Source organism: Verrucosispora sioxanthis (assembly GCF_010560025.1).
In the GTDB taxonomy this organism is placed as follows: domain Bacteria; phylum Actinomycetota; class Actinomycetes; order Mycobacteriales; family Micromonosporaceae; genus Micromonospora; species Micromonospora palythoicola.
This window is the reverse complement of sequence record NZ_SAIY01000012.1, coordinates 115,344-173,014: the sequence shown is the minus strand read 5'-3', so window position 1 is coordinate 173,014 and position 57,671 is coordinate 115,344. Positions and strand designations below refer to the sequence as shown.

General features: G+C 72.5%; 49 protein-coding genes and 6 pseudogenes (2 of these 55 cut by a window edge). 24 read left to right on the top strand and 31 right to left on the bottom strand.

Translation table 11 applies throughout. The features are described from left to right. The 3 genes in view from ENC19_RS27045 to ENC19_RS27035 are tightly spaced (at most 52 nt apart) and all read right to left on the bottom strand, a layout consistent with a single transcriptional unit that may run on beyond the window. Window positions 1–1,107 carry the 5' portion of a GNAT family N-acetyltransferase gene (locus ENC19_RS27045; protein WP_164449880.1) on the bottom strand. 60 nt of this gene lie to the left of the window's left edge, so the window shows 1,107 of its 1,167 coding nt (coding positions 1–1,107); the start codon lies at window positions 1,105–1,107; its stop codon lies beyond the left edge, outside the window. A 52-nt stretch (window positions 1,108–1,159) separates the two neighbouring features. After that, window positions 1,160–1,627, bottom strand: coding sequence for an OsmC family protein (locus ENC19_RS27040; protein WP_164449879.1), 468 nt, complete (start codon window positions 1,625–1,627; stop codon window positions 1,160–1,162). 2 nt (window positions 1,628–1,629) lie between these two features. Continuing rightward, window positions 1,630–2,088 (bottom strand): MarR family winged helix-turn-helix transcriptional regulator, encoded by a 459-nt coding sequence (locus tag ENC19_RS27035; RefSeq protein WP_164449878.1) that lies wholly within the window; start codon window positions 2,086–2,088, stop codon window positions 1,630–1,632. A gap of 93 nt (window positions 2,089–2,181) precedes the next feature. Between ENC19_RS27035 and ENC19_RS27030 the strand changes: the two genes are divergently transcribed. Then, the gene (locus ENC19_RS27030; protein WP_164449877.1) at window positions 2,182–2,619 is read left to right on the top strand and encodes a hypothetical protein; all 438 of its coding nucleotides are present in this window, start codon (window positions 2,182–2,184) and stop codon (window positions 2,617–2,619) included. Between the two features lie 45 nt (window positions 2,620–2,664). Here ENC19_RS27030 and cydB read toward each other — a convergent pair whose 3' ends face one another. Then, a complete protein-coding gene (gene cydB, locus ENC19_RS27025; protein ID WP_164449876.1) occupies window positions 2,665–3,663 on the bottom strand; it encodes a cytochrome d ubiquinol oxidase subunit II in 999 nt (332 codons plus the stop codon). A gap of 15 nt (window positions 3,664–3,678) precedes the next feature. After that, window positions 3,679–5,094, bottom strand: coding sequence for a cytochrome ubiquinol oxidase subunit I (locus ENC19_RS27020; protein ID WP_216592347.1), 1,416 nt, complete (start codon window positions 5,092–5,094; stop codon window positions 3,679–3,681). Window positions 5,095–5,270: 176 nt separating this feature from the next. On the opposite strand from ENC19_RS27020, the pseudogene ENC19_RS27015 reads away from it, so the two are divergent. Beyond that, window positions 5,271–6,049: pseudogene (locus tag ENC19_RS27015) on the top strand (lysophospholipid acyltransferase family protein). A 51-nt stretch (window positions 6,050–6,100) separates the two neighbouring features. On the opposite strand, the gene ENC19_RS27010 reads toward ENC19_RS27015, so the two are convergent. The 3 genes from ENC19_RS27010 to ENC19_RS27000 are packed head-to-tail and all read right to left on the bottom strand — an operon-like array spanning window position 6,101 to window position 8,863. Next, window positions 6,101–6,466, bottom strand: coding sequence for a hypothetical protein (locus tag ENC19_RS27010; protein ID WP_164449874.1), 366 nt, complete (start codon window positions 6,464–6,466; stop codon window positions 6,101–6,103). Continuing rightward, the gene (locus ENC19_RS27005; RefSeq protein WP_164449873.1) at window positions 6,463–8,172 is read right to left on the bottom strand and encodes a hypothetical protein; all 1,710 of its coding nucleotides are present in this window, start codon (window positions 8,170–8,172) and stop codon (window positions 6,463–6,465) included. The genes ENC19_RS27010 and ENC19_RS27005 overlap by 4 nt, the downstream gene beginning before the upstream one ends. A 1-nt stretch (window position 8,173) precedes the next feature. Then, the gene (locus ENC19_RS27000; RefSeq protein ID WP_164449872.1) at window positions 8,174–8,863 is read right to left on the bottom strand and encodes a hypothetical protein; all 690 of its coding nucleotides are present in this window, start codon (window positions 8,861–8,863) and stop codon (window positions 8,174–8,176) included. 130 nt (window positions 8,864–8,993) lie between these two features. Between ENC19_RS27000 and ENC19_RS26995 the strand changes: the two genes are divergently transcribed. From ENC19_RS26995 to ENC19_RS26960, 8 genes are all read left to right on the top strand, one after another. Beyond that, the gene (locus ENC19_RS26995) at window positions 8,994–9,764 is read left to right on the top strand and encodes a glycerophosphodiester phosphodiesterase (RefSeq protein ID WP_164449871.1); all 771 of its coding nucleotides are present in this window, start codon (window positions 8,994–8,996) and stop codon (window positions 9,762–9,764) included. 21 nt (window positions 9,765–9,785) lie between these two features. Then, window positions 9,786–11,180 carry an MFS transporter gene (locus tag ENC19_RS26990; protein WP_164449870.1) on the top strand — a complete coding sequence of 465 codons (1,395 nt, stop codon included), beginning with the start codon at window positions 9,786–9,788 and terminating at the stop codon, window positions 11,178–11,180. Window positions 11,181–11,291: 111 nt separating this feature from the next. Next, a complete protein-coding gene (locus ENC19_RS26985) occupies window positions 11,292–11,993 on the top strand; it encodes a thymidine kinase (protein ID WP_408058117.1) in 702 nt (233 codons plus the stop codon). A gap of 128 nt (window positions 11,994–12,121) precedes the next feature. Continuing rightward, window positions 12,122–15,328 (top strand): ABC transporter permease, encoded by a 3,207-nt coding sequence (locus tag ENC19_RS26980; RefSeq protein WP_164449868.1) that lies wholly within the window; start codon window positions 12,122–12,124, stop codon window positions 15,326–15,328. Window positions 15,329–15,701: 373 nt separating this feature from the next. Next, entirely contained in the window at window positions 15,702–16,406 is a 705-nt protein-coding gene (locus ENC19_RS26975) for an MDR/zinc-dependent alcohol dehydrogenase-like family protein (protein ID WP_164449867.1), read from the top strand. A gap of 297 nt (window positions 16,407–16,703) precedes the next feature. Continuing rightward, entirely contained in the window at window positions 16,704–18,113 is a 1,410-nt protein-coding gene (locus ENC19_RS31140; protein WP_164449866.1) for an FtsX-like permease family protein, read from the top strand. Between the two features lie 2 nt (window positions 18,114–18,115). Beyond that, a complete protein-coding gene (locus ENC19_RS26965; protein ID WP_166459196.1) occupies window positions 18,116–19,078 on the top strand; it encodes an ABC transporter ATP-binding protein in 963 nt (320 codons plus the stop codon). After that, on the top strand, window positions 19,075–19,776 hold the full coding sequence (locus tag ENC19_RS26960) for an ABC transporter ATP-binding protein (protein WP_164449865.1): 702 nt from the start codon (window positions 19,075–19,077) through the stop codon (window positions 19,774–19,776). Before ENC19_RS26965 ends, ENC19_RS26960 begins: the two co-directional genes overlap by 4 nt. Before the next feature lie 14 nt (window positions 19,777–19,790). Here the strand turns inward: ENC19_RS26960 and ENC19_RS26955 are convergent, their stop codons facing one another. The 4 genes from ENC19_RS26955 to ENC19_RS26940 form a co-directional block, all read right to left on the bottom strand. Beyond that, window positions 19,791–20,249: an Rv0361 family membrane protein gene (locus ENC19_RS26955; RefSeq protein WP_164449864.1), complete on the bottom strand. Its 459-nt coding sequence runs from the start codon at window positions 20,247–20,249 to the stop codon at window positions 19,791–19,793. 107 nt (window positions 20,250–20,356) lie between these two features. Beyond that, window positions 20,357–20,782 (bottom strand): Hsp20/alpha crystallin family protein, encoded by a 426-nt coding sequence (locus ENC19_RS26950; RefSeq protein ID WP_164449863.1) that lies wholly within the window; start codon window positions 20,780–20,782, stop codon window positions 20,357–20,359. Window positions 20,783–20,896: 114 nt separating this feature from the next. Next, a complete protein-coding gene (locus ENC19_RS26945) occupies window positions 20,897–21,313 on the bottom strand; it encodes a DUF6069 family protein (protein ID WP_164449862.1) in 417 nt (138 codons plus the stop codon). 109 nt (window positions 21,314–21,422) lie between these two features. Further along, window positions 21,423–21,893: a MarR family winged helix-turn-helix transcriptional regulator gene (locus ENC19_RS26940; RefSeq protein WP_164449861.1), complete on the bottom strand. Its 471-nt coding sequence runs from the start codon at window positions 21,891–21,893 to the stop codon at window positions 21,423–21,425. A gap of 213 nt (window positions 21,894–22,106) precedes the next feature. On the opposite strand from ENC19_RS26940, the gene ENC19_RS26935 reads away from it, so the two are divergent. Further along, entirely contained in the window at window positions 22,107–22,889 is a 783-nt protein-coding gene (locus ENC19_RS26935) for an FkbM family methyltransferase (RefSeq protein WP_164449860.1), read from the top strand. Between the two features lie 9 nt (window positions 22,890–22,898). On the opposite strand, the pseudogene ENC19_RS26930 reads toward ENC19_RS26935, so the two are convergent. Further along, window positions 22,899–23,896 (bottom strand): annotated as a pseudogene (locus ENC19_RS26930) (tyrosine-type recombinase/integrase). A gap of 106 nt (window positions 23,897–24,002) precedes the next feature. Here ENC19_RS26930 and ENC19_RS26925 point away from each other — a divergent pair. Beyond that, window positions 24,003–24,470, top strand: coding sequence for an HNH endonuclease (locus ENC19_RS26925; protein ID WP_164449859.1), 468 nt, complete (start codon window positions 24,003–24,005; stop codon window positions 24,468–24,470). Window positions 24,471–24,562: 92 nt separating this feature from the next. On the opposite strand, the gene ENC19_RS26920 is transcribed toward ENC19_RS26925, so the two are convergent. Both ENC19_RS26920 and ENC19_RS26915 read right to left on the bottom strand, forming a co-directional pair. After that, window positions 24,563–25,102, bottom strand: a complete 540-nt coding sequence (locus ENC19_RS26920; protein WP_281603924.1) for a DUF1062 domain-containing protein — start codon at window positions 25,100–25,102, stop codon at window positions 24,563–24,565. Window positions 25,103–25,415: 313 nt separating this feature from the next. Then, complete coding sequence (locus ENC19_RS26915; protein WP_164449857.1) at window positions 25,416–26,357, bottom strand: AraC family transcriptional regulator; 942 nt, start codon at window positions 26,355–26,357, stop codon at window positions 25,416–25,418. On the opposite strand from ENC19_RS26915, the gene ENC19_RS26910 reads away from it, so the two are divergent. Further along, entirely contained in the window at window positions 26,282–27,385 is a 1,104-nt protein-coding gene (locus ENC19_RS26910) for an NAD(P)-dependent oxidoreductase (RefSeq protein WP_328824394.1), read from the top strand. The genes ENC19_RS26915 and ENC19_RS26910 overlap by 76 nt on opposite strands. A 250-nt stretch (window positions 27,386–27,635) precedes the next feature. Here ENC19_RS26910 and ENC19_RS26905 read toward each other — a convergent pair whose 3' ends face one another. After that, window positions 27,636–27,893 carry a glutaredoxin domain-containing protein gene (locus ENC19_RS26905; RefSeq protein ID WP_164449855.1) on the bottom strand — a complete coding sequence of 86 codons (258 nt, stop codon included), beginning with the start codon at window positions 27,891–27,893 and terminating at the stop codon, window positions 27,636–27,638. A gap of 91 nt (window positions 27,894–27,984) precedes the next feature. Further along, window positions 27,985–28,440 (bottom strand): DnaJ family domain-containing protein, encoded by a 456-nt coding sequence (locus ENC19_RS26900; RefSeq protein ID WP_166459192.1) that lies wholly within the window; start codon window positions 28,438–28,440, stop codon window positions 27,985–27,987. 129 nt (window positions 28,441–28,569) lie between these two features. Between ENC19_RS26900 and ENC19_RS26895 the strand changes: the two genes are divergently transcribed. Then, the gene (locus tag ENC19_RS26895; protein WP_164449853.1) at window positions 28,570–29,220 is read left to right on the top strand and encodes a LysE family translocator; all 651 of its coding nucleotides are present in this window, start codon (window positions 28,570–28,572) and stop codon (window positions 29,218–29,220) included. Between the two features lie 61 nt (window positions 29,221–29,281). On the opposite strand, the gene ENC19_RS29685 is transcribed toward ENC19_RS26895, so the two are convergent. From ENC19_RS29685 to ENC19_RS26885, 3 genes are all read right to left on the bottom strand, one after another. Further along, complete coding sequence (locus ENC19_RS29685) at window positions 29,282–29,758, bottom strand: hypothetical protein (RefSeq protein WP_208021034.1); 477 nt, start codon at window positions 29,756–29,758, stop codon at window positions 29,282–29,284. Beyond that, window positions 29,746–30,462, bottom strand: coding sequence for a phosphotransferase (locus ENC19_RS29680; RefSeq protein ID WP_208021033.1), 717 nt, complete (start codon window positions 30,460–30,462; stop codon window positions 29,746–29,748). The genes ENC19_RS29685 and ENC19_RS29680 overlap by 13 nt, the downstream gene beginning before the upstream one ends. Before the next feature lie 157 nt (window positions 30,463–30,619). Next, window positions 30,620–32,641 (bottom strand): beta-galactosidase, encoded by a 2,022-nt coding sequence (locus ENC19_RS26885; RefSeq protein WP_208021032.1) that lies wholly within the window; start codon window positions 32,639–32,641, stop codon window positions 30,620–30,622. Window positions 32,642–32,807: 166 nt separating this feature from the next. On the opposite strand from ENC19_RS26885, the gene ENC19_RS26880 reads away from it, so the two are divergent. Beyond that, the gene (locus ENC19_RS26880; RefSeq protein WP_164449852.1) at window positions 32,808–35,156 is read left to right on the top strand and encodes a TIM-barrel domain-containing protein; all 2,349 of its coding nucleotides are present in this window, start codon (window positions 32,808–32,810) and stop codon (window positions 35,154–35,156) included. A gap of 71 nt (window positions 35,157–35,227) precedes the next feature. On the opposite strand, the gene ENC19_RS26875 is transcribed toward ENC19_RS26880, so the two are convergent. Genes ENC19_RS26875 through ENC19_RS26865 form a run of 3 tightly spaced genes read right to left on the bottom strand, consistent with a single transcriptional unit; the run spans window position 35,228 to window position 38,914 of the window. After that, entirely contained in the window at window positions 35,228–36,211 is a 984-nt protein-coding gene (locus ENC19_RS26875; protein ID WP_164449851.1) for a carbohydrate ABC transporter permease, read from the bottom strand. Beyond that, the gene (locus tag ENC19_RS26870; RefSeq protein WP_281603917.1) at window positions 36,208–37,206 is read right to left on the bottom strand and encodes an ABC transporter permease; all 999 of its coding nucleotides are present in this window, start codon (window positions 37,204–37,206) and stop codon (window positions 36,208–36,210) included. Before ENC19_RS26870 ends, ENC19_RS26875 begins: the two co-directional genes overlap by 4 nt. Window positions 37,207–37,249: 43 nt before the next feature. Then, complete coding sequence (locus ENC19_RS26865) at window positions 37,250–38,914, bottom strand: extracellular solute-binding protein (protein ID WP_309246019.1); 1,665 nt, start codon at window positions 38,912–38,914, stop codon at window positions 37,250–37,252. A gap of 195 nt (window positions 38,915–39,109) precedes the next feature. Here ENC19_RS26865 and ENC19_RS30710 point away from each other — a divergent pair, with 195 nt between their 5' ends. The 8 genes and pseudogenes from ENC19_RS30710 (at window position 39,110) to ENC19_RS26830 (ending at window position 48,862) form a co-directional block, all read left to right on the top strand. Continuing rightward, window positions 39,110–39,736, top strand: coding sequence for a MarR family transcriptional regulator (locus ENC19_RS30710; protein WP_328824393.1), 627 nt, complete (start codon window positions 39,110–39,112; stop codon window positions 39,734–39,736). A gap of 21 nt (window positions 39,737–39,757) precedes the next feature. After that, window positions 39,758–40,330: pseudogene (locus ENC19_RS30705) on the top strand (ROK family protein); the annotation flags it as partial. Between the two features lie 253 nt (window positions 40,331–40,583). Next, window positions 40,584–43,028 carry a beta-glucosidase family protein gene (locus ENC19_RS26855; RefSeq protein ID WP_164449850.1) on the top strand — a complete coding sequence of 815 codons (2,445 nt, stop codon included), beginning with the start codon at window positions 40,584–40,586 and terminating at the stop codon, window positions 43,026–43,028. Continuing rightward, window positions 43,025–44,098 carry a LacI family DNA-binding transcriptional regulator gene (locus tag ENC19_RS26850; RefSeq protein ID WP_164449849.1) on the top strand — a complete coding sequence of 358 codons (1,074 nt, stop codon included), beginning with the start codon at window positions 43,025–43,027 and terminating at the stop codon, window positions 44,096–44,098. The genes ENC19_RS26855 and ENC19_RS26850 overlap by 4 nt, the downstream gene beginning before the upstream one ends. After that, window positions 44,095–46,290 carry a glycosyl hydrolase family 95 catalytic domain-containing protein gene (locus ENC19_RS26845; RefSeq protein ID WP_164449848.1) on the top strand — a complete coding sequence of 732 codons (2,196 nt, stop codon included), beginning with the start codon at window positions 44,095–44,097 and terminating at the stop codon, window positions 46,288–46,290. Before ENC19_RS26850 ends, ENC19_RS26845 begins: the two co-directional genes overlap by 4 nt. A gap of 56 nt (window positions 46,291–46,346) precedes the next feature. Continuing rightward, a pseudogene (locus ENC19_RS26840) lies at window positions 46,347–47,524 on the top strand (hypothetical protein). 124 nt (window positions 47,525–47,648) lie between these two features. Further along, window positions 47,649–48,242 (top strand): pyridoxamine 5'-phosphate oxidase family protein, encoded by a 594-nt coding sequence (locus ENC19_RS26835; RefSeq protein WP_164449847.1) that lies wholly within the window; start codon window positions 47,649–47,651, stop codon window positions 48,240–48,242. A 278-nt stretch (window positions 48,243–48,520) separates the two neighbouring features. Further along, complete coding sequence (locus tag ENC19_RS26830) at window positions 48,521–48,862, top strand: RNA polymerase-binding protein RbpA (RefSeq protein ID WP_046564157.1); 342 nt, start codon at window positions 48,521–48,523, stop codon at window positions 48,860–48,862. A 53-nt stretch (window positions 48,863–48,915) separates the two neighbouring features. Here the strand turns inward: ENC19_RS26830 and ENC19_RS26825 are convergent. From ENC19_RS26825 to lnt, 3 genes and pseudogenes are all read right to left on the bottom strand, one after another. Beyond that, window positions 48,916–49,454 (bottom strand): annotated as a pseudogene (locus ENC19_RS26825) (FxsA family protein). Between the two features lie 150 nt (window positions 49,455–49,604). Then, entirely contained in the window at window positions 49,605–50,414 is an 810-nt protein-coding gene (locus ENC19_RS26820; protein ID WP_328824392.1) for a polyprenol monophosphomannose synthase, read from the bottom strand. A gap of 10 nt (window positions 50,415–50,424) precedes the next feature. Continuing rightward, a pseudogene (gene lnt, locus ENC19_RS26815) lies at window positions 50,425–51,970 on the bottom strand (apolipoprotein N-acyltransferase). 254 nt (window positions 51,971–52,224) lie between these two features. On the opposite strand from lnt, the gene ENC19_RS26810 reads away from it, so the two are divergent. Then, on the top strand, window positions 52,225–52,812 hold the full coding sequence (locus ENC19_RS26810) for a helix-turn-helix domain-containing protein (protein WP_164449846.1): 588 nt from the start codon (window positions 52,225–52,227) through the stop codon (window positions 52,810–52,812). Between the two features lie 447 nt (window positions 52,813–53,259). Here the strand turns inward: ENC19_RS26810 and ENC19_RS26805 are convergent, their stop codons facing one another. The 5 genes in view from ENC19_RS26805 to ENC19_RS26785 are tightly spaced (each overlapping or abutting the next) and all read right to left on the bottom strand, a layout consistent with a single transcriptional unit that may run on beyond the window. Continuing rightward, the gene (locus tag ENC19_RS26805; RefSeq protein WP_164449845.1) at window positions 53,260–54,591 is read right to left on the bottom strand and encodes a glutamate mutase L; all 1,332 of its coding nucleotides are present in this window, start codon (window positions 54,589–54,591) and stop codon (window positions 53,260–53,262) included. Next, a complete protein-coding gene (gene kal / locus ENC19_RS26800) occupies window positions 54,588–54,980 on the bottom strand; it encodes a 3-aminobutyryl-CoA ammonia lyase (protein WP_164449844.1) in 393 nt (130 codons plus the stop codon). Before kal ends, ENC19_RS26805 begins: the two co-directional genes overlap by 4 nt. After that, the gene (gene kamE / locus ENC19_RS26795; RefSeq protein ID WP_164449843.1) at window positions 54,977–55,732 is read right to left on the bottom strand and encodes a lysine 5,6-aminomutase subunit beta; all 756 of its coding nucleotides are present in this window, start codon (window positions 55,730–55,732) and stop codon (window positions 54,977–54,979) included. Before kamE ends, kal begins: the two co-directional genes overlap by 4 nt. Further along, window positions 55,729–57,306 carry a lysine 5,6-aminomutase subunit alpha gene (gene kamD / locus ENC19_RS26790; RefSeq protein ID WP_164449842.1) on the bottom strand — a complete coding sequence of 526 codons (1,578 nt, stop codon included), beginning with the start codon at window positions 57,304–57,306 and terminating at the stop codon, window positions 55,729–55,731. Before kamD ends, kamE begins: the two co-directional genes overlap by 4 nt. Next, window positions 57,303–57,671 carry the 3' portion of an amidohydrolase gene (locus tag ENC19_RS26785; protein WP_164449841.1) on the bottom strand. 1,200 nt of this gene lie beyond the right edge of the window, so only the last 369 of its 1,569 coding nucleotides appear in the window; the start codon falls outside the window, past its right edge — the gene reads right to left on this strand; it ends in the stop codon at window positions 57,303–57,305. The genes kamD and ENC19_RS26785 overlap by 4 nt, the downstream gene beginning before the upstream one ends.

Below are 57,671 nucleotides of genomic sequence, written 5' to 3'. Positions count from 1 at the left end.
GTCGGGTGTGGTGTGGTGCAGCAGTCCGGTTTCGGCGAGGGTGCGGGCGGTGGCGGTGCCGGTGTAGAGGCGGGCGAAGCCGCGTACGGTCAGGTGCAGGTCGGCGTCGTCGGTGGTGTGGTGCAGGTCGGCGTGGCCGTCGGCGACGGTGAGTCGCCAGGTGCCGGTGTTCCAGTCGGCGAGGTCGTCGGTGAGGGTGAAGGTGACCTGGCCGTGGGTGTGGGTGGGCCAGCCGCGGGTCTGTACGGCGCGGACGACGTCGACGGGTCGGTGCATCCAGGCGTCGCGTTCGTGTTCGCGGGCGCGTTCCAGGGGCAGGTGGGTGCTGATGGTGTCGCCGGGTAGCGGGGCCAGGCGCAGGGTCGGGGTGACGCTGTGCCAGCTGGCGAGGACGCCGACGAGGGCGCGGGCGGCGTCGGCGGTGGTGGCGAGGATGTCTTCGACGGTGAGGACGGCGTCGGGGCCGTAGCCGCGGCCACGGTCCCAGCCGGCGTACCCGAGCAGGTGTCCGTCGTGTTCGACGAGGGTGAGCCCGTCGTAGGGCAGCTCGTCGGTGGCGGTGAACCGGGGGTGGGTGCGGGTGAGCAGGCCGTTGCGGTGGTGGGCGACGCGGCGGTGGAGCTCGGCGGTGGCGGGCAGGTCGGCGGTGGTGCCGGCGCGGACGGTCAGCCGTGGGTCGGGGCGGTGCCGGGGCAGGGTGGCGGTGGGCAGGTCGAGGGTGCGGAGCTGTCCGGTGATCTCCCAGCCGCAGGCGCGGTAGGGGGCGGCGGTGGTGGGGAACAGCGTGCTGACGGCGGCGCCGCGGTCGCGGGCGTTGCGGAGCAGGGTTTTCAGCAGGGCTCGGCCTACTCCGGTGCCGCGTGCCTCGGGGGTGACGGCGACGCCGGCGACGTCGGCGGCGGGTACGGCGTGTCCGGTCCACCACTGGTCGTCGTGCAGGTCGACGGCTTTGCCGATGAGGGTGCCGGTGGGGTCGAAGGCGCCGTAGAGGGTGCGGCCGGTGGGGTTCGGTGGTGGGGGTGGTTGCGGGTCGGAGCCGAAGGCGAGCCGGCCGAGCTGCCAGGCGTCGTTCAGGTCGTCGGGGGTGAGTTCACGCACGTCGGGCACGGGCCGACGATAGCGGTCGTGGTGGTGCGGTCGACCGCATTTTCCGGTGGGTTCAGGTGGTGGTGACGGGCTCGTGGCGGACCGGGAAGTTGACCGAGTTGGCGATGAAGCAGGTGTGGTGGGCGTCGTCGTGCAGGGCGGTGGCGATGTCGGTGGTGGTGGGGTCGGCGACGGTGACCCGGGGTCGCAGGGTGACCTCGGTGAAGTGGCCGTTGCCGGTGTTGTCGGTGGTCATGGTGCCGGTGGCGTGGTCGACGTAGTCGGTGACGACGATGCCGTTGTCGGCGCACAGGTGCAGGTAGGCGAGCATGTGGCACTGGGACAGGGCGGCCAGGAGGAGTTGTTCGGGGTTCCAGCGGGTCCGGTTGCCGTGGAAGGTGGGGTCGGAGCTGCCGGGAATGGGTGGGCGGCCGTCGGTGGTGATGTCGTGGTCGCGTCGGTAGTCGCGGTAGCCGCTGGTGCCGGTGCCGAGGTTGCCGGTCCAGGTGACGGTGGTGGCGTAGTGGTGGGTGCGGGGCATGCTCAGCCTTTCGGTTCGTTGTGGTGGGTGAGCAGGAGGTCGAGTAGGCGGACGAGTTCGCGGCGGTCGGTGGGGTCCAGTGGTGCGAGCAGGGTGTCCTGGGCGGTGTCGAGGGCGTGTTGCAGGGTGGTGAGTTCGCGTCGGCCGGCGGGTGTGATGTGGACGATGTTGCGGCGCCGGTCGGTGGGGTCGGGTTGGCGGCGTACGAGGTGGCGGTCGGCGAGGTCGTTGAGGGTGGCGACGATGTCGCTGCGGTCGATGCCGCTGTGCCGGCCGAGGTCGGCCTGGCTGGCGGGGCCGGTTTCGGCGAGGGTCGCCAGCAGTCGGTAGTGGTAGCCGCGGGCGTGGTGGGCGCCGAGTGCGGTGGTGACGAGGCGCGCGGCGTGGGTGGCGGTCTGGGTGAGCAGCCAGCTGGGGGTGGTGCGTAGTCGGCCGGGGGTGGGGGCGCTGGGGTGCTCCATGGGGGTGACTGTACGCGATTTCGTTGGCGGCACCCACGACCCGTGTTATGTTGGCCATGCCAATGTTGGCGTTGCCAATGAATAGGGGTTGACATGTCCACCACCCTCAACGGGCAGATTCTCGGCCGGACCCACTACGCCGCCCGGGCGGTGCTGGAGCGGGAGTTGGGCCGCCTCGGCTTGACCTTCGCGCAGGCGTTGCTGCTCAACGCGCTGGCCGCCGCCGATGCTCCGCTCCCCCGCGTCGAGGCCGCCCGCCGGCTGGTCGACGCGCTGAAGGTGTCGACCGCGACGGCGCACGCCACGCTGGCCGAGCTGATCGCGGCGACGCTTGTGGCACCGCTGCCCACCGACGCCTCCCGGGTCGCGATGACCCCGACCGGACGGCACACGCAGCAGCTGGTCGCCGCAGCTTCCGCCGAGATCGGCGCCCGGCTGTGGGCCGATCTTTCCGCCGACGACCTGGCGGCGGCGGTCCGGGTGCTGGAGGTGGTGCGCCGCCGCGCCGAGCAGACCCTGGCGGCGGCGTGACGGACGGGCGGGCCCGGGCTTTCCGGATTCCCGCCCGCCGCCCGATCAGTGCTGCGGGATGTGGGTCACGCCGATGCGCTTGCGGAACACCCAGTACGTCCAGCCCTGGTAGGCCAGCACGATCGGGGTGAAGAACACCGCCACCCAGGTCATGATCGTCAGGGTGTACGGGGTGGAGGCGGCGTTGGTGGCGGTGAGCGTGCCGGCGGGATCGAGCGTGGAAGGCAGCACGTTCGGGAACAGGGCGGCGAACAGGGTGGCCACGGCCAGCCCGATCGCCGTGGCGGTGCCGGTGAAGGCCCAGCCCTCGCGGCGTACCAGAGCCGCGGCGAGACCGCCGAGCAGGGCGAGCGCGGCGGCGACGGCGAGCACGACGGCGGCCGTGCTGGAGCGGATGGTCAGGGTCCAGCTCAGGAAGGCCACCGCGAGGACCGCGGCGGCGATGCCCAGGCGCACGGCGAGCGCGGCGGCCCGGCCGCGGATGTCGCCGACGGTCTTGAGGGCGACGAAGACGGCGCCGTGGGTGGCGAACAGCGCCGCGGTGGTCGCGCCGCCGAGCAGGGCGTACGGGTTGAGCAGGTTGAGCAGGCCGCCGACGTACTCGTGGTCGGCGTCCAGCGGTACGCCGCGCAGGATGTTGGCGAACGCCACGCCCCACAGAATCGCCGGAACGAGCGAGCCGAAGAAGATGGCCTTGTCCCAGCGGCGTTTCCAGGAGGCCTCGGGGCGCTTGTGGCGGTACTCGAAGGCCACGCCGCGGGCGATCAGGGCCAGCAGGATGAGCAGCAGCGGCAGGTAGAAGCCGGAGAAGAGGGTGGCGTACCACTCGGGGAAGGCGGCGAACATGGCGCCTCCGGCGGTGATCAGCCAGACCTCGTTGCCGTCCCAGACCGGCCCGATCGTGTTGATCATGACGCGGCGTTCCTTGTCGTCGCGGCCGAGCACGGGCAGCAGCATGCCGACGCCGAAGTCGAAGCCTTCGAGGATGAAGTAGCCGGTGAACAGCACGGCGACGAGGAGAAACCAGATGGTGGTCAGTTCCACGATGGGGCTCCGGGCTCAGTAGGCGAAGGCGAGCGGACGCTCGGCGTCGTCGGTGTCGTCGGGTTCGGGGGCCGGGGTGACCTCGGGTACGCCGGCCTTGGCGTAGCGGATCAGCAGTTTCACCTCGATGACGGCGAGGACGGCGTAGATGAGGGTGAAGGCGGTGAAGGAGGTGAGCACCTCGGTCAGGGAGACGCTGCGGGACACGCCGTCACGGGTGAGCATCTCGCCGAAGACGATCCAGGGTTGGCGGCCCATCTCGGTGAAGATCCAGCCGAAGGAGTTGGCCAGCAGCGGCAGGATCGGCATGGCCAGGCCGGCGCGCAGCAGCCACTTGCTGTTCGGGACGGTGCGGCCCTTTCGTTGGGTCCAGAGCACCAGCAGGGCGATGGCGGCGGCGGCGAGCCCGAAGCCGATCATGAGTCGGAAGCTCCAGTAGGTGACCGGGATGATCGGGGTGTAGCTGCCGGCGCCGTACTGGGCGCTGTAGAGGGCCTGGAGGTCGTTGATGCCCTGCACGGTGCCGTTGGGGTCGCCGGTGCCGAGGTAGGACAGCAGGTACGGGATCTTGAGGGCGAACAGTTCCCGGCTGCCGTCGAGGCTGCCGATGGTCAGGACGGAGAACGAGGCGGGGCTCTCGGTGGTGTAGAGGCCCTCGGCGGCGGCCATCTTCATCGGCTGCACCTGCGTCATGATCTTGCCTTGGATGTCGCCGGTGATGACGACGAGGGTGGCGCTGGCCAGGGTGACCCAGGCGCCGAAGCGGGCGGCGAAGCGGTAGGCGGGGGTGTCGGCGCTGTCGCGGTTGCGGATCAGGTGCCACAGGGCGACGGCCACCAGCAGCGATCCGGCGACCAGGAAGGCGCCGGCGATGGTGTGCGGGAAGGTGATCAGGGCGACCTTGTTGGTCAGCACGGCGACGAAGTCGGTCAGCTCGGCCCGTCCGGTGTCCGGGTTGTAGCGGTAGCCGACCGGGTTCTGCATGAACGAGTTCGCGGCGAGGATGAAGTACGCAGACAGGTTGGTGCCGATGGCGGCGGCCCAGATGCTGGCCAGGTGCAGGCGTTTGGGCAGCCGGTCCCAGCCGAAGATCCACAAGCCGATGAAGGTGGATTCGAGGAAGAACGCGACGAGGGCCTCGATGGCCAGGGGGGCGCCGAAGATGTCGCCGACGAAGCGGGAGTAGTCGCTCCAGTTCATGCCGAACTGGAACTCCTGCACGATGCCGGTGACGACGCCCATGGCGAAGTTGATCAGAAAGAGTTTGCCGTAGAACTTGGTGAGCTTGAGGTACTTCTCGTCTCCGGTGCGGTGCCAGAGGGTCTGCAGGATGGCGACCAGGACGGACAGGCCGATGGTCAGCGGTACGAAGAGAAAGTGGTAGACGGTGGTGACACCGAACTGCCAGCGGGCGACGTCCAACGCGTCCACCTGCGACCCCCAGCCAGTCATACTACAAGACGTAGTAAATACTACTGCGCGTCGTACACGGATCGGCAGGGGCGGGTGGCCCGAACCGGACCGGGACCAATGACCCTGCTCACTCCTGCCGTAGGACCCGCCCTGGGCGCCGCGTCGTCGGTTCCCCGTGCGATCATGTCCCGCTGATGGAAGCAGCCCACTCCCCCTGGCGTCCGCCGCTGATCTGGCGCGTCGCGTTGCTGCTGGCGCGCCTCGTCGTCGGGATGCTGGCCCGGCTGCGGGTCACCGGCGACATACCGGCCCGGCTGCGCGGCGGACCGCTGATCCTGGCCGCCAACCACATCAGCCCGTTCGACCCGATCGTGCTCGCCGCGGCCTGCCGGGCCCGCCGGGTGGCACCCAGGATCATGGCCACCGGCGGGCTGTTCCGGGCCCCGCTGATCGGCGTCGCGATGCGCCGCGCCGGGCACATCCGCGTCGACCGGGGCACCAGCGGCGTACACCGGGCCTTGGACGACGCCGCCGCCGCGGTGGCCGCCGGCGCGCCGATCCTGGTCTACCCGGAGGGACGCATCGGCCTGGACCCGGGCATGTGGCCCGAACGCGGCAAGACCGGCGCCGCCCGTCTCGCCCTGGCCTGCGGTGCGCCCGTCGTGCCGGTCGCCCAGTGGGGATCCCACGAGGTGCTGCCCTACCAGACCCCCAAGGGTCTGCTCGGCGGCATCGTCCGCGCGCTGGTCCGTCGCCCGACGGTCCGGGTGCACTTCGGCGACCCGGTGGAGCTGACCGACCTGACCCTTGGCACGCCGGGCGCGGCCCGACGGGCCACCGACCGGATCATCGACGCGATCACCGACACCCTCGCCCCGCTGCGGCCGGACGAACCCGACCGGCCCCGCCACGTCGACCCCGGCCGTCCGGTCGACCTCGGCGCGTACACCGGCGTCGTCCCACCGCCGGCTGAGCGCTCGCCGCAAACCCCGGGCGCGCGCCGGGCGGCGTGGGTTTCCCGGGCTCAGGTCGCCTGCTGCACCGCCCGCAACACCTCCGTCACGGCCGAGGCCACCGGTGCCACCGGCGCGGCCAGCGCCGCCAGGCGCTGCAACAGCGCCGTGACCCGGGCCGGCTCCGGAACCGGCCGCGCCAGCTGGACCCGCAGTTCCGCGGCAACCGCCCGAGCCGGCTCCGGCAACTCGTCACGATGCCGGTCGAGGGTCTGCACCAGTTGCGTGATCAGGGCCGGCAGGTCCACCCCCGGTGCGGTGGCCCACAGTCCCCCACCGACGGCGTGTGCTCCCGGTCCCACTGCCTGGTTGCCGACCTGGCTCACCCCACCCGACTGCTGGACACCGAAGTTGATCGAGTTGTCGGACGTGGTCATGACGGCCTCCCGGTGCCGGCTCGACGGCTCGTGCCCTGCGGCGACGGCTGCTCTGTGGTGCTCTGCTGTTCCGCTCGCGCCCCGGCACCGACCGCCTGGTTACCGACGACGCTGAGGCCGCCGGTCTGGATCACACCCTGGTTGAGGATCATCGTCTGCCGGGTGCGGAACTCGGCGGTGTCCACACCCCTGTCCTCCAGGAAGTCGACGATGGCGGCCAGCACGTGCCGCTCGACCACCTTGAGATGTTTCGCGGCGTCGAGCACCTGGAAGTAGTTGTGGTAGGTGATGCCGGTGGCCAGCTCCCGTACGCCGGCTCGGGCGCCGTAGTCGTAGCCGAGGTCCTCACGGGCCATCCGGCGCGACCGCGCCTGCCGGATCTGGTGACGCACCACCCGGACGCCGTCGCGTACCAGGCGCACCGGCGCGCCGAGGGCGGTACGTACCAACTGCTCGGCGGCGCCGGTGAACAACTGGACGAACTGGCGCACCGGGAGCCACTCGGTCAACCGGTCCACGTCGTGGTACTCGATGCGCGGCGGTTCCAGCAAGGTCCGGGCGCACTCCAGGTAGAGCACCCGACCATCGGTGGAGAAGTGCAGGAACGTGCAGGCCACCACCTCACCGCCCCAGGACGGAACCAGGGCGCACAGGAAGTGCCGGGCGGCGCCCTGCGGCCGGCTGGCCACCGCCCGCAGCCGCTCGTCGGACCAGCGCTGCCGGGGCATCCGGCCGCGGTCGGGCAGCAGCTGCGGATCGTCGCTCAGCAGACCGCCGTGCACGAAGACCCGGTCCTCCAGCACCAGCCCGGCGAGCCGTTCCGGATTCAGCTCCGGATCGCCGGCCGGGTCGAGCCGGATCGCCGCCAGCCGGCGCCGTACATGGTCGATCAGGTCCACCACGGCGAACCGTACGTCGGCGTCGGCGCCCGACGATCCGGACAGCTGCGGCTCGGCCCGGTGGATCGGCAGGGCGAACGACCAGCCGGCCACCGGGGCGCCATGCCCGACGAACGGGGTGTACCCGCTGTAGATCGTCACGTTGCCGTGCTGCGCCGTGTCGACAGCCGCCAGGCGTGCGGCGTAGCGCTGCGGCACCGGGCTGGTGCCGGAGGCCGCAGGTTGGAAGTGCCCGCGCCGTAGCCGCTCCACCAGCAGTTGCCGAGTGCCGAACAGGTGCAGCACGAGGATGAGGTACGCGACCAGGCCGGCCACCAGCGCCAGCCACGGCAGGCCCACCGTCCAGCTGAGCGTGCTCTCCCCCTCGCCGGTGTCGATCCCGACGAACTGCACCAGCAGCCACACCGACACCACTGTGGCCGCCACGAGGGCCAGCACCGAGACGAGTGGACCGAGCGGGCCCTGCCGGTTGGTCCGGGTGAGCGACATGACGATCGCCAGCACCGCCGCTACCAGCAGCGTCCACAGCGGCGCCAGCAGCAGGGCCATACCTCCGGCGATGATCAGGCCGGCGTCGCGACGGATACGCCGCTGGCGTGCCTCAAGGCAGTGCCGCAGCACGGTGGTCAGGTCGAAGCCGACCGAGGGCGCCACCGCCCGCAGCTCGTCGTCGAAGACCTCGGACAGGGCCGAGTCGGCGAACGTGTCGTCGGTGTGCGCCGCCACGCACAGGTAGCGGGTCGCCTCGCTGGTGGCGTCCGCCGGGCCCTCCGTCGAGGCCTCGGGGGTGCCCTGCCGGATCACCATGTCAGTCGCCTCCCAGACCGGGAACGGCCGGTCGAGACCGGTGCCGCCGTGCCGGCACCGCCGCCAGCAGCAGGCCGACGACGAAGCCGCACAGCAGGGCCCGTACCAGTTCGTTGAGCAGTTCCGCACGAATCTCCGACCCGACGTAGACGCCGCTGTCGACGGCCAGGTGCGCCAGGGCACCGCCAACCGTGGCGAGCGCCGCCGCCAGGACCGTCGCACCGAGCGTGCCGAGGAACCGGTACGCCCCAGGCGGCGTGCCCCCGGCGGCCAGCCTGCGCAGCATCACCAGCACGATCACGACGAACAGCGCCACCTGGGCAGTGCGGGCGAGGTGGTAGCTGGACAGTGTGTCCGGGCCGCCCCACCGCAGCCACGACAGCCCCAGCAGCAGCGCGTCGACCACGGTCGTGACGATGCCGGCCGGGCCGTCGACGCGGGGCAGGTTGACCCTCAGCTCCCGCAGCAGCTCGTCTCCCCAGGGGCTGCCGGCGACCAGCGTGGTGACCAGCAGCGCCCCGAACCCGGTCGGGAGGCCGCGGGTCGCCGGGCGGCGCGGCGGCGCGACGCGTCCGGGCAGCGGATGCACCGGGCGGATAGTCAGCGCCGCCGGCGTCGAGGGCGGGTCGTCGCGTCGCGGTACGGGGTTCGTCCACGCCATCACCCGGGCATCGTCACCGGTGCCGACCAAGCGGGGAAGGTTACTGTCCGGCATCCGGCAGTCACCAACGGGTACCGGTTGGGGCGTGGACGACGAGACGCACCCGGCGTGCCGCCGGCCCGCCACCGCGCGGTCACCCGGGCCAGGCATACTGCGCCGCGTGCCCACGACCGCGCACCCCTACCTCGACGCGCCCGCGCCGCTGGCCTTCGCCCACCGCGGCGGCGCCGCCGACGGCGACGAGAACACCGTGGCGGCCTTCGCCCGGGCGGTCGAACTCGGCTACCGGTACGTCGAGACCGACGTGCACGGCACCGCCGACGGGGTGGCCGTGGTGTTCCACGACGACACCCTGGAACGGGTCACCGGGCAGCGTGGCCGGGTGAGCGCGATGCGCTGGGCGGACCTGGCGACGGTGCGGGTCGGCGGCTCCGCTGTGGTGCCCCGCCTCGACGAGGTGCTCGACGCGTGGCCGCAGGTGCGGTTCAACATCGACGTCAAGTCCGACGCCGGCGTGACCCCGACGGTGACCACCGTCGACCGGGCCGGCGCCATAGACCGAGTGCTGCTGGCCTCGTTCAGCGACGCCCGGCTGACCCGGCTGCGGGCGCTGACCGGCGGGCGGGTCGCCACCAGTCTCGGGGTACGCGGGGTGGCCCGGCTGCGGTGGGCCTCGTGGACCGGCCGGCCGCTGCGGTTGCCGCCGTCGGTGGTGGCCGCACAGGTGCCGGTGCGCTACGGCCGGGTGCCGGTGGTCGACCGCCGGTTCCTACGGACGGCTCACCGGCTCGGTCTGCAGGTGCACGTCTGGACGATCGACGAACCTGCCGAGATGCACGAGATACTTGATCTTGGGGTTGATGGCATCATGACCGACCACGTCGGCGTGCTGCGCGACGTCTACCGCAGCCGCGGCCACTGGGCCGCCTGAACACCTGGGCGGAGGACCCCCATGGCCGAGACGGTCACCCCGGCGGCGCAGGACGCGCCACCGCCCAGGAGCACCCGCCGCGAGCGCACCGGCTGGTACTTCTACGACTGGGCGAACTCGGCCTTCCAGACCACCGTCATCACGGTCTTCCTCGGGCCGTTCCTGACCAGCGTCGCCGAGGTCGCCGCCGGATGCGAACTCGGCGCCGACGAGTGCGTCGGGTACGTGTACCCGCTGGGGATCAAGGTGGCCGCCGGCTCCTACTACCCGTACCTGATCTCGCTGTCGGTGCTGCTGACGGTCTTCGTGCTGCCGGTGATCGGCGCCATCGCCGACCGGTCGCTGCACAAGAAGCGGCTGCTGGCGGCCACCGCGTTCACCGGTGCCGCGGCGACCATCGGGATGCTCTTCGTCACCGGGGACCGGTACCTGCTCGGCGGGGCGCTGTTCGTCATCGCCAACATCAGCTTCGGCGCGGCGATCGTGGTGTACAACTCGTTCCTGCCGCAACTGGGCGGTCCGGACGAGCGCGACGCCATCTCCAGCCGGGGTTGGGCGCTGGGCTACCTGGGTGGCGGCGTGCTGCTGGCGTTGAACCTGGTCGCCGTGCAGTCGTTCGGCAACGGCACCGCCGAGCGCACCCTGGACCTGGCCCGCTGGTCGATCGTCTCGGCCGGGCTGTGGTGGGCGGCGTTCACCCTGGTGCCGCTGCGCTGGCTGCGGGAGCATCCCACCGCCGCCGCGCTGGCCGCCGCCGGCCGCGGCAACGTGCTCACCGACGGGTTCCGGCAACTCGGCCGCACCCTGCGGGAGATCAAGGCGTACCCGCTGACGTTGTTCTTCCTGCTGGCGTTCCTGGTCTACAACGACGGCATCCAGACCGTCATCACCCTGGCCAGCCAGTACGGCACCGAGGAGCTGCGGCTGGGACAGAGCACCCTGATCGTGACGATCCTGCTGGTGCAGTTCCTGGCCTTCGGGGGCGCGTTGGGGCTGGGTGCCCTGGCCGGGCGGATCGGGGCCTGGAAGACAGTCCTGCTCAGCCTGGTGCTCTGGACCGGGGTGATCGTCGCGGCGTTCCGGCTGCCCGCCGAGGCGCCGCTGCCGTTCATGGTGCTCGGCGCGGCCATCGGTCTGGTCCTCGGTGGCAGCCAGGCGCTGAGCCGGTCGCTGTTCAGCCAGCTGATCCCCGCTGGCAAGGAGGGCGAGTACTACGGCTTCTACGAGATCAGCGACAAGGGCACCAGCTGGCTCGGCCCCCTCGCGTTCGGTCTGGTGTTCCAGCTCACCAACTCCTACCGCGTCGGCCTGGTCTCCCTGCTGATCTTCTTCGTGGTCGGGTTCCTGCTGCTGGCGGCGGTGCCGATCCGGCGGGCCATCATCGCCGCCGGCAACACCCCGCCGCGGGTGCTCTGATCCCGGCGGCGGTGCGATGATCGACACCCCGGTCGGGGCAACCGCGCGGGCCCGCCTCACCGCGCACTAGGCTGCCGGTCCGTGACGACCGACGACGCCGTACCGACCTGCCTGGCCCGCCCGACCCTGCCCGGTGCGGCCGACAACCCGGCCGGGTGTGTCGCCGCCCGTGGCGTCGACGGACGACCGGCGCACGCCGCCGCGCTGCGGTTCTTCTGGGGGCCGATGGACTGCGGCAAGTCCACGATGGCGTTGCAGATGAACTACAACCATGCCCGGCAGGGACGTCGAGGGCTGGTCACCACCCGCATCGACCGCTCACTCGGCCCGCAGGTGACCACCCGCATCGGGTTGGCCCACGAGGCCGTCGAGGTGACCGACGAGCTGGACCTGCGCACCCTGGTCCGGGACGCCTGGGCCGACGGGGTGCGGGTGGACTACCTGATCTGTGACGAGGCCAGCTTCTACGCCGTCGAGCACGTGGAGCAGATGGCCGACCTGGTCGACAGCTACGACGTCGACGTGTATGCCTTCGGCCTGGCCACCGACTTCCGCTCCAGCCTGTTCCCGGCGGCGCGGCGGCTGTTCGAACTGGCCGACTCGGTGGCCCGGATCCAGGTCGAGGTGCTCTGCTGGTGCGGACGCGAGGGGCTGCTCAACGCCCGCGTCGCCGACGGGCGGGTGGCCCGCGAGGGCGCACAGGTCGTCATCGGCGACACCGCCGACACCGCCGACGTGCGGTACCAGGTGCTCTGCCGCCGGCACCACCGCGCCGGTGACCTCGGTCCCGGCAGCGCCGCCACCGGAACCTGAGCCCGCGCCCCGCATAACGAAACGATGACCGCTGCGAACCTTTCCCCGACCCCGGCCCCTTCTGGTGCATGACGGGAGCACCAACCAGGGGCCGCACCGGCCCGCGAACCGGCGGGGGTACACCACAGATGAGGTTCGCGTTGCGGCGTGCCCGAGCCACCAGGGGTCTGCTGCTGGCCGCCGCCGGGGCGGCGCTGGTGGCCACCGTCGCGCTCACCGGTCTGGCCGCGTACAACCGCGACGTCGTCGACTCCGGCACCCGCAACGTGCTGGCGGCGGCCACCGCCGAGGAACGGTCGGTCCTGGTCCGCGCGTCCGCCGGACGTACCGATGCGGCGCTGCGCGACCTGGACGGCGCGTTGCGGCAGCGGGTCGAAGCCGACCTGGCCGGTCTGCCGGCCCGGGTCAGCGCCGCCGGGTACGCGGCTGGTCGGCAGTTGCGCGGTGACACCGGTGAGGCTGTCGCCGACCGCAGCGGAGTCACCTACGCGTCGGTGATGTTCCTCGACGATCTGCCCGCGCACGCCCGGTTGACCTCCGGCACGTGGCCGCGTACCGGGGCCGATCCGGTGCAGACCGCGATCGGCGAGGCCGCCGCGACGACGCTGCGGGTGGGGGTCGGCGACCGCATCCCGATCACCGACGGGCTCACCGGGCGGGTCACCGAGGTCGTCGTGACGGGCGTGTTCAGCCCCGTGGACCCGGACGCCGCGTACTGGCGGCTGGCGCCGGAGACGAGCACCGGTTCGCTGTCGCAGGCGGCCACCTACGGCCCGATGACGGTGTCCCGGGACGACTTCGCCACCCACTTCCTGGCCAACGCCTCCGCCGGCTGGCTTGTCGAACCCGACCTGACCGGGATCGGTCCGACCGCCCTGGACCGGCTCGCCGACGCCGCCGCCCGCATCACCACGAGCAGTTCGGCCGCCGCCGGCCTCGGTGACTCCGCGGTGGTCAGCGGTGACCTGGTGGACCTGGTGCAACGACTACGCCAGGCCACCCTCGTCGGCCGGTCCGCCCTGGTCACGCCGATGCTGCTGGTGGTGGTGCTCGGCGGGTACGCGCTGCTGCTCGTGGCGATCCTGCTCACCGAGCACCGCCGGGGTGAGACCGCGCTGCTGCGGGCCCGGGGCGCCGCCCGTTGGCAGGTGGCCGGGCTGACCGCAAGGGAGGCCACCCTGGTCGTGCTGCCGGCCGTGGTCCTCGCCCCACCGCTCGTCGTGGAGCTGCTCGGGCTGGCCGACCGGCTGCCCGGACTCGCCGCCGTCTCACTACGACCGGACCGGGCGGACCCGACGGTGTGGCTGGTGGCCGGGCTCGCGGCCGCCGGCTGCGCGGCCGCGATGATCGGCCCGAGCCTGCGCCGCGGCGACAGTTACGTCGCCGACCTGGCCAGCCGGTCCCGACCGAACCGGCGAGGCATGGTGCAGCGGGCCAGCCTGGACGTCCTGCTCGTCGGCCTGGCCCTGCTCAGCTGGTACCAGTTGAGCAGATACTCGTCCCCGCTGTCCCGCTCCCGGGGCGGTGAGCTGGGCGTCGATCCGCTGCTGGCGGCCGCGCCGACGCTCGGTGTGCTGGCCGGGGCGGTGCTCGCACTGCGGCTGCTGCCGCCGCTGGTGCGGCTGACGGAACGCTGGGTGGACCGCCGGCCGTGGACCGCCGTGATGCTCGGCACCTGGCAGGCCGGCCGGCGCCCGCACGCCGGGCCGGTGCTGCTGCTCGCCCTCGCCGTGGCGGTCGGCACCCTGGCCTGGTCCCTCGCCGGGACAGCGCAACGGTCCCTCGACGACCAGGCCGCCCACCGGGTCGGCGCCGACCTGCGGCTGACCGAGACCACCGGTGCCGCCCCGGACGGCCGCGCCGACCAACTCGCCGACCTGCCGGGTACCCGGGCGGTCCTGCCCGCCTGGCGGGAGCCGGTGCGGCTCGGCGCCGGCGCCGAACCGGCGACCATGATGGCGGTGGACGCCGGTGCCGCGGACGGGGTGTTGCGGTTGCGGTCCGACCTGGCCGGCGGATCCACCGGTCGGCTGCTCGGCGGCCTCGCGGAAGCGCGGGTGCCGGCACCGGCGACGGTGTTGCCGACCGGCACCCGACGACTGACCGGTCAGCTGCGTACCCGCGGCGTCGTCGACGTCGGCACGGGTGGGCCCATCCGCCATGAGGTCGTGCTCAGCGACGCCCGGGGCGAACACCGCCGGGTGGTCCTGGGCTCGACCGGCTGGGACGGTCAGCCGCTACGGTTCTCCGTCGAATTGCCAGCCGGCGACGGGCCGTGGCGGCTGGCCGGCTTCACCACCGAGACCCGCGGTGGCCCCCGGCTGAGCCTCGACTGGCGGTTGTCGGACCTGCGGGCCAGCCCGGACACCAGCACCGGCACCCCGGTCGATCTGGGCGCGGACGGACCGTGGCAGGTGGTCGACCGCGCGGGAACCGCCACCGCGTCCACCGGCTCCGGTGCCACCCTGTCCGGCCGCTACGCACGTGACATGCCGGTGAGCTGGAATGCCCCGGACACGCCGGTGCAGCTGGCCGTCACCCGGCCGGCCGGAACGAACCCGGTGCCGGTGGTCGCCACCGCGGCGGCGCTGGACGCGCTGCACGTCGACGTCGGGGCGCAGACCAGGCTGTTCCTGGGCGGCGCCGAGGTCGATGTCGTCATGGTCGACCGGGCCACGGCTCTGCCCGGTGACGTCGAGGACGCCGCGTTGCTTGTCGACCTGCCGTCGTTGCGGACCCGGCTGTTCCACGAACACGGCATCGTCCGCTCACCGCAGGAGTGGTGGGTGGCCGCCCAGCCCGGGGCGGCGGCGCAGGTGGCCGGGGCAGCCGCCGCGCTCGACGGTCTGACCGTGCTGGATCGCCGGGACGTCGCCGACCAGTTGGCTCGCGACCCGTTCGGCGTGGGCGCCCGCGGTGCCCTCTTCGTCGCCGCCCTCGCGGCGGTGCTGCTGGCCGCGGTGGGGGTGGCCGTGGACGTCAGTGCCACGGCGCGGCGCCGGGCCGGGGAACTGGCCGTGCTGCACACCCTCGGCGCGGGTCACCGCCTGGTGGCCCGGTCGCTGCTGGCCGAGCAGTCGTTCCTCGCCGGCATGGGTGTGCTGGTGGGGTTGGCCGTGGGCGTGGGTGTGGCGGCGACAATGGCCCCGCTCGTCATCCTCACCCCGTCGGCGGACCGCCCCGATCCGCCGCCGCTGCTGAGCGTCGACTGGGTGCCGGTGCTGGGTACCGGCATCGGACTGCTGGCCCTGGCCCTGGCGTTCAGCGCCGCGGTGTCGGTGAGCGTGCGGCGACGACTCACCGCCGCGCACCTACGTGCCGGGGAGGCCCAGTGAGCGCGAGGAGTGCAGCGCAGCGGAGCCCCGCAGTCGCGAACGAAAGGCCAGCACCGTGAGCGCGAGGAGTGAGCTTGCGAGCCCCGCAGTCGCGAACGAAAGGCCAGCACCGTGAGCGCGAGGCGGATCCGGGCGTACGGCGGTCAGGTGGGCCTTCTGGCGGTGCTGGGGTTGGTGGCGGCGCTGCTGCTGACCGCCGCGCCCCGGCTGACCGGGGAGTACGCCGACCGGGGTTGCGCGCGGACGTGGCCCGGCTGCCGCACCTGGTGCGGGACGTGTCCCTGGCCGGGCCGCGACCCGCGCCGGCCGCGGCCGGGCAGGCCGATCTGGATGCCGCTACGCGGCCGAGCTGCCGCAGCCGCTGCCGAGCCTGGTGCAGCGTCGGTGGTACGCGGCGTCGCTGGACGAGGAGCACCTGTTCGCCGTCGGCGACGAACCGCCGATGGACGGTGGTGCCCGCAAGATGTTCGGCCTGCGCGCCCAGACCGGCGTCGCGGAGGCGGCCGAGCTGACCGCCGGACGCTGGCGCACCCGCCCGGGCGGCCCGGCGGAGGTGGTGGTGTCGGGGGCGGTGGCCGAGACGCTGTCCCTGCGCGCCGGTCAGCGGCTGCGGTTCGCCGGACGCGACGGTCAGGCGGATGCGCGCATCGTCGGGGTGTTCGAGCCGCGCGACGCCGGTGACCCGGTCTGGGACGATCTGGGCTACGCGCTGGAGCCGGTGGTCCCGGTGCTGGACGGCGAGCCGTACGTCGTGGCGGGGGTGACCGACTGGGTCGGCGTGGACGTCGTCGCCGCCGGCAGTGGGGTCGCCGCGGTCAGCGGTTGGCGGTACCGCCTCGACGAGCGGCGGCTGAACGCGGCGACGCTGGAGTCGGTGACGGCGGCGGTGGCGGAGGCCCGCCGCATGTCGTGGAGTTCGGGCGCGACGGTGCAGACGTCGCTGGACGGCGCGCTGTCGCGGTTCGCGGGGCAGTTGCGCGCCGTGCAGGCCCTGCCGCGGTGGTGCAGGCGGGGCTGGTCGCCAGCCTCCTCGGCTGATCGTGCTGGCGGCGCGGTTGACGGTGCTGCGGCGACGTGACGAGTCTGCCCTGCTGCGGGCCCGGGGTGCCGCCCTGAGCGCCGTCGGGCTGCGGGCCCTGGCCGAGTCCGCGCCGGTGCAGCCGTTGGCGGTGCTCGTCGGTTGGCTCGTCGGCAGCCGGGTGCCGGGTCGCGACGATGGGTTCCCCTGGGCGGTGCTGGCGTTGGCGGTGCTCACCACCGCGGTGGTGCCGGTGTTGGCGATGCACTCGCAGCGGCGGGTCGGGGTCGTCAGGGGCGCCGATGTGGCGTTTCGTCGTCCGTCGGCGCGGCGGCTGACCGTCGAGGCGGTGTGCTGGTGCTGGCCACGCTCGGGGTGGTGCTGCTGCGCTGTCGTGGTCTCGACCCGGGTGCCGGTGTCGACGCGTACCTCAGTTCGGTGCCGGTGCTGGTGGCGGTCGCCGCCGCGCTGGTGGCGGTGCGGCTGGTGCCGTGGCCGCTGCGGGCGGCCGGCAGGTTGGCCGCGCGGGCCCGGGGCGCGGTGCTGTTCCTCGGTGTGGCCCGCGCCGGACGGGGTGCGCCGGTGGCGTTGGGTCCGCTGGCGGTGCTGATCGTCGCGGTCAGCACCGGGGTGTTCGGCGGGGTGGTCACCTCCACCGTCGCGGCGGCCCGGGACCGGGCGGCCACGTTGACGGTGCCGGCGGACGCCTGGCTGTCCGGGTACACCTTCTCCCCCGACGCGCAGGACGCATTGTCGAGGGTGTCCGGGGTGACGGCGGTGGCTCGGGTGTGGGTGGCCTCGAATCGGCGGCTGGTGCCGGAGGCGGGGTCGCCGTCGCGGCAGATCGGCACGGCCCGGGTGCTGGTGGTGGACGGCCCGGCGTTCGCGCAGGTGGTGGCGCGCAGCGGTGTCGAGGTGGACGTGCCGGCGGCCCTGCGGGCTGCCGCGCGGGGTGACGGGCCGGTGCCGGCGGTGGTGTCGTCGCAGGTGGCCACGCAGGTCGGTGACCAGGCTGCGGTGGACGTGCAGGGCAGGTTGTACGAGTTCCGGGTCGCCGAGGTGGTCGAGGCCTTCCCGGGTGTGGGGTTGGGCACCGAGCGGTTCGTGGTGCTGCCGTGGCAGGCGCTGCCGGAGTACGAGTACACGCCGATCATCCCGAACCGGTATCTGGTGGCCGGTGACGACATCGACGAGGCGGACCTGTTGGGGGTGGCCGACGACGCGCAGCGGCGGCGGCAGGCCGCGGTGCTCGGCGTGGAGGTGACGCGGACGCAGGTGCCGGCGTCGTTGCAGACGTGGCGGGGGTACCGCGAGGACCTTGACCGCACCGGCGCCAACGACGTGCTGACCCTGGCGTTCACCGCCGGCGTGGCCGGCGGCACCGCGCTGGCGGTGCTGGCCGTCGGGTTCGCGGTGGTCGCCGACGCTGCCGGGCGAGGCCGGATGCTGTCCCGGTTGCGCACCCTGGGCCTGTCCGCCGGCCGTGGCCGGCGGCTGCTGGTGTACGAGTTGGTGCCGCTGGTCCTGGTCGCGGCGCTGACCGGGGCGGCGGTGGGTGCGGCCCTGCCCCGGATCCTGGGGCCGACGCTCGGGCTGTCCGCGTTCGTGCCCGGCGTGCCGGTGCGCGATCACCTGGATCCGTTGGTGCTGGCCTCGGTGCTGGGTCTGGTGGTCCTGGGCCTGGTGACCGGGCTGGTGGTGGAGAACCTGATGAACCGGCGGATGCGCCTCGGTGAGGTGCTGCGGCTGGGAGAGGAGAACCCGTGACGATGGTGTCTGATGGTCCGGACCTGGCGACGCTGCAACGACGGGCGGCGGAGCGGGCCGCCGCGCGGGCCGGTGGCGCCGACCGGCTGCGTGGGCACATCGTCTGCGACGGGCTGGTACGCATCTTCACCAGCGAGGGGGTGGAGGTCGTCGCGTTGCAGGGCCTCGATCTGGTCGTGGACCGTGGTGAGCTGATCGCCATCGTGGGGGCGTCCGGTTCCGGCAAGTCGACGGTGCTGAACATCCTGTCCGGGTTGGACACACCGACCGCGGGCATCGCCCGGGTGGCCGGGTACGACCTGCTGACCATGTCGGCGGCCAAGCGGCTGCGCTACCGGCGGCACACCGTCGGGTTCGTGTGGCAGCAGACCGCACGCAACCTGCTGCCGTACCTGACCGCCCGGGAGAACGTGGAGTTGCCGATGCGGCTGGCGCGTCGGGGTGGGCGGACCGCGCGGCGGCGGGCGGTGGAGTTGCTGGAGATGGTCGGCGTCGGCTACTGCGCGGACCGTCGGCCGGGGCAGATGAGCGGCGGCGAGCAGCAGCGCTGTGCCGTCGCGGTGGCGGTGGCCAACGACCCGGAGGTGCTCTTCGCCGACGAGCCGACCGGTGAGCTGGACGAGGCGACGGCCGGGGAGGTCTTCTCCGCGCTGCGCACCATCAACGCCGAGCTGGGGGTGACCGTGGTGGTGGTGACCCATGACCCGCAGGTCGCCTCGCAGGTGCGCCGTACCGTGTCGATCCGCGACGGCCGCACCGCCTCGGAGGTGCACCGCACCGCGCGGGTCGGCGCCGACGGCGTCGAGGAGTTGGTGACCGAGGAGTACGCGGTGCTGGACCGGGCCGGGCGGATGCAGTTGCCGGCGGGTTTCGTCGACGCGTTGGCGTTGCGCGACCGGGTGCGGTTGACCCTGGAGCCGGACCACGTGCAGGTCCGTCCCGGTGACGGAAGGAGTGCGCGGTGAGCGAGCAGGAGCTGATCCGGGTCGAGGGGCTCAGCCGCGACTACGGCGGTGGTGACCGGGTCGTCCACGCGTTGCGGGAGGTGTCGTTTCGTGCCGGTCGCGGTGAGCTGGTCGCGGTGCGGGGCCGGTCCGGGGCGGGCAAGACCACGTTGCTGAACCTGATCGGTGGCCTGGACCGGCCCACCTCGGGGCGGGTGTGGGTGGCCGGGCAGGAGGTGACGGCGGCCAGCGAGAAGGAGCTGCTGCGGCTGCGTCGGGACACCATCGGGTTCGTGTTCCAGTCCTTCGGACTGGTGCCGATCCTGTCCGCGGCGGAGAACGTGGGGGTGCCGATGCGGCTGGCGAAGGTGCCGGCGGCGGATCGTGAGCAGCGCGTGTCGGTGCTGCTGGAACTGGTCGGGTTGGGTGGGCACGCCGCGCAGCGGCCGTACGAGATGTCCGGCGGGCAGCAGCAGCGCGTGGCGATCGCCCGGTCGTTGGCCAACGACCCAGCGCTGCTGATCGCCGACGAGCCGACCGGCCAGTTGGATTCGGAGACCGGCCGGGCGGTGATGGACCTGCTGCGGGCGGTGGTGCGTGCCCGGGGGATGACGGCCCTGGTCGCCACGCACGACCCGACGCTCGTGGAGTTGGCCGACCGGGTGTTGGTGCTGCGTGACGGCCGGCTCGTCGAGGCGGCCGAGCCGGTCCCGGCGTGACGGCGGTGGCCGGGTCAGTACGGGTCGCCGCAGACGCGCCAGCCACCGTCCTCCCGTACCACCGACAGGTTCCGTTGTTCGGTGCTGCCGCTGTCGCGGGTCAGCAGCACGGTGACCTTGCCGTGGGGTCGGCCGCCGCGGGTGGCCACGGACACGTCCACGATCTCGTAGTCGCGCACCACCGGCGGGGTGCGTACCCAGCTGGCGAAACCGAGTTCGCTCCACCGGGTACGCGCGTCGTCGCAGAGCCGCTCGTAGGCGCTGCCGGTGTCGCCCGTGGTGACTTCGCGCAGGAATCCCTCGGCGGTCTGGCGCACCGGGGCGGCGGCCTGGGTGACCAGTTGCAGGTTCCAGGCGCCCAGGCCGGCGACCCCGACACAGCACAGCGCCGTCCCGGCTGCGGCGACGACGAGGCCGACCCGCATCGGATGGCGTCGCCGGGCCGGTCTGCTCCACGGCTGCGCAGCGCCCACACCACTCGACGGTAGAGAATCGGCCGCCGCGGCGGGCGGAAAAGCAGACGTGGCCGGGCGGGGCGGCTACCGCGTCCCGCCCGGCCACGCCCGGGGTAGGTCGTCGATCAGGGCTTGATCTCCTTGCGGCCGTTGCCGGTCGCACTGATGGTGACCCGGCGGGGCTTGGCCCGCTCGGCCACCGGGATCCGCAGCGTCAACACGCCGTTGTCGTAGCCTGCTTCGAGCTTGTCGGTGTCGAGGGTGTCGCCGAGGAACAGCTGGCGGCTGAAGACGCCCATCGGGCGCTCGGCGGCGACGAGTTCGACGTTGTCGCCGGCGGGACGGCGCCGCTCGGCGCGCACGGTCAGCACGTTGCGCTGCACCGTGCAGTCGATGCTCTCCGGGTCGACTCCGGGCAGGTCGAAGGCGGCGTAGAAGAAGTCGCCGTCGCGGTAGGCGTCCATGTGCATGACGGCCGGGCGGCTGGTGCTGCCGAAGAACTGCTCGGCGAGCCGGTCGATCTCACGGAACGGGTCGGTGCGCATCAGCATCGTGTGCCTCCTCGGTTCTCCTGGCCGAAGGTCCCTAGTTGAGTCCATCCGACTCAACTTCCACTTCCTTATTTAACGCGCTCCGCGCCCGCCGTCAAGTCGTCCGGCGCGTGGTCAGTGACCGCGCTTCGGCAGCAGGGCGGCCAGGGCGGCCGGCACCGCCAGATGCATCAGACCAAGAGTGATCTTGGCACCGCCGGTGGCGTCGACCTGGAACAACGGCACGAACGACAGCAGCGTCACCACCGCCGCCAGACTGATCCAGATGGTGGTGGCCCGTCGCCCGGCGAACCGCTCCAGCATGGCCAGCGCCGCCCAGCCCAGCAGGGCCGACCCGAGGGAGACGACGACGACCGGAACGAGGTTGACCACCACCTCGGGTTGCCCCGGGCTGCGGACCGCGTAGTCGACACCGCCGAGCGCGCCGACGAGCCAGATCGCGACGCAGGCCGCGACGGCCGCCAGCACGCCGAGGGCCCGACGGCGGAGGGGGGTGGCGGTGCTGACGGGATGCGCGGCGGTGCTGCTCATGAACCACTCCTCGAAGCAGGGGGTATCTGAACAGCGACCGTATCAGATAGTCCCGCACGAGACTATCTGATACGGGACGGAATGGTGCGGACTCCCGATCGTGGGACCGTCAGCAGACTGAGCCGGCCACTCCGGACGTGCGGGCACCGGAGAGCCGCTCGTCCACCAGCCGCCGGATGGCCCGGAGGAACACCTCGCGATCGGCCTCTGGCAGTGTCGCGAGCACATCCGTTTCGAGGCGGGCGGCGATCTGCCGGGCCTGGTCGAGCACCCGCTCCCCCTGCGGCGTCACCTCGACCAGCCGGGCCCGGCGATCGCTCGGCGCGGGCACGCGTCGGGCCAGGCCGCTGGCCTCCAACTGGTCCAGGGTCACCACCATGGTGGTCTTGTCCACGCCGCACAACTCGCCGATCTGGCGCTGGGTCAGGTCACCGCCGCGGGCGCGTAGTAGCACCCCGTACGCCCTGGGCGAGATCCCCAATTCGGCCATGCCGGCGGCGTGCTCCGCGCGCAGCGCGTGACTGGCCCAGCTGAGCAGGAACATCAGGTCCGACGGGCGACCCGGCGACGGGGATTCCATACACCGAGGCTAACAAGATCCTCCGGAGCGGGATCATCACCGGCTCGGCAGCCGGCGAGCGGTATCCGACCTGGTGGCAGCCGCTGCTGCGAGCGTCGCACGGGTAGGGCGTCGGTGGGCCGACAACCGGGGACACCGGAGTGCGTCACCGCGGGTGACCAGCGGGCGCGCGGACGGCCACGACGGGCGCGGGGTGCGGGTTAAGGTGCTGCGATGGGTACCCACTCCGCCGCGGTCGAGGCGCTCAAGACCGACCCACGCACCGCCTCGCTGCGCCGATCGTTAGAGGTCTACTACGGCAACCCGGACCGGGACGCGGCGATGGACGCCTTCTACGCCCGCTTCGTCGGCCCCGGCGACCTGGTCTTCGACATCGGTTCGCATGTCGGGGACCACATCGGCAGCTTCCGTCGGCTCGGTGCCCGGGTCATCGCCGTCGAGCCGCAACCGCTGTGCCTGCGGGCGTTGCGGGCCATCTACGCCGACGACGACCAGGTCACGCCGATCGAGGCGGCCTGCGGTGCCCAGGCCGGTCGGATCGGTTTCCTGGTCAACTCGGCCAATCCCACCGTCTCCACCGCCTCCACCGACTTCGTCGCGGCCGCCGCCGGGGCCGGCGGTTGGGAGGGCCAGGTATGGGACGGCCAGATCGAGGTGCCGGTGACCACCGTCGACACGCTGATCGCCGAACACGGCACGCCCAACTTCGTCAAGATCGACGTGGAGGGTTTCGAGGACGCCGTGCTCGCCGGCCTGAGCCATCCCCTGCCCGCCCTGTCCTTCGAGTTCACCACGATCGGACGGGCGGTCGCGGTCCGCTGCCTGGACCGGCTCGCCGCCCTCGGCTTCGCCGGCTTCGACGTGGCCCTCGGCGACGACAAGTCGCTGACGCTGGGGCGTTGGGTCGATGCCGAGGAGATGGCCGCGCACCTGCTCGCGCTGCCCCACGAGGCCAACTCCGGCGACGTGTACTGCGTGCGCACGACGCGCGGTTGATTCCACCACTCAGCCGCGGCGGCGGGCCCGCGCCGCCCAGATGGCGTACGCCGGATCCCGGTCCAGGTTGTGCCGGTCCCGGTCGTAGCGCCGGGTGGTACGCGGATCGGCGTGGCCCATCGCGTCCTGCACGTCCTCCAGCGGCACCCCCTCGGAGCGCGCGGTGGTGGCGAAGGCGTGCCGCAGCGAGTGCGGCGACAGCCGGGCCCACGCGGCGATCCCGGCGACACGGGCGAGCCGCCGGACCAACCGGAACACCGAGTGCCGGTCGAGGCGGGCACCGCTGGCGGTGACCAGCAGCGGACCGGTCAGCTCCGCCACCGGCACCCGCTGGACGGCGGCCCGCTCGGCCAGGTACGCGTCGACGGCGTACGCCGTGCCCGGGGTCAACGCCCGGCGGCGTGCCCGCCCGCCCTTGCCGACGAAGCGCACGCTGCGGTGCCCCCGCTCGGCGCCCAGGTCGTCCAGGTTCAGCGAGACCAGTTCCCCACCCGCAGTCCCAGATCGGCCAGCAGCGCGACGGCGGCCCGGTTGCGGGCGGCGGTCGGCCCCGTCTCGGCCTCGGCCGCCGAGAGCAACGCGTCCACCTCGTCCGGGGCCAGACCGACCGTGCCGGAATGGTCCCGGTCGACCCGTGGCCGGTCGGCCCCGGCCACCGGGTTCAGCTCCACCGCCCGCAGTTTGACCAGGAAGTCGTACCAGCTCGACAGCGCGGACAGCTTCCGGGCCACCGTCGCCGGGGTCAACGGACGGCCGGTCCGGGCGGAGACGGTGTTCTCCAACGCCCGCCCGTACTCGTTGACGTGCAGGAAGTTCGCCCGCAGCGGGTCCAGTCGCCGGGCGGCACACCAGGCCAGCCAGCCGGCGACGTCCCGGCGGTACGCGTCACGGGTGTGCTCGCTCAACCGTCGGTTGCGCAACCATGCGTCGGTGACGGCCATCGGTCCGTCGGGCAGGGCCGGATAGGCCGACGGGCGGTACTGCACCGGAGTGTCGTGCGGACGCATGTGAAAAATGCTCTCAGTCCTGGTGTGGGTAGACGATCAGGCGCGCCGACACATCATGATCGGCAGGACGGTACATCGCGTCGCACCCGACCCCTACGCTGGCCCGGTGCTGTCTCAGGTCACCGGTCTGTCCCGACACTTCACCGAGGACACCCTGCGGGCGTATCTGCTCGCCCGCTCGACACGGGCCGACAACGGATGCCTGATCGTGCGCGGATACGGCAGCCGGCGCGGCGGGTACCAGAAGCTCGCCGGACGGGCCTGGGCACACATCGCGGCGTACGTGGTGTTCGTCGGCGGCTACGACCCCACCCTGGAAGTCCACCACGACTGCGGCGCGCCGGACTGCATCGAGCCGACCCATCTGCGCCAGCTCAGCCATGCGGACAACTGCCGGGCACGGACCCAACGTCCACGCTGCCGCAACGGGCACGAGCGGGAGACCGATCCGGCGACGGGGCGCCTCCGGCGGGTCTGCCGGACCTGCAACCGCCTGGCGCAGCAACGCTGGCGCGAGCGCCAAGCGGCCGAGGTGGCGCGGGCCCGCGCGGCGTACGGGCGACCTTCCCGCTGACCCGGCCGTCTGCGCCGCCCGCTGGGGCGGTGACGGCCGCGCGTGTATTCCGTGGCCGGGCGGGTCGAGTGGACCCCGCCCGGCCACCCGCGTCAGTCCCCGGCCGTCACGGTGAAGGTGAACCCGGTACTCCGCGGACGACGCAACGGAATGTCGCACTTGATCCGACGCAGTACCTCGCCCCTGCTGAGGCCGAGCCCGTACGCGATGAGCCGTTCCGGACGCACCGGTACCGGATCGTCGAAGACGACCGCCACCTGGACCGGCCACGTCTGGTCGGGCCACTCCGACGGGGTGACCAGCCGCCAGGCCCCCGTCCAGTCGAGAGCGAAGCGGTTGCGGCGGGCGAGCTGCGGATCGAGCAGCCGCGACGCCACCAGCGCCGGATCGTTGAGGCGGTATCCGCGCAACTCGGCCGGATCGAAGGATCTGACCGGGGTGCGTTCGTGCACGGTGAGTTTGCTGGTCCGGTCGCAGGACACGCAGCGGACCAGCAGCCACACGTCCAGCAACTTGTGGTTGGCGTTGACGCGGAACCTGCCCGCGCCGGTGGTGGCCGACTCCGACCGGCAGTCGACACATCGCAGCGACAGCAGCGGCAGCCTGGTCCGACGGACGACCCAGGGCAGCACGATATGAGGTTGTGAAGACACGATTGCTCCGAAAGACCTGACACGAGGCCGAATGAGCGCGGCCTCAAACGCGGTACGACCGGGCGCACAGACGCAGCCCGGCAGAGCCGACGGAAGCGTCGGCCACCAGTGAGCGGTGAATGTCAGGTCTAGAGAGCAGGCGGGGTCACGCGGTTGTCCTCTGCCTCGCTGCCAGGGGTCGTCGGCAACCTATGGCAGCGGCGGGAAGGGCTCAAACGGATTTCCATCGGCTCCGCTCGAACGGCTGCTCGGACCGCTGGTAGCTGTTCGCTGGCGTGTTGTCCGTGGTTGCTCAGCCTTTCGTGGCGGTGAGCCGGCGGTAGCGGCCGGGTGGGCGACCGTGGGCGCGGGTGAAGGCGCGGCTGAAGGCGAATTCGGAGGTGTAGCCGACCTGGTGGGCGATGGCCGCGACCGGGAGGGCGGTGTCACGTAGCTTGCGGGCTGCGAGGTTGAGGCGCCACCGGGTCAGGTAGGTCAGTGGGGGTTCACCGACCTGGCGGGTGAACCGTCGGGCGAGAGTGGCTCGGGAGACGTTGACGGTTGCGGCGAGGGTGTCGAGTGTCCAATCGTGGCCGGGTCGTTCGTGCAGGACGGCCAGTACGTGTGCCGTGAGCGGATCGCGAAGTCCGCGCAGCCAGGAGGCGCTCGTGGTGCCATCGTCGGTGTCGAGCCAGGTCCGGACGACGTGGATCAGCAGCAGGTCGAGCAGGCGTACGGCGGCGGTGGCGGAGCCGGTGGCGGCACCGCTGCGGGTCTCGTGGGCCAACAGGTCCAGGACGGAGCGCAGCCATGGTCCGCTCTCGGGTTGCGCGGTGGCCACGTGCAGCACCGGTGGCAGCAGGCTCAGCACCGGATGGGCGATGTCGGTCTGGTAGCTGTAACCCGCGCAGAGGATCCGGGTTCGCGCGCCGGGCCCATCGAGCACCAACTCGCCGTCAGGGCTGATAAGGCTGCGTTTGAGGTCCTCGTCGAACCGGCGTGTCGGCAGGGCCGGATCGGTGGCCAACTGGTGCCGCGCCCCGGCGGGCAGCAGCACGAGGTCACCCGGGGCCAGGTGACGGGGCGGTGCGCTGTCAGTGGTGAGCCAACAGGTCCCCGCAACCACGGCGTGGAACGAGGCACCCCGGCGGGCCGGCAGCTCGATGGCCCAGGGAGCTCGTGCGTCGAAGGTGGCCATCAGGCTCGCGTCGACCCGGGCCATCGCCAGCACGTCACCGAGAACGTCCATCCCCACAAGGTAGGACGGTGAGGCGCACACCGACAGGCGCGGTGAGCGTGGCGGACAAACAACTGAGCGGCGCGGGCATTCATAACCTCACCGGTGAGCAGCAGAGTGATTGGCATGAAGATCATCGGAAGCACTGCTACCACCGAAGGAGCAGCATGAGAATCGCCGTACTGGGACTCGGCGCGATGGGCTCGCGGATGGCCCGCAGGTTGCTGGCCACGGGCGAACACCAGGTCAGGGTGTGGAACCGCACGGCCGAGGCGGCACAGCCGCTGGCCGAGGCCGGCGCCACCGCAGCGGCGACCCCGGCAGCCGCTGCGGTGCAGAGCGACCTCGTGCTCAGCATGGTGCGCGACGACGACGCCGGCCGTGCGGTCTGGCTGACCCCGGGCACCGGCGCGCTGGCAGCCATGGCACCCGGCACCATCGCCGTCGACTGTTCCACCGTGACCCCGGCCTTCTCCGACCAACTCGCCGAGCGGTGCGTCCAGTGCGGTGTGGAGTTTCTCGACGCACCGGTGTTGGGCTCACGTCCCCAGGCCGATTCCGGCGCACTGATCTTTCTCGTCGGCGGGGATCCGGCGGTTGGCCGCCGGATCGAGCCGGTGCTGCGGCAGATCGGCGGCGCCGTGCACCACATGGGACCCGCCGGGACCGGCGCCCGGATGAAGCTGCTCGTCAACTCGCTGTTCGCCGTGCAGGTCGCCGCCGTTGCCGAGCTTCTCAGCGCACTGCACGACACGAACCTGGAGGCGGCCCGCGCCGTCGAGGTGCTCGCCGCCACCCCGGTGGCGAGCCCGGCAGCCGCCACCGCCGCCACCGCCATGCTGGGCCGCGCATTCCCGGCGGCCTTTCCGATCGATCTGGTCGCCAAGGACCTGCGGTACGCCGTCGCGGACGCGGCCTCACGTCAGGCCACCGTCGTCCTGACCAATGCCACCGCCGACACCTTCCAGCGGGCGATCAGCAAAGGCCACGGCCAGGACAACATCACCGGGGTCGTCCAGCTCTTCCGCGCCGCCACAGCCACCTGACGACACCAGCTTGAATCCTTACGCATCTTAACAGTCATTATGATGTGCGCACGTTATGTCCGATTGCTGGACGATAATTAGAGTATTTTTGTAAACGATAATTCGATAATTCGATAATTCGATGAGGGGCGCCGACACGAAACCCGTGCGATCTACCGGGCGAAGATCGAGCCGGAGCTGAAACCGGTCCAGCGAGCTGGCGATGCGTGGCGCGGCGAGAAGCGCGGGCCGAGCCGACCGGTGCCCGGTGTCAGGGTCGGGCGAGGGTGGCGACGAGCGCCGCACGCGGGTTGACCAACCACTGCCCGGCGACGTGCACGGTGGGAACGGTTTCGTTGCCGTCGGCCACCGCCCGCACCGCTGCCGCCGCGGCCGGATCTGCCCAGATGTCGACCTCGGTGAAGGCCAGCTTGCGCCGCTTGAGGCCGCGGCGCAGCAGGTAGCAGTAGGGGCAGCCAGGCCGGCTATAGACGGTGATCGGCAACTGCTCCCCGGGGGCGGTGTTCATGGGCGGTCCCGTCCGGTCTCGGCGAATCGGTCGGCTCGCCGGTGGTCGACCTGCACAGCGGACTTGCCGAGCAGGACGCGCAGCGTTGCCATCACGTGGCCCGGCGACGGAACCAGGAACGCCGACGTGGCGCCGGCGACTGGGCGGCGGGTGTCGACGGTGCGGCCTTGCGCCGCTCGTCCTGCCACCGGCGCACCACCGCGTCGGCGTCCACCGGACGCACCACGACCCGTGGGCCGGACGGGTTACGCAGCCAGGCCAGCACCTCGGCGTTGAGATCGGCCACGACCGCCCGCACCGCCTGCTCGGTGGGCAGATCCCGGACCTCGTCGGGTAGTTGCTCGATGCGCCGACGCAGCAGCAGCGGGGTGGGCAGCAACAGGTTGGTCGGAACCTGTTCGCGCTCCAGGAAACTCTTGATCCACCAGGACTCGTCGTAGGGCAGACCCCGACCGGCGATCGGCTTGCCCGCACCGGGCAGATTGTCGAACTCGCCGCGCTCCTGCGCCGCCCGGATCTGCGCCTCGACCGACGCCTCCCACCGCATCTCCACCCTCGCCACCTCCCCGGACAACCGTAACGTGACCACCGTCTCCCGATGGGGCAGCGTCACGGGCCCGGCCGGCATTCCCCGGTGCCCTAGGCTCAGGTTCACGGTGGGACGGGGGTCACGGACATGGTCGGTACGGCCGCAATTGTGGGCATCGCGTTGGTCGCTCTCGGGATGGTGCTGACGCCAGGGCCGAACATGGTCTACCTGGTGTCGCGGTCGGTGACCCAGGGCCGACGAGCCGGGCTGATCTCGCTGCTCGGGGTCGCCGCCGGCTTCGCGGTCTACCTGGGTGCGGCGGTCGCCGGCATCGCCACCGTGTTCGTGCTGGTACCGGCGCTGTACACGGCGGTCAAGCTGGCCGGCGCGGCGTACCTGCTGTGGCTGGCGTGGCAGGCGTTGCGCCCGGGCGGGCAGTCGCCGTTCAACCCGGCGCCGCTGCCACCGGATCCGGCCCGCCGGCTGTTCACCATGGGTCTGGTCACCAACCTGCTCAACCCGAAGATCGCCATCCTGTACGTGTCGCTGCTGCCGCAGTTCATCGACCCGGCACGCGGCAACGTCGCCGGGCAGAGCCTGCTGCTCGGTCTGACCCAGATCGCCGTGGCGCTGACGATGAACACGTTGATCGTGCTCACCGCCGGTGGCATCGCCGGTTTCCTCAGCCGGCGGCCACTGTGGCTGCGCGTCCAGCGGATGCTGATGGGCACGGTGCTGGCGGCGATGGCGGTGCGGATCGCCGCCGACCGTTCCCGCGCCGCCGTCGCCACCGGCTGAGCCCGCCGTCGCGCACCGCCCTCGACCGCAGCCGTGACCGGGCTGAGCTGCCCGGTCACGGTCAGCGGCGTACCGCCCCGGTGGCCGCGTCCAGCAGCTGTTCCAGGACCGCGCGGGTGGGCAGGTGCGTCAGTAGGTGCGCGACGCTGCGGTCGGCGTACCGCCGCTCCTCGTCGTCGGTTGCCTCCAGGGCGGCGTCCACCTGACCGAAGACGTAGTTGGCGAGGCTGGTGACCGCGCCACGGAACGCGGTCAGGTCCAGCGGCGGCAGGGTGCCCGCCGTCGCGCGGTACCCGTCGAGCAACGCGCGTGCGCCGGCCACATTGACCGACCCACCGGGGACCACCGCCCAGTCCAGCAGCGCGTTGGCCAGCTCCCAGCTCGGCGGTTGACCGCCGGCATGTTCCCAGCCGACGACGACGAGGTGGCCGTCGGCGGCCAGCCGGGTGCTCGCCGGACCGAGGGTGTTGTGGCAGAGCACAGGTTCCGGCGTCCCGGTGACCCTGCCGATGCCGTCGAGGTCCGTCAGGGTGGCCACCGCCGCGCCGAGCGCGGCGGCCCAGCTGGCCTGGCGAGCCGCGGCGACGGCGGCGAGTTCGGGCCAGCTCCCGTGGCCAACCGGGTGCCGGGCCACGGGCTGACCCGATCGACCGGCAGGCGGAGCCCGTGGATCGTGGCGAGGACACCGCCGACCGCGCGGGTGACCGACGAGCGGGCCGGGGCGAGCAGCGGTGGCCCGGAACGCAGCCCCTGGTAGACCCGCCAGCGGTGTCCGCCGATGGTCTCGACGATCCGGCCCGCACGGCTGCGCACCGGAGCGGGCAGCAGGACACCGGCGGCTGCGGCGGCCTGCTGCAACGCCACGTCGGTCTCGGCGTCGACGATGGGCCACCAGGTGTCCATCGTCCGCACCGCCCAGCGGCCCCGGTCCGTCACCAGCGACCAGCGACGCCCCATGTCGTCGGCACGGGCGACGGTGCGCATCTGGCCGACGACGTCACCGAGGCCGTAGCTGGCGGCGATCGCGTGGGCCAGGGACGCCTCGGCGGCCTCGGCCCGGCCCCGCATCCGGATGACCTCGGTCTTCAACGCTGCCCAGGTGGGAAAGCCGTACTGCTCGGCGAGCCGCGCCTGAGCGGTGGTCAGCGTCGCGGCCGGGTCGATGTCGCGCAGGCCGGCGAGCAGGTTCTTGGCCTGTTGACGCAGGTGGTCGAGGCTGGGGTTGTCGGGCAGGTCCTTCACAGGGCACCTCACTCCTCGCCCGGACTCGCACGGGCGGAACTGAGCTTCGGTGTCCGTCGCTCGACGGGTGGTGTGAGGGGGTGGCTTCGAGCCTACCGGCGAGTCTCGGCGCGTTCCCGACGCGCAGGTGCGAGGTTAGCCAGCCGGTGCCGACGGATCAACCCTTGTGCTCGCGGAGCACCGCGACACCGCCGGGTGACAGGGTGACCGCCCGGTCGATCGGTGTCGCGGTGAGCAGTTCCATTCCGCGTGCCGGCACGCGCTGCTCGTGACCGGTGTGGTTGAGCAGGAACAGCCAGCTCGCCTCGCCGTCGCGGCGGCGTACCGCCTCGACTCCCTCGGGTGCGTCCGGGCAGACGGTGGTGACGCCGGCCGCCCGAGCGACGGTGCCGAGCAGCCGCCGGTAGGTGGTGTCGTCGAGGCGGGTGGACAGGTACCAGGCGGTGCCGGCGCCGGCCCGGTGCCGGGTGACGGCGGGCATCGCGTCGAGTACGCCCCCGGCGTAGGAGACGATCGTGTCGGCACCGGTCAGGCGCAGCGTCTCGGCCCAGATCCGTCCGGTGCCGCCGCCGTCGAGCAGGACGTGGTCGTCGGCGGCGAGGGGGTGGAACTCCTCGGTGTACACGCCCAGCAGGTCCCGTAGCGCGCCCGGATAGCCGCCGAGGCGCACCCGGGCGTGTTCGTCGGCGACGCCGCTGAGGTAGGTGACCAGCAGGTGGCCGCCAGCGTGGACGTAGCCGTGCAGCCAGTCGGCGGTGGCGTCGTCGATCAGGTAGACGGCGGGTAGGACGAGCAGCCGGTAATCGTCGAGCGGGTCGCCCGGGGTGACGGTGTCGCACGCGTACCCGCTGCGCCACAGGGCCCGGTGCGCGGCGGCGAGTTCGTCGTGGTGGTCCGGCAGGGTCGACGGCAGGCCCGGATGGCGCAGCGCCCAGCCGCTGGCCGCGTCGACCACGAGTGCCACGTCCGCCTCGACGCGGCCACGAACCTCACCGAGCTGCCGCAGCGCGACGCCGAGTGCGACGGTCTCCCGGAACACCCGACTGTCCGGGCCGGCGTGCGGCACCAGGGCGGAGTGGAAGCGCTCGGCACCGCCGACCGGTGCCCGCCACTGGAAGAACATCGCGCCGTGGGAGCCGCGGGCCACGTGGGCGAGGCTGTGCCGCAGCATCCGCCCCGGTTCCTTGGTGTGCATCCGTCCGGCGGTGTGGATCTGGTTGGGCGCGCTCTCCATCAGCAGCCATGCCGCCGCACCGCCGGACGGCGGCGAGCCGGGGTGCCGGCGGGCGGCGGCGTGTCGGGCCCAACCACGGGCCAGGTCGGCGACCAGCGCGGTCTGCTCCTCGGCGCCGCCGTCGACGGCGGACGGGTAGTGGTCGACCGCGACCAGGTCGACCTCGGTGGCCCAGCGGGCGTGGTCGACCGGCACCCAGTCGCCGAGCACGTAGTTGGTGGTGATGGTGAGCGCCGGGTTCGCTGCCCGCAGCAGGTCACGTTGCTCGGTGTACGCGGCGAGCAGGGTGTCCGACCAGAAGCGGCGGAAGTCGAGCAGCTGGCCGGGATTGGACAGGTACTGGGTGGCCCGGGGGGTGCTGATCTGCGTCCAGTCGGAGTAGTGCTGGCTCCAGAAGCTGGTGACCCAGGCGTCGTTGAGGGCGGCCAGGTCACCGTGGCGGGTGGCCAGCCAGCGCCGGAAGGCCCGGGCGGTGTGCTCGCAGTGGCAGGTGGTGCCGTACTCGTTGTGTACGTGCCAGCCGGCCAACGCCGGGTGGTGGGCGTACCGGTCGGCCAGGGCGGCGGTGATGCACAGCGCGGCCTCGCGGTAGGCGGGGGTGGCGGCGCAGTAGGTGTCCCGGCTGCCGTGGTGCAGCCGGATCCCCTCGGCGGTGACGGGCAGCGCGCCCGGGTGGGCCAGGGAGAACCACGGTGGTGGCGAGGCGGTCGGGGTGGCCAGGGCTACCCGTACGCCACCGGCGTGCAGTAGGTCGAGCACCTGGTCGAGCCAGCCAAAGGTGTACCGGCCGGGTGCCGGTTCGAGCCGGGACCAGGCGAACACCCCCACGGTGACGAGATTGACCCCGGCCTGGCGCATCAGCACGACGTCCTCGGACCAGACCTGCGCCGGCCACTGCTCGGGGTTGTAGTCGCCGCCGTGGCAGAGCGGGCCGTCGGTCCACATCACCATCACCAGCCCGCCGGTTTAGTTGAGGATGCGTCCAAACTATGGATCACTCCGACCCATGTCAACAGCCCAGCGCCAGCTCATATCTACGCTCATCGTTGACAGTTCGTTGGATAGTTAAAGAAACTGTCGGCACCGCCGTGAACGCCGCCAAGGAGAGCTGATGCCGTACCGACCGCCGTTGGTGCCCTACGAGACCTTCGTCGCCGACCCACCCGACCTGCCGGTGCGCACCCCCGGTGAGGGTGGCCCGGCCGTGGTGAGCCGGGCCGAGATCGCCGGCACCGACGCACACGGAGCCACCGTCAAGGCGGTGCTGGCCGACGGGATGACCGCGGTGGTGCGCGTCGACGCGGCCGGCGACGGCATGATCCGGGTACGGCTCGCCGAGGATCCGCAGGCCCGCAGCCGGTCGGCCCGACTGATGCCGCTGGTGCATCCCGGTACCCACCCGGCCACCGTCACCGTCGACGACCGGCACTTGCGGATCGACGCCGGCGCGCTGGTCGCCGAGATCCGGCTCGACCCGTGGCACATCCGGTTCCTGCGCCCCGACGGCACGCTGCTGGTGGAGCAGGATCCGGGCACGGTCGACATCAGTGGCCGGCAACGCACCCTCCCGTTCGGCCACTCCACCACCGACGGCGTCCGGGTCGCCTGGCACGAGAGCTTCGTCGCCCCCGGCGACGAGCGGTTCGTCGGCTTCGGCGAGAAGTTCACCCCACTGGACAAACGCGGCCAGCGGGCTCTGATGTGGAACTTCGACGCCTTCGGCAGCGAGTCCGATCGGGCGCACAAGAACGTGCCGTTCTACCTGTCCAACCGGGGCTACGGGGTGCTTGTCGACAGCGGGCTGCCGGTGCAGTTCGACGTCTGCCAGTCCACCCACAGCGCGGTGCAGATCCTGGTCCCCGACGACCTGCTCGACTACTACGTGCTGGCCGGGCCGACCCCCGCCGAGGTGTTGGACCGGCTGGGCCAGTTGACCGGGCGGCCGTACCTGCCGCCGCGCTGGGCCTTCGGCACCTGGGTCTCCTCGGGCTTCTACCCGGACAGCCAGGAGCGGGTGCTGGAGCGGGCCCGGCGCCTGCGCGAGCGCGACATCCCCTGCGACGTGCTGCACCTGGACTGCTACTGGCAGGTCGCCGGCAACTGGTCGGACCTGCGCTGGGACACCGAGGCGTTTCCCGACCCGGCCGGGATGCTGCGGACCCTGTCCGAGCAGGGCTTCCGGGTCTGCCTCTGGATGAATCCCTACCTGATGACGGCCAGTCCGCTCTACGCCGAGGCCGACGCGGCGGGCTACTTCCTGCGGCGACCCGACGGCAGCACGTACGTCGCCGACGTGTGGCACGGCAGCTACCCGGCCTCGGCCATCGTGGACCTGACCAACCCGGCTGCGGTGGACTGGTTCACCGGGCTGCTGCGGCCGCTGCTGCGCCAGGGCGTGGCGGTGTTCAAGACCGACTTCGCCGAGGGGGTGCCCGCCGACGCGGTGGCCCACAACGGGATGAGCGGCGTCGAGCTGCACAACGTGTACGCCCTGCTGTTCAACGACGTGGTCGCCGGCGTCACCGAGGAGGTGGCCGGCCACCGGGCGGTGTGGGCGCGCTCGTCGTACCTGGGTGGGCAACGGCACAGCGCGCAGTGGAGCGGCGACGTCAACGCCACCTGGCCGGCTCTGGCCAGCACGCTGCGCGGAGGGCTGTCGCACGGCCTGTCGGGGGTGCCGTTCTGGAGCCACGACACCGGCGGCTTCCACGGCACCCCGGAACCCGACCTGTACGTACGCTGGTCGCAGTTCGGTGCGCTGTCGCCACTGGTCCGGCTGCACGGCACCACCAGCCGGCTGCCGTGGGAGTTCCCGGCCGAGGCGGAACAACTCGCGGTGGCTGCGCTGCGGCTGCGCTACCGGTTGATGCCGTACCTGTGGTCGGCGGCGGTGCAGGCGGCCCGCACCGGCGTACCGATGATGCGGGCCCTGCTTGTCGACACCCCGCAGGATCCGACGGCCTGGACCACCGACCTGCAGTACCGGCTCGGGACGGACCTGCTGGTGGCGCCGGTCACCGATGCGTCCGGGGTGCGGGACGTGTACCTGCCCGTCGGCGACGACTGGTTCGACGCCGCCACCGGCGAACTGCATCAGGGCGGCCGGCATCTTCGGGTGCGCGCGCCGCTGTCCCGGATGCCGCTGTACGTGCGCCGGGGTGCGCTGCTGCCGCTGGTCACGCCGGGGGCCACGGTCGGCGACGGGCCCTTCCGGGAGGTCACCGTGGTCTGCTGGGGGGCGGCGGACGGGCAAGCCGTGGTGCACGACGTGGACGGCGACACGATCATCGAGGCGGTCCGCGACGGCGACGAGTTGCGGATAACGACCCGGGGGCCGCTGCTGGTGGGGCAGTTGGCGCTCGCGGGGGTCGGCGACGCCGACCGACCGGCCCGGTCACTGCTCAACGGTGCGGCGGTGACCGTCGTGCCCTTCGGGGGGCTCTTCCCCACGTCGGGCTGACCGTCGCCGCGCGGCGCCCGACTGGACGGAGTCGGGCACCGCGCGGCGACGGGGTCGCGGTACGGGTGGGGTCAGCCCTTCACCGCGCCGGTGATCACGCCCTTGGTGAAGTGCCGCTGCACGAACGGATAGATGATCACCGCCGGGATGACCGTCACCACCACCACCGCCATCTTGACCGCGAGCGTCGGCGGGTACGCGGTCACCCCGGGCAGGCTCACCGACGCGCCGGAGACGTTCGGCGACTGCCCGGCCAGGATGTAGCTCTGCAACACCCGCTGGATCGGGAACTTGTCGTTGGAGTCGATGTAGAGCACCGCGTTGAAGTACACGTTCCAGTAGCCGACCGCGTAGAAGAGCCCGACCACGGCGATCACCGCCTTGGACAACGGCAGCACGATCCGGGTGAGGATGCGCAACTCCCCCGCGCCGTCGATGCGGGCGCTGTCGAGCAGCTCGGCCGGCACGTTCATGAAGAACGCGCGGATCACCACCAGGTTGAACACGCTTATCGCGCTGGGCAGGATCAGCGACCAGAGGCTGTCCTTGAGGCCCAGCCCGGTCACCACCAGGTAGCTCGGCACCAGCCCCGGGAAGATCAGGAACGTCAGCAGGAAGTAGAACAGCAACCCCCGGTGGGCCACCGAGCCCGGCCGGGACAGCCCGTACGCGGCAAGCACGGTGAGCACCAGGCTGACCGTGGTGCCGAACACGGTGACCAGGGTGCTGACCCACACCGCCCGGGTGACGTCCCCGCCGCTGAAGATGGTGATGTACGCCGACGGGTCGAACTCCCGGGGGATCATCACCATGCCACCCGCGTCGTCGATGGTGCCGCGTGAGGCGAGGCTGGTGACCAGCACCGCCCAGAGCGGCACCAGCACCGCCGCCACCAGCAGCGTGAGCACGACCCCCTTGCCGATGGTCAGCGACGTCGACGGGCGGCCCGCCCACACCGGACGACCGGGGTGGCGTCGCCGCGGCGGTGGCGCCGGTGGCCCCGCCGTGGTCGGTGCCGCGGGTACCGGCCCGGCACCACTGAGCTGTGCGGTCATGATTTCGCGTACACCCCCTGCTCACCGAGCCGATGCGCGATCTTGTTCGCGGTGAGGATGAGCACCAGCCCGACCACCGCCTTGAACAGGCCCGCCGCCGCACCGAGCCCCCATTGCTGGGTGCTGATCGCCTGGTAGTAGACGAACGTGTCGAGCACCTCGGCCGCCTCCCGGCCGACCGCCTCCCGTTGCAGGATGAACTGCTCGAACCCGACCGAGAGCGCGTCGCCGAGCCGCATGATGAGCAGCAGCACGATCACCGGACGCAGGCCGGGCAGGGTGATGTGCCACAACCGCCGCCACCGGCCGGCCCCGTCGGCCGCCGCCGCCTCGTACAGGTTCTGGTCGATGGCGGACAGCGCGGCCAGGAAGACGATCGCCCCCCACCCCAGGTCCTTCCAGACCGCCTCGGCGGTGACCAGCACGATGAACGTGTCCGGGTTGGTCATGATCCCCCAGGGCTCAAGACCGGCCTGGCGCATCTCCTGGGCCAGCAGTCCGGCCCCACCGAACATCTGCACGAAGAACGTCACCACCAGCACCCAGCTGAAGAAGTGCGGCAGGTAGACGACGCTCTGCACGAAGCCACGCAGCCGCCCGGAGACGACGCTGTTGAGGATGAGTGCCAGCAGGATCGGCAGCGGGAAGAAGAACACCAGCTGGAAGGCGGTGATGCTCAGCGTGTTGCGGACCGCGTCCCAGAACAGCGGGTCGCGGAAGAGTGCCTCGAAGTTGCCGAAGCCGATCCACTCGCTGTTGAGGAACGCGTCCAGCGGGTCGTCGCCGACGAACGGGTTGTAGTCCTGGAAGGCGATGATGTTGCCCAGCGTGGGCAGGTAGTGGAAGACCAGCAGCAGCACCGCCGCCGGTGCGGCCATCGCCAGCAGCGGCCAGTCGCGGCGCAGCCGGGTCCGCAGGCTGCGCCGCTGGGGACGCCGCGGTGACGGCGTACGCCCGGCAGGTGGCCGCGTGTCCACGGCGCCGGGGGCGCTCACGACCGCACCCGGGCACCGGTCGGCGGCGCACTCGCCTGCCCGCTCATCGGCCGTTGTCGGCGAGCGCCTTCTCGTGGAACGCGCGGCCCTCCTCGCCACCGGTGTCGAGGAACTCCTTGCGTACCTGGGCCAGGTCGCTGACCGGGCGGCGGCCGCGCAGGATGTCGCGGATCTTGTCGTCGGTCGGCTGGATGATCTTCGACCAGTTCGCCGGCAGCTCGAGCTTGATCCCGGCGAACAGGTCCGGCTCCATCTGGCCGATGTGCTTGCGGTAGTACCCGATGTAGTCCTGCACGTAGTTCGGGGTGTCGCCGCTGCGCACCTTGACCGGCACCCGACCGCCGATGTGGGTGTACTGCGCGCCGAGTTCCTTACGGCCCAGCTCGGTCAGCGCCGGCGTGCCGTCGGCGCCCCGGGTGAAGTGTTGTCCCTCCACGCCGTACTCGCGCAGCTCGAACTCCCGGCTGCCGAACGGGGCGGCACACCAGTTGAGCACCCGCAGCACCTCGTCGACCCGCTCGGCGGGCAGATCCTTCTTGAGGAAGGTGTAGAAGATCGGCTTCTCGCTGCCCCAGATGACCGGCTGGGCGCCCTGCGCGCCGAAGACCGGCAGCGGCTGCATGTCGAAGGTGGGCAGCTCCTTGACCCGTTCACTCTGCATGCCCTGCCAGGCACCGAGGCCGTCGCGGTACATGAGGATCTTGCCGGAGTTGAACAGTTGCTTCTCGTCCTCGCCCTTGCTCTCCGCCGTGTCCGGGTGTACCAGGCCCTCGGCGAACAGCCGGGCGGTGAACGCCAGCGCCGCCTCGAACGCCGGGTCCTCGAACTTGTGCTGCAGACCGCCGTCGGGCTTCTTGCGCCAGGTCTGGTGGCAGCCGAAGTACTGCTGGATCATTTCGAAGACGCTGCCGAAGGCCCACACGCCCTTGGCCGGGTTGGTGGCCTTCTTGCCGAACTCGTACAGCTCGTCGGGGCTGGTGGGGGTGGCCAGTCCGGCGGCGCCGAGCAGATCCTTGCGGTAGAACATGGCCCACGCGAACGGACCGTCGGTGGGGAACGGCACGGCGTAGAGCCGTCCGCCCCAGACCGAGTACTCCCAGGCCCCGCTGGGCAACGCCGCCAGGTACGGGTACTTCGCCGCGTTGTCGCCCTGAAGGTGATCGGTCAGGTCGGTGAACAACGCCTTGACCGCGTCGGAGAACCGGGCGACCTTGTCCACCTCCCAGTTCGGCGCGGACAGCAGCTCCGGCACGTCGCGCGCGCCGAGCATGGCGTTGAGTTTGTCGGCGTAGGTCAGGCCGTCCTGCAGGCTCGGGTTGACCTCCACGCCGAGCTTGCCGTTCACCGCGCCCAGGTAGGAGTTGCGGCCCAGCGGCGGTGGGGTCGGACCCCACCAGGGGCTCATCGTCTGGATCGGCGGACCACCCCGGCCGGGTGGCTCGGTGACCGCGTCGACGAGTTCGCGCGGATAGCTGAGGTAGCCGTGCGGGATCGGGCCCTCACCGGGGATGTCCGGCTTGAGCAGCTCGGCCGGCTGGTAGGTGGGCAGCACCGCCTTGATGGCGTCGGCGTTCGTGGCGCTGCCCTGGCTGCCGGCTTCCTTGCTGCAACCGGCCAGGGCGCCGCCGCCCACGGTCGCGGCGGCGCCGAGGCCGATCAGCCGCAGCATGGTCCGGCGGTCGGTGGATGTGCGCGCAGAAGGCGTCACGGCGCACTCCCTTCGTCGTCGATAACGGTTTGCGGAGCGGGGGACTCCGGCTAGGATTAGTTGGGGTTCTAGCCGAACAAACTAATCGACGGCAATCCGTCCCACAAGACAGCGCGGGCGGCCTGGTCGGTCCCGCCAGCGCGGTACGCGATGATGGACGCGCGCCACGACACCGGCGCAGGGAGCGGGCAGAGCGTGATCAGCATCCACAACGAACCGCAGCCGACCGACCTCGGCGACGTCCGTGTCGCCAACCGGGCGGTGGTGCTACGGCACGTACGCCTGCACGCACCGTGCTCCCGCGCCGACATCGCCGCGCGCACCGGCCTGAACAAGGCCACCGTCTCCAGCCTGGTGACCGAGCTGATCGACCAGCGGCTGGTCCGCGAGACCGGGCTCACCGAGAACCGGGTCGGCCGACCGGCCACGATGCTGGTCCTCGACGGTGAGCCGTACGCCGCGCTGGGTTTGCAGATCGGCGCCGACGAGCTGGTGGCCGTCGCCGTGGACCTCGGCGGCAACCGGCTGCTGACCTGGCGACGGGCCTTCGCCGCGACCACGGTGCCGCCCACCGAGACGCTGCGCGCCCTGGCCGCGCTCGCCCGGCGGGCGGTCGGGCGGAGTCACCGCCCAGGGCCGCACCGTGCTGGGCCTCACCGTCGGCGTACCCGGCCTCGTCGACCCGTCCGGCGCGGTGCCGGTGGCCAGTGCCCTGGGCTGGCGGGACGTGCCGGTCGCGGCCGAGCTGGGCGCCGCCCTGCGGGATCCGCAGTTCGCCGTCGGCGTCGACAGCGTCGCCAACCTCGCCGCTCTCGCCGGTAGCAGCGCCACGGCGCGTACGCCGGCACCACCGACCTGGTGCACCTGACCGGCGGGGTCACCGTCGCCGCCGGCATCATCGCCGCCGGACGACTGCTGCGCGGCGGGCGCGGCTTCGCCGGCGAGATCGGGCACCTGTCGCTGGACCCGGCCGGCCCACCCTGCGCCTGCGGCGCCCACGGCTGCCTGACCGCCCTGGTCGGCCTGCCCGCCGTGGTACGCCGGCTGCTGCCCGATGTCGAGGCCGACGGCCCGGTCGTCGACTACCTGCCGGAACTGACGCGGATCGTGGCGCTCGCCCAGCAGGACGACCCCGGCGTGTGCAGCGGCCTGGCCGAGACCGGCCGGCACCTCGGTCGTGGTGTCGCCGTCCTGGCCGACCTGCTGAACCCGGAGACCGTCGTGCTCGGTGACCATTTCGCCACCCTGGCACCCTGGCTGCTACCGGCGGCCCGGTCGGAACTGGCCGCCCGGGCGCACGCCCCCGGCGCCGGCGGGTGCCGCCTGGAAGCGTCCACCCTGGACACCGCCGGCGCGCTCGGCGGCGCCACCGCCGCCCTGGCCACCATCGAGGCCGGACGGCTACCCGCCCGCTGATCGAACGCAACGCTCCCGGTCGATGCGTGCCCGGCCGCTCGGAGTCTTGACCCGACCCGCCGAGGGTGCCAACCTCGAAGCGAGCCGCTCCGTACGGGCACCCGGGGCGGCTTGCTTTCCACGGTTTGTCGAAGCGCTTCGCCAGCGTCCGGGCCGACGACCGTCATCCCACCATGACCTGCGAGGCCGCTCGGCCATCCGCCGTCGAAGCGCTTCGACCTCCGGCGCGCCGGGCACTGGAAGGCGATCCACCATGACCGACCGCACCACACCCCCGATCCGGGACCGGGTCGAGGACCTGCTGACCCGGCTCACCGTGCCGGAGAAGATCGGGCTGCTGCACCAGTGGCAGGCCCCCGTCCCCCGGCTCGGCCTGCCCGGCTTCCGGACCGGCACCGAGGCGTTGCACGGCGTCGCCTGGCTCGGCCCGGCGACCGTCTTCCCCCAGACCGTCGGCCTGGCCAGCACCTGGAACCCCGACCTGGTACGCGCCGTCGGTGACGCCGTCGGCGACGAGGTACGCGCCAAGCACCACGCCGACCCGCAGCGCGTCGGCCTCAACGTGTGGGCGCCGGTGGTCAACCCGCTGCGCGACCCGCGCTGGGGACGCAACGAGGAAGGCTGGTCGGAGGACCCGTGGCTGACCGGTCGACTCGCCACCGCCTACGCGCAGGGGCTGCGCGGCGGGCATCCCGAGCGGCTGCGCACAGCCCCGACGGTAAAGCACTTCCTCGGCTACAACAACGAGACCGACCGGGCCACCACCTCCAGCGACCTGCCACCCCGGGTGCTGCACGAGTACGAGCTGCCGGCGTTTCGTGCCCCGCTCGCCGCCGACGCGGCGGTCGCCGCGATGGCCAGCTACAACCTGGTCGACGGGGTGCCGGCGCACCTGAGCCCGCTCATCGACGGTGAGCTGCGCCGGTGGGCACCCGGCGAGGTCCTGGTCGTCGGCGACGCGGGGGCGGTGAGCAACATCGCCGGGGTGCAGGGCCACCTGCCCGACCACGTCGAGGGGTTCGCCGCGGCGCTGCGCGCCGGAATCGACAGCTTCACCGAGGACGACGCCGACAGTGAGCCCACCCGCCGGCACCTCACCGAAGCCCTGAACCGTGGGTTGATCACCGAGTCGGACCTGGACCGGGCGGTCCGTCGGGTGCTCACCCTCCGGCTGCGGCTGGGCGACCTCGATCCACCGCACACCGACCCGTACGCCGGGACCGGACCGGAGGTCGTCGACTGCCCGGCGCACCGCGACCTGGCCCGGACGGCCGCCCGGCAGTCCATCGTGCTGCTGCGCAACCGTGGCCTGCTGCCACTGTCGCCGGGCCTGCGGATCGCGGTGCTCGGTCCGCTCGCCGACGCCGTGCACACCGACTGGTACAGCGGCACCCTGCCCTACGCGACAAGCACCGTCCAGGGGTTGGCGCAGCGGCTGCCGGAACTCACCAGCGACCCCGGAACCGACCGGATCACCCTGCGGGTGGGTGACCGCTACGTCGGATGCACCGACGAGGCCGAGGGTGGTCCGCTGACCATCGGTGTCGACCCGGCCTCGTTCGACGTGTTCGACTGGGGTCGGGACACGGTCGCGTTGCGGGCCGTCGGCAACGGCCGCCACGTCGGCGTCGACGACGACGGCGCGCTGGTCAACGACCGGTCCGGGCCCGGCGGCTGGGTGGTCCGGGAGACCTTCCAGTTCGATCCGCTGCCCGACGGCAGCGTGCTGCTGCGCCACCTGGCCACCGACCGCTACGTCACCGTCGACGAGCACGGCCGGCTGCGGGTCGACGGCGACGACCGGGCCGGCACCGGCTTCGGCATCGACGTGGTCACCGACGGTGCCGCGCGGGCCGCCGAGCTGGCCGCCGCCGCCGACGTCGCGGTGGTGACGGTGGGCAACCATCCGATGGTCAACGGACGCGAGACCGAGGACCGCCTCGACCTGGCCCTACCGGCCCGGCAGGAGGCGATGCTGCGCGCCGTGCACGCCGCCAACCCACGCACCGTGCTGGTGGTCACCAGCAGCTACCCGTACGCGCTGGGCTGGGCACAACGCCACCTGCCGGCGGTGCTCTGGTCGGCGCACGGCGGGCAGGAGCACGGCAACGCCCTCGCTGACGTGCTCCTCGGCGACGCCGACCCGTGCGGTCGGCTCACCCAGACCTGGTACGCCGACACCGCCGAGCTGCCCGACCTGCTCGACTACGACGTGATCGGCGCGGACTCCACCTACCTGTACTACCGGGGCGAACCGCTGTACCCGTTCGGGCACGGCTTGTCCTACGCCGACTTCGACTACCGCGATCTGCGGCTGAGCGCCACGTCGGTCGACGTCGGCGACGATGTCGAGGTGAGCGTGCAGGTCACCAACATCAGCGACCGTCCCGGGGTGGAGGTGGTGCAGCTCTACACCCGGCAACGGCGTTCCCGGGTGAAGCAGCCGCTGCGGCAACTGCGCGACTTCGCCCGGATCGTGCTCGCGCCGGGCGAACGGCGTACCGTCACGCTGCGGCTGCGCAGCGCCGAGCTGAGCTGGTGGGACGCCGACCGGGAGGGCTTCGTGGTGGAGGACGCCACCCACACCGTGCTCGTCGGTCGCTCGGCCACCGACGTGCGGCTGGTCGGCGCGGTGGCCGTACGCGGTGAGCCGACGGCCCGGCCGGCCCGGCCACACGCCGCCAGCGGGGTCCGGTGAGCGGGCGGGGCCGGGTGCCGTCCGGTCAACCCACCATCGCCGACGTGGCCCGGCACGCCGGTGTCGCGGTAAGCACCGTGTCGTACGTGCTCAGCGGCAAGCGGGCCATCTCGGAGCTGACCCGCAACCGGGTGCTGGCCAGCGTCCGGCTGCTCGGCTACCACCCGAACGCGGGCGCCCGGGCCCTGGCCAGCCGACGCGCCAACGTCATCGCGTTGGTGCTGCCGCTGCGCTCGGGCATCCAGGTGCCGGTGGTGATGCAGTTCGCCACGGCGGTGGTGACCTCCGCCCGCGGTCACGACCACGACGTGCTGCTGCTGACCTCCGACGAGGGCCCGCAGGGGTTGCACCGCATCGCCGCCGGCGCCCTGGTCGACGGGGTGCTGGTGATGGACGTGGAACTGCACGACGCCCGGGTGCCGCTGCTGCGTGCGTTGGGTCGGCCCAGCGTGCTGATCGGCCTGCCCGCCGACACCGACGGGCTGACCTGTGTGGACCTGGACTTCCACCGCGCCGGGCAGGTCTGCGTGGAGCATCTGGCGGGGCTCGGACACCGCCGCGTCGCGCTGCTCGGCGCGCCGGCCGCCGTCTACGAACGGGGCACCGGCTTCGCCCACCGCACCCGCGCGGGCGTGGTCGAGGCGGCGGCCCGGCACGGCGTCGAGGCGGTCACGTTGCCCTGCGAGGAGAACGCCGCCGAGGTGCACGCCCGGGTGGTCGAGCTGTTCGCCCGGCAGCCGGAACTGTCCGCTCTGGTGGTGCAGAACGAGGCGGCGGTGGGCCCGGTGCAGGCGGCGCTGGCCGCGCTGGGCCGGCGGGTGCCCGATGACGTGTCGGTGGTGGCCGTCTGCCCGGACCAGTTCGCCGAGCACGCCAGCCCGCGCCTGACCTCGGTGCCGGTACCCGCCGAGGAGATCGGTCGACAGGCCGTGTCGCTGCTCATGCGTCGTCTGCGGGACGAGCCGACCCCGCAGGTGACGCTGCTGGAACCCCGGCTGACCGTGCGGGACAGCACGGCCGCGGCGACCGGCACGACGACGCCGTACGACAATCGGGCGGCGGCCCGGTGACCGGTCCGGTCCACCGGATCTGGGACACCGCACCGGCGGACGACTGGCAGGACGCCCTGCTCGCCGGCAACGGCGAGTACGGGATCATGGTGCACGGTCGGCCGTGGGCGGAACGCATCGTGGTCAACCATCACCGGTTCGTGCTGCCCAACGGCACCCACGACGCCCGCCCGCCGCGGCTGGCCGCGCTGCTGCCCCGGATCCGGCGGTTGATCCTGACCGACCGCCGCGCGGAGGCGAGCCGGCTACTGGCCGGTGACGGCGTGCTGCGCTGGACGCAGTCGTTCCATCCCGGCTTCGCGTTGACCGTCGACGCCGACGGCGGGCCGGTGCACGACTACCGCCGGTACACCGACTTCGACACCGGCGAGGTCGTGGTGCGGTGGGCCGGCGGGAGCCGCCACTCGTTCGTCTCGCGCACCGACCGGTTGATCGTCACCCGGCTCGACATGGGGCCCTGCCGGGTCGGCGTGACCGGCGACCTGCCCGGCTGCCCCGGGCTGCGCTACACGGTGTCGGCGTACCGCCGCGACGGGTTGGTCTTCCTCCGGGCGCGGGCCCGCTATCCGACGGCCGGCGCCGGGTACGGCTTCGAGGGGTTGACGCTGCTGCGTGGCGCGGTCGAGATCGACGGCGACGGGGTGCGCGTCGACGGGCCCGCCCTGCTGGTGACGGTGCTCGACCGCCCACGCGACCGGTGGCGTACCGGTGCGTTGCAGCGCCGGCTGACCGGCCACCGCGACGCCCGCTACGGCGATCTGCTGGCCTGCCACACGGCCCGACACACCCCGGCGTACCGGCGGGTCGAGCTGGACCTGGCGGTGCCGGCGGCGCAGCGGGAGCTGCCCGTCGGTGAGCTGCTGGCCCGGCAGGCCGCCGACCCGCACACGCTTGACGCGGCGCTGCTGGAGCGGCTGTTCCACGCCGGCCGTTACCTGCTGCTCAGCGCCAGCGGCGTGCTGCCACCCCGGCTGACCGGGTTGTGGCTCGGTTCGTGGGACGCCGCCTGGGCCGGTGACTTCACCACCGACGCCAACCTGAACCTGCAACTGGCCTCGGCCAACCTGGCTGCCCTGCCGGAGGTCACACAGGCGCACACCCGGCTGGTACGCGCCCAGGTCGAGCACTGGCGGCGCAACGCCGAGGCGATCTACGGGGCGCGCGGGCTGTTGGCCCCGAGCCGCACCGACGGCGAGCACGGCCACCTGTTCCACATGCATCCGGACTGGCCGTTCGCGGCGTGGTTGCCGGGCGCGCACTGGCTGCTGTTCCCGCTCTACGAACGGCACCTGGTGACCGGGGAGCCGTTGGGTGAGGTGGCGGGTTGGCTGGTGGAGGTGGCCGAGTTCCTCGCCGACGTGTTGACCACCACCGGGAAAGGCGGGACGTGCGGGTTCGTGCCGTCGTACTCGGCGGAGACCGGGCCACTCGACGCCTCGGGTACGGCGGTGCACGTGGCGGTCAACGCCACGATGGACATCGCCGCGGCGCGGCACGCGTTCACCGTGGCCGCCGCGCTGACCGGCGACCGGCGGTGGACGCGGTTGGCGGCGCGGCTGCCGCCGTACCGCCTCGACGCCGACGGGGCGTTGACCGAGTGGGCCTGGCCCGGTTACCGGACCGACGAGGACCACCGCCACGTCAGCCACCTGTATCCGGTGTGGCCGCTGGACGAGATCAATCCCGAGGACACCCCGGAGCTGGCCACCGCCGCGCACCGGGCGCTGCGCCGCCGGGGCGACGAGAACCTGTCCGCGCACGGCAGCCTGCACCGGGCGCTGGCCGCCGCCCGGCTGCACGACGGACCGCTGGTCGAGACGAACCTGCTCAAGATCGTCGGCAACGACATGTTCTTCCGGTCGCTGATGAGCGCACACAACCCGGGTCGCGTCACCTACAACGCCGATGCCGCGCACGCCCTGCCGGCGGTGCTGATCGAGTCACTGGTGCAGGGTCGGCCCGGTCGGCTGCGGCTGCTGCCGGCACCGTTGCCGGGGCTGCCGCACGGCACCCTACGCGGGGTGCGCTGTCCCGGACGGGTCACCGTCGAGGAGTTGGCCTGGCGGCCGGGCGCGGTGCGGGCCCGGCTGGTCTCGGCGGTCCCCCGACGACTGCGGGTCCGCAGCCCGTACGGCGAGACGGTCCGACAGGTGGCCGCCGGCGAACCGGTCGAGGTGTCGTTCACCGGGTAGCCGGCGTCGCCGCGACCCGGTCGGCGGCGCTGGGCGGGCACTAGACTGCCCGCTCGATGGACGTTGAGTCGACTTCAGCCGCCGACACCCGCCCCTGCGCCCACTGTGGGCGCGATGTGCCGCAGCGGGCCGGCGCGGGCCGCCCGTTCCGGTACTGCCGGGACAACGACGGTGCCTGCCAGCGGGCCTCCCGTAACAGCCGGATGCGGCACCGCAACGCCCCGGGCCTGCCCGGGCAGGTGGCCCGGACCTGGGAGGCGGTGGACCGGCTCGACCAGATCGTGGCCACCCTGACCGAGGCGCTGCACGCCGAGTTGTCGCCGGCCGGGGTGCAGCGGCAACTGTCCCAGCTGCGTGCGGAGACCGCCGGCGAGGTCGCGGCGGCGCAGACCGAACGCGACGAGGCGCTACGGGCCGCCGAGGACGCCGCCGCCCACGCCGAGCGGCAGCGTCGGCAGGCTCAGGCGGCGACCGCCGAACGTGACGCCGCCCGGCGGAGGCCGCCCGCGCGACCGAGCGGGCCGAATCGGCGGTGGACCGGGCGCAGGATGCGCAGACCGCCCGGGACGAGGCGCGGCGGGAGGCCGCGGCCGCGCAGGCGTTGCGGGCCCAGGCCGAGGCGGACCGGGACGCCGCCCGCGCCCAGGTGAGCTCGGTACGGGCCGACCTGGCCGCCGAACGCCGGCGCAGCGGTGACCTGACCGCTGAACGCGACGCCGCCCGTACCGACGCGCAGCGGGCCGCCGACCGCGCCGCGGCGGCCCTCGCCGAGGTCGACCGGTTGCGGGCCGAGATGGACCAGACGCGGGCCGCCGCCGAGCGGGCCCACGCGCAGGCCGAGCAGGCCCGGACGGAGACCGAGCAGGTTCGGGTCGAGGTTGCGCGGGCTCGGGCGGAGGCGGAGCGGGCGCGGGCGGAGGCGGCCTCGGCCCGAACGGAGGCCGAGCGGGCGGAGCAGGCCCGGGCGCAGGCCGACGCCGACCGGGAGCACGCCCAGGCGCAGGCCCGGCAGGCCGGCGAGCAGCAGGCCGCGCTGGCCGCCCGCGTCGAGCAGTTGGGTGCGGAGCTGACCGGCCTGCGGGCGACCCTCGGCACCGCCGAGGGCCAGGTGAGTGAGCTCACGGTACGCCTTCGCGCCACCGAGGCCGACCGCGACGACGCCCGCGAGCGGGTGGCCCAACTCGCCGCCCAGGTCGCCGACCTGGCCACCGCCCTCACCCGTCCCACCCGCTGACCTCCGCCCCTCCCCCGTCCCGCGCCGATCATGCAGTTGTGGTACCCCAGAAAGCGCATCAGTTCGGACAAATCGACCACCATAACTGCATGATCGGCGGGCCTGGGTGCGGGAGGATGGCCGCATGGGTAAGACGCATGAGCGCATCGAAGGGCGGCTGCGGGAGTTCATCGAGGCGCAGCCGATGTTCTTCACCGCGACCGCGCCGCTGGCCGGCGACGGCACCGTCAACCTCTCCCCGAAGGGCCTGCGGGGCTGTCTCGCCGTGCTCGACGAGCAGACGGTGGCCTATCTGGACTTCGCCGGCAGCAACGCCGAGACCATCGCCCACCTGCGGGAGAACGGCAGGATCACCCTGATGTGGTGCGCCTTCGCCGGCCCGCCGAACATCGTGCGGGTACACGGCCAGGGTGAACCCGTGTTCCGCGACGACCCCCGCTTCCCCGACCTGCTGACGCACTTCCCGGACATCGACCCCACCCGGCACGGCCTCCGGGCGATCATCGTGGTGCACGCCCGGCTGATCCGCGACACCTGCGGCTACGCGGTGCCGTTCATGACCTACGACAGCGACCGGGACCTGCACGCCCGCCGTTTCGCCCGGGAGGACGACACGTCACTGGACGCCTACTTCGCCGGCAAGGACGACATCGCCACCAGCATCGACGGCCTGCCGGGGCTGCCGTTGCCGCTACCGCCGACGCCGCGGACCGGCTGACCGCACCGGGTGGGCCGCGACACCGACGGGTGCCTGCCCGGCGCGTCGACCCGCCGCTCTGCCGCACCAGGACCTCGGCCGGTTACCATTCCTGCTGGCGGTGACGGTCCGCCGAGACGACCCGGCCGGGACGACCCCGCCGGGCGTACGTGATGGCCGGCTACCCTGGATTGCGCACCCGGGTGTACGGGTTGTCGAGCCCGGGGATCGGGAATGGCCCGGCGGAGACGGACCGTTACACCGTTAGGACCTGCACCACCGAAGAGGGGAAGTCGATCATGGGCGAGCGTATGCTGCGCGGAAGCCGGCTGGGCGCGGTCAGCTACGAATCCGACCGCAACACGGAGCTCGCGCCGCGGCAGACCCGCGAGTACCTGTGCGCCAAGGGTCACCAGTTCGAGGTGCCGTTCGCCGTCGACGCCGAGGTGCCCACCACCTGGGAGTGCAAGTTCGACGGCAGCGTGGCCCGGCTGGTCGACGGCAGCGAGCCGGAGCAGAAGAAGGCCAAGCCGCCGCGTACCCACTGGGACATGCTGCTGGAGCGACGTTCGATCGCCGAGCTTGAGGACATCCTGGCCGAACGGCTGCAGGAGGTCCGCACCCGTCGCGGCCGCGCCTGACCCGATACCGTCGACGGCGCCCCGGGGATCCCCGGGGCGCCGTTTCGCGTACGTCAGCGCGGCTCCACGATCTCGCCCTCGATGGCCTCACCCTCGACCACCGGACGCGCCGGGGAGGTCGGCGTCTGCGGCGTCGGACCCGGCGGCGTCGACCCCGGCTGCGGCCCGCCCCGGTACACCCGCACCCGCCGGGGCCGAACAGGTCACCGGCGGTCATCGACGACACCCGGCGCTCCGCGACCCGCTGCACCCCACCCCGGGCCAACCGGCGCACCGGCGGCACCAGCAGCAGCACCCCCACCAGGCCGCTGACCAGACCCGGGGTCGCCAGCAGCAGCGCACCGAGCAGCCCCACCAGCCCGTCGGTCACCTGCCGACCGGGCGGCCGACCCGACTGCGCGGCCTCCCGGAAACCCCGCCACGCCCGCACACCCTCCCGGCGCAGCAACACCAGACCCAGCAGCGAGGCCGCGAACACCAGCAGCGTCGCCGCACCGAACCCGAGCGCCCGACCCACCACCACGAACACGGCGATCTCCACGGCCGCGGACACCAGCAGAGCCAACGGTACGAACCTCAGTGCTCGGCGCATCTCACCCCAACCGCCTCACGGCGCCTCGTCATCTCGGCCCCGCCCCGGCGGGCGCAGCCGTCCCGTCCGTCCAGCATGACACGCCGCCGCGCAGAGCAGGTTCGCGGAGCCGCACCGGTAGGCGTCGCCACCGACCCGGCCGGGCCGCTCTCAGGGCCACCGCGCCTGTCCGGCCGTGGCCGCGCGCATGCCACGCCGCACCGCCGTACGCCGGTCGCGCACCGCCCAGCCGGTGATGCGCCACAACGCCTCCACGACGATCAGCGGGCTCATCTTGCTGGCACCACGCTCCCGCTCGGCAAAGGTGATCGGCACCTCCACGATCCGCGCTCCCGCCCGGTGCGCCAGCCGCGACAGCTCCACCTGAAACGAGTACCCCTGCGAACACACCGAATCCAGGTCCAGGGCGTCCAGCACCCCGGCCCGGTAGACCCGGTAACCGCCGGTGGCGTCGGCGACCGGCATCCCCAACGCCAGCCGCGCGTACAGGTTGCCGCACCGCGACAGCAGCAACCGCCGCAGCGGCCAGTTCACCACCCGGGCACCCCGGGTCCACCGCGATCCGATCACCACGTCGGCGTCGCGGGCCGCGGTCAGCAACGCCGGCAGGTCCTCCGGGGCGTGCGAGCCGTCGGCGTCCATCTCGACCACCGCGTCGAAGCCACGCCGCCGCGCCCACGCGAACCCCGCCAGGTACGCCGCACCGAGCCCCTGCTTCCCCTCCCGGTGCAGCACGTGCACCCGCTGGTCGGCCCGGGCGATGCCCTCGGCGATCACACCCGTGCCGTCCGGGCTGTTGTCGTCGGCGACGAGGATCTCCACCTGCGGCGCGGCCCGCCGAACCCGCCGCACGATCGCCGTGACGTTGTCGGCTTCGTTGTAGGTGGGAATCACCACCAGCACCCGACCCACACCGGGCACCCCGGTCGTCACCGGACGGATGTCGGTTCCGCGTACCACCGCTGCCCCCTCACCCCGGGTGGGCGGCCCCCGGTACGGGCCGGCCGTCCCGCCGACGCCGCAGCACCGCCGCGCCGACCACCGCGGCCACGGCCAGCCCCGCCAGCACCACCTCCGGCAGCACCCCGACCCGGGTGGCCAGCGTGCGTCCCTCGGTCAGCCGCAGCTGCCGCACCACGACCGCGCGGGTGTTGAACCCGGTGGCGTCGCTTACCCGCCCGTCCGGGGTGACGAACCCGGACACCCCGACCGTGGAGGCCATCAACGCCGCACGCCCGTGCTCGACCGCACGCAACCGCACCATGGCCAACTGCTGACGCGCCTCGGCCTCGTCGAAGGTGGCGTTGTTCGTCTGCACCACCAGCAGCTGCGCCCCACCGACGACGGTGTCACGGACCAGCCCGTCGTAGGCGACCTCGAAGCAGATCACGTCCCCGAGCACCGCCGGCCCGCTGTCGATCACTCCCGCCTCGGTACCGGCCACGAAGTCGGCCCGTACCCGGTCGACCTGGTCGCTGACCATCCGGGCGATCCGGCGCAGCGGCACGTACTCGGCGAACGGCACCGGATGACGCTTGACGTACAGCTGCTCCAGGTCGGGGCCGCTGCCCGGACGCCACAGCAGCCCCGCGTTGCGCACCTGCCCCCGCTGCGGCCCGAGCAGCACCGCACCGACCAGGATCGGCACCCCGACGGCGTCCGCGGCGGCGGAGATCCGCGCTCCGGCCGACGGGTTGCGCAGCGGGTCGATGTCGCTGGAGTTCTCCGGCCACACCACCAGGTCCGGTCGGGGCCGGGTGCCGGCGGCGACCTCACCGGCCAAGGCGATGGTGGCCTCGACGTGGTTGTCGAGCACCGCCTGCCGCTGGGCGTTGAAGTCCAACCCGAGTCGCGGCACGTTGCCCTGCACGATCGCCACCGTCACGCCCGCCGCGTCCCGGGTGGTGGCCACCGGCACCAGCAGCCCACCGGCGAGCAGCAGCAGCACCGTCGTGGCGCACCCGGCCGCCGGCGCCCACCGCCGGGCACCGCCGGCGCCGCGCCGCGCCCGGACCGTCCACCACGCCCCGGTGACCAGCAGCCCACCGGCCAGCGCCACCGCGAACGTCACAAGCGGCGCACCGCCGAGCGCGGCCAGCCGCAGCAGCGGCGACTCGTCCTGACCGAACGCCAACCGGCCCCACGGGAACCCGCCGAACGGTGTCCGGTCGCGCAGCGCCTCCTGCCCCACCCACAGCACACCGGTCACCGCCGGCCACACCGCCGGGAACCGGTCGACCAGCGGCGACACCCACGCCGTGGCCAGCCCCAGCACCGCCAGGTAGCCGGCCTGCAACAGCGACAGCAACACCCACGGCAGGTAGCCGGTGTGCAGGTTCGTCAGGCCAGCAACGGCGCGAACAGGGTCAGACCGGTCAGGAAGCCCAGACCGGCGCCGGCCCGCAGCCGCCGCCGGTGGGTCGCGGCGGCCAGCAGCGCCACCCCGACCGGCGCCAGCGGCACCACCCGTACGGCGGGAAGGCCAGCAGCAACGCCAGGCCGGCGACCACCGCCATGGCGACGGCCACCGGCAGGCGCACCAGGCCCGCCGGCACCTGACCGGGCGGCGGCGGTTCGGGCCCGGCGGCGCGGTCCACGGTCGTCACGGGCGGGTCGGACGCGATCACGCGCCGAAGGCTACCCGCCCGCCGTCACCACCCGCCCGCCTGCCCGGGTGGCCGGTCGGTGGCGGGCGACCGTCAGCGGCGGCCGGCCCACCTGCCGCACACCCTGCGACCAGCCGCGACAATCGACAAGTAATGTTGCTGTTATGGCAAACGAGGTGGCGGCGGTGCTGGCAGCGGTCGGACCCCGACTGCGAGCCCTCCGCAAACAACGCGGCACCACCCTGAACGAACTCGCCGACACCACCGGCATCTCGGTGAGCACCCTGTCCCGGCTCGAATCCGGGCAGCGCCGCCCCACCCTGGAACTGCTGCTGCCACTGGCCCGCGCCCACCAGGTGCCCCTGGACGAACTGGTCGGCGCCCCCGCCGTCGGCGACCCCCGGGTCCGCCCCCGCCCCATCGTCCGGCACGGCATGACGTTCCTGCCGCTGACCCGCCGCCCCGGCGGCCCGCAGGCGTTCAAACAGATCCTGCCGCCACACACCCCCGCCGACGCGCAACCACAGTCCCACGAGGGCTACGAGTGGCTGTACGTGCTCTCCGGCCAGCTACGACTGCGCCTCGGCGACCACGACCTGCTCCTCACCCCCGGCGAGGTCGCCGAGTTCGACACCCGGGTGCCGCACTGCGTCACCAACCCCGGCCCCGAACCCACCGAGGTGCTCAACCTGTACGGCCCGCAGGGCGAACACCTGCACGTACGCGCCCGCCCCGGAAGCGGCGCCACCTGAAAACCACACCGGCGGCCACGACGAAGTCGGGGCGCGGCATACGCCGCGCCCCGATGCTCCCAGGCCCCTCCCGGCCGGTGCGGCGGAATGCGGCACGCCGACCTTCGGACCGACCCGACGGTGACTGGCTGTCCCCGCCTGGCCGTTGTCTACTGGCCGTGCACCCCATCCTGCCCGTACACCGGTAACCGCGGCCGGTTCGCGCCGCCCCGCCGACCCCCGCCCGCTGGACCTGGCCGCCGCGACTGAACATGCACCGTGTCGCTCGGCCAGCGGACGAAGGGACGAAGCGAACAACAGCCGCTTCCCGTGGTAGGACTCAAAGACGGTACGTGGCCCACCCCCGGCCTTGTCAACCCACCCCCGACGAGTCGTCGCCCCGACCCGGCGTGTCGAGGCGGCCACCACCTCGCCGACGCCCCCGGCCACAGCAACCATCCACCCCGGTCAACCGAGCAGCGACCCCAGCAGCCCCCGAGCCGCCACCTGATGCTCCTCGGCCAGCATCCCGGCCGCGGCCAGCACATAGTCGGTGTCCACCACCGGCCGGGCCGCCCTCGGCAACGCCCACCCACCGGCATGGTCGGTCAACACCGCGTCCAACACCCCGGCCGCGTCGTTGTCCGAGGCGTGCCGCAGCACCCCACCCGACCCGACAAGCAGCCGCACGTCCCGCAGATCCCGACCGGCCCGCTCACCGGTACCCACCCCACGGGCGTGGCGACGCAACGCCACCGTCGCCGCCAACGCCGCGATCCGCGCATCGACCACCCGACCGGCGGCGTCCGCCGGCAGGAACCCGGGATCGGCGGCCCGCACCGCAGCCTCGCCGGCCAACCCGTCGGCCTCGGTCACCGCGACCAGACGTTCCTCGACAGCCGCCCGCACCACCCCCGGCGCGCTCCACCGCACACCCAGATCCCCCTCGACCGTCCGCGCCCGCCACAGCTCACCGGCCACCTCCCGGCCCGGCCCACCGGCCCGCTCGTCCGGAGTGAGCACCGAGTACACGTCCGTGGTCGCGCCACCCACGTCCACGACCACCAAGTCACCGCCGGCCACGTCGGCGAGCACCTCCACCCCCGACAACACCGCGTCCGGCGTCGCCGCCCGCACCAGCCGGGTGAACCGGCCACCCCGCGACAACCCCTTACCACCGATCACGTGCCGCAGGAACACCTGCCGGATCGCCGACCGCGCCGACACCGGCGCCAACACCCCGATGCGGGGCAGCACATTGTCGGCCACCGTCACCGGCACCCCCGCCCCGGCCAACAGCCCGCGCAGGTCATCGCGGACGTCACCGTTGCCGGCGAGCACCACCGGCACCCGCCACCGGGCCCGCGCCAGCCGCGTCGCATTGTGCGTGAGCGTCTCCGCGTCCCCACCGTCGGTGCCACCGACCAGCAGCACCACGTCCGGACGGGCCGCCCGCAACGCCGCCAGCTCCGCCCGACCCAACCGACCCGCCGCCACGTGCACCACGTCCGCACCCGCCGACAGGCCGACCCGCCGACCCGCCTGCGCGGTCACCAGCGGCTCGTAACCGATCACCGCCAGCCGCAACCCACCACCCGCCGACGAACACACCAACCACGGCACCTCACCCGAGGTGAACCCAGCCGTCGCCGCACCCACCGCCGCGTCCAGGCCGTGCAGCACATCCGACCCCACAGTGGTCGGCGCCGCCGCCGCCGACACCAGCCCACCACCGTCGAGATCGACCACCGCCACCTTCGTGTACGTCGAACCGACGTCGGCGCAGACCGCGACGTTCACACCGCAGCGGGCACGACCACCGTGCCGGTCGCCGTCACCGCCACCAACGGCTCAGCCAACACCTCCGCCGCCGACCCGCCCCGATCCGGCCGACCCCGGCACACCACCCGGGCCTCGAAATCGATGGTGCGGCTGCGGGTACCCACCCGGGTCACCGTCGCCACCACCTCCACCACGTCACCGGCCCGCACCGGCGCCTTGAACTGCACATCCGAGTACGACGCGAACAACCCCTCGTCACCGTCGGTACGGATACACACCTCGGTGGCCACATCCCCGAACAGCCCCAACGCGTACGCCCCGTCGACGAGATCACCCGCATAGTGCGCGTGCGCGTACGGCACATACCGCCGATGCGTCACCGTCACACCCAACCGACGGTCAGTCATGCCACCCTCGCCCTCCTACCCGTGATCAACGCATGGACCAGATAGGACGCCACCTCACCCGGCGTCGTACCCCGACCGAAGATCCGATCCACCCCCAGCTCGGCGGCCTGCGACTCGTCGAACCGCGGCCCACCCACGATCAACAACGGTCGCCGGGCCGCCGGCAACGCCTCCCGGAACGCCGCCGACATCTCCCGCGTGTTGTGCAGATGCGCATCCCGCTGCGTCACCACCTGCGACACCAGCACCGCATCCGCCCGCGCCACCCGCGCCGCCTCCACCAACTCCGGCACACTCACCTGCGCACCCAGGTTCGTCACCGCCAACTCCCGGTAGTACTCCAGACCCTTCTCCCCCGCGATCCCCTTCACATTCAGGATCGCGTCGATGCCCACCGTGTGCGCGTCCGTACCGATACACGCACCCACCACCGACAACTTCCGCCGCAACCGCCGCTTGACAACCGCGTTGACCTCCTTCGCGCTCAGCAACGGAAAGTCCCGCTCCACCACCCGCACCGCCGACAGGTCCACCAGATGGTTCACCCGCCCGTACACCACGAAGAACGTGAACCCGTCACCGATCGGCTTCGCGTGCACCAGCAACGCCGGATCGATGCCCATCTTGTTCGCCAACTGCACCGCCGCACCCTCGGCCCGCTTGTCATGTGGCACCGGCAACGTGAACGACACCTGCACCATGCCGTCACCGGTGGTGTCCCCGTACGGCCGCACCACACCGCCGCCCGTCACGGCCGGGCCCCCTCGGGTCGCGGCTGCTCCAGGATCTCCGTGGCCGGGTTGTAGTAACCCACCTCGTGCCGCGCCACACCGTCCAGACCCTTACCCCGATCCGCCGGCCGCTTCATGATCCCGAACGTGCCCTCGGCGATCGCCGTCAACAACGACTGCTCACCGATGCGCTCCAACAACCCCACCGCCTCGGCCAGCACCCGGTTCGCCCGCTGCTGAATGAACCCACCCGGCGCCGGCACGAAATCCTCGTGCAACCCACCCGCCGCGCCGAGCACGTACCGCACGTTCTGCAGGGCGATGTCCCGATCCGACAACCACGGCGTCACCACCGCCTCCGTCATCATCCCCACCAGCAGGATCCCCTGCCCGGTCATCGTGCCCACCAGATTGAAGAACCCGTCCAGCAGATTCCCCCGGAACACGTCCCCCGTCATGTGCTTCGTCGGCGGCATCCACTTCAACGGCGCATCCGGAAACAACTCCCGCGCCAGCAACGCATGCGCCAACTCCAGGCGGAACGACTCCGGCACCTCAGGGTTGATCTCGAAAGCGTGCCCCAGCCCCAACTGCCAGTCCGCCAACCCCGCCTCATGCGCGAAGTACTCGTTGAGCAACTGCGACACCGTCACCGTGTGCGCCTCGTCCACCGCTTCCGCAGTGGTCAGATAGTTGTCCTCACCGGTGTTGATGATGATCCCCGCCCGCGCGTGCACCTGCCGCGAGAACCGCTGGTCGACGAACGTACGCACCGGATTGATGTCCCGGAACAAGATCCCGTACATCGAGTCGTTGAGCATCATGTCCAACCGCTCCAGGCCCGCGAGGGTCGCCATCTCCGGCATGCACAACCCCGACGCGTAGTTCGTCAGCCGCACATACCGCCCCAACTCCTTCGACGACACGTCCAACGCCGCCCGCATCAACCGGAAGTTCTCCTGCGTCGCATACGTGCCCGCGAACCCCTCCCGGGTAGCACCCTCCGGCACATAGTCCAGCAGCGACTGCCCCGTCGACCGGATCACCGCGATCACATCCGCGCCCGCCCGCGCCGCCGCCTGCGCCTGCGGAATGTCCTCGTAGATGTCCCCCGTCGCCACGATCAGATAGATCCACGGCCGCCGCGGCGGATCCCCGAACCGCCGCACCAGACGGTCCCGCTCCACACGACGCCGATCGACCCGCCGAATCCCCGCACCAACCGCCCGCCGAGCCGCCCGCCGAGCGGCGCTAGCCGCCCGGCCAGCCGGAACGGTGAACCGCACCGAACCGGCGGCAGCCTTCTTCGCCAGCAGCGTCACGTCACTGATCTGCTCGCGCACCAGCGCGTCGAACACCGGCAACGCCACCCCGTGACCCAGACCGACATCCGCCACCACCGCATCCACCAGCCGGTTCACCCACGGAATACCGTCCGGATCCGCACCGGTCACCCCGGCCAGCCGCAACACCGCCCGCTCCACCGACACCGTGGTGTGACCACGCGCCAACTCCACCACCGGCCGCCCGGCCCGCCGCGCCAACTCCCGCGCCCGCGCCACCAGCACCGGATCCAGGTCAAGCTTCCCCGTCACGCGGACCCTTCCTCATAGATCACCTCACCGCGCAGCACCGTGCGCCGACACACCGGCAACGGCGTCGGATCATCCGCACCACGCGCCTCCGGATCCTCCGCCTGCAACACCGGCAACCCCCGCTCCACCCCGGCCGGCGTGGACCACACCGCGAACGTCGCCGGCGCACCCAACGCCAGCACGCCCTCGCTGTCCAGATGCACCGCCCGCCAACCACCCCGGGTGTGCGCCGCGAACGCCGCCCGCACACTCATCCGCTGCACCGGATTGTGATGCGCCACCGCAGCCCGCACCGAACCCCACGGATCCAACGGCGTCACCGGCGAATCCGACCCGAACGCCAACGCCACCCCGACCCCGTGCAT

Excerpts from the sequence above, each read along its gene's own strand:
- ENC19_RS27040 (WP_164449879.1), bottom strand. The coding sequence starts at position 1,627 with ATGCCCCGCACCCACCACTACGCCACCACCGTCACCTGGACCGGCAAC.
- ENC19_RS27035 (WP_164449878.1), bottom strand. The coding sequence starts at position 2,088 with ATGGAGCACCCCAGCGCCCCCACCCCCGGCCGACTACGCACCACCCCC.
- ENC19_RS27030 (WP_164449877.1), top strand. The coding sequence starts at position 2,182 with ATGTCCACCACCCTCAACGGGCAGATTCTCGGCCGGACCCACTACGCC.
- ENC19_RS27010 (WP_164449874.1), bottom strand. The coding sequence starts at position 6,466 with ATGACCACGTCCGACAACTCGATCAACTTCGGTGTCCAGCAGTCGGGT.
- ENC19_RS27005 (WP_164449873.1), bottom strand. The coding sequence starts at position 8,172 with ATGGTGATCCGGCAGGGCACCCCCGAGGCCTCGACGGAGGGCCCGGCG.
- ENC19_RS26990 (WP_164449870.1), top strand. The coding sequence starts at position 9,786 with ATGGCCGAGACGGTCACCCCGGCGGCGCAGGACGCGCCACCGCCCAGG.
- ENC19_RS26980 (WP_164449868.1), top strand. The coding sequence starts at position 12,122 with ATGAGGTTCGCGTTGCGGCGTGCCCGAGCCACCAGGGGTCTGCTGCTG.
- ENC19_RS26965 (WP_166459196.1), top strand. The coding sequence starts at position 18,116 with ATGGTGTCTGATGGTCCGGACCTGGCGACGCTGCAACGACGGGCGGCG.
- ENC19_RS26950 (WP_164449863.1), bottom strand. The coding sequence starts at position 20,782 with ATGCTGATGCGCACCGACCCGTTCCGTGAGATCGACCGGCTCGCCGAG.
- ENC19_RS26945 (WP_164449862.1), bottom strand. The coding sequence starts at position 21,313 with ATGAGCAGCACCGCCGCGCATCCCGTCAGCACCGCCACCCCCCTCCGC.
- ENC19_RS26940 (WP_164449861.1), bottom strand. The coding sequence starts at position 21,893 with ATGGAATCCCCGTCGCCGGGTCGCCCGTCGGACCTGATGTTCCTGCTC.
- ENC19_RS26935 (WP_164449860.1), top strand. The coding sequence starts at position 22,107 with ATGGGTACCCACTCCGCCGCGGTCGAGGCGCTCAAGACCGACCCACGC.
- ENC19_RS26905 (WP_164449855.1), bottom strand. The coding sequence starts at position 27,893 with ATGAACACCGCCCCCGGGGAGCAGTTGCCGATCACCGTCTATAGCCGG.
- ENC19_RS26900 (WP_166459192.1), bottom strand. The coding sequence starts at position 28,440 with ATGCGGTGGGAGGCGTCGGTCGAGGCGCAGATCCGGGCGGCGCAGGAG.
- ENC19_RS26895 (WP_164449853.1), top strand. The coding sequence starts at position 28,570 with ATGGTCGGTACGGCCGCAATTGTGGGCATCGCGTTGGTCGCTCTCGGG.
- ENC19_RS26885 (WP_208021032.1), bottom strand. The coding sequence starts at position 32,641 with ATGTGGACCGACGGCCCGCTCTGCCACGGCGGCGACTACAACCCCGAG.
- ENC19_RS26880 (WP_164449852.1), top strand. The coding sequence starts at position 32,808 with ATGCCGTACCGACCGCCGTTGGTGCCCTACGAGACCTTCGTCGCCGAC.
- ENC19_RS26875 (WP_164449851.1), bottom strand. The coding sequence starts at position 36,211 with ATGACCGCACAGCTCAGTGGTGCCGGGCCGGTACCCGCGGCACCGACC.
- ENC19_RS26855 (WP_164449850.1), top strand. The coding sequence starts at position 40,584 with ATGACCGACCGCACCACACCCCCGATCCGGGACCGGGTCGAGGACCTG.
- ENC19_RS26835 (WP_164449847.1), top strand. The coding sequence starts at position 47,649 with ATGGGTAAGACGCATGAGCGCATCGAAGGGCGGCTGCGGGAGTTCATC.
- ENC19_RS26830 (WP_046564157.1), top strand. The coding sequence starts at position 48,521 with ATGGGCGAGCGTATGCTGCGCGGAAGCCGGCTGGGCGCGGTCAGCTAC.
- ENC19_RS26810 (WP_164449846.1), top strand. The coding sequence starts at position 52,225 with ATGGCAAACGAGGTGGCGGCGGTGCTGGCAGCGGTCGGACCCCGACTG.
- kal (WP_164449844.1), bottom strand. The coding sequence starts at position 54,980 with ATGACTGACCGTCGGTTGGGTGTGACGGTGACGCATCGGCGGTATGTG.